Annotated in this window: 51 protein-coding genes (1 of these 51 running past the window's edge); 22 read left to right on the top strand and 29 right to left on the bottom strand. The window is 74.4% G+C overall.

All coding sequences use genetic code 11. The features are described from left to right. The 3 genes from ACQKM2_RS12415 to ACQKM2_RS12405 form a co-directional block, all read right to left on the bottom strand. Positions 1-57, bottom strand: the 5' portion of a protein-coding gene (locus tag ACQKM2_RS12415) for a spore-associated protein (RefSeq protein ID WP_427708856.1). It extends 393 nt beyond the left edge of the window; the window shows 57 of its 450 coding nt (coding positions 1-57); the start codon lies at positions 55-57; its stop codon lies beyond the left edge, outside the window. A gap of 302 nt (positions 58-359) precedes the next feature. Further along, the gene (locus tag ACQKM2_RS12410) at positions 360-2,315 is read right to left on the bottom strand and encodes a hypothetical protein (protein ID WP_427708854.1); all 1,956 of its coding nucleotides are present in this window, start codon (positions 2,313-2,315) and stop codon (positions 360-362) included. A 328-nt stretch (positions 2,316-2,643) separates the two neighbouring features. After that, positions 2,644-3,906, bottom strand: coding sequence for an MFS transporter (locus tag ACQKM2_RS12405; protein WP_427708852.1), 1,263 nt, complete (start codon positions 3,904-3,906; stop codon positions 2,644-2,646). Between the two features lie 102 nt (positions 3,907-4,008). Between ACQKM2_RS12405 and ACQKM2_RS12400 the strand changes: the two genes are divergently transcribed. Then, positions 4,009-4,527 (top strand): ArsR/SmtB family transcription factor, encoded by a 519-nt coding sequence (locus tag ACQKM2_RS12400; RefSeq protein WP_427708850.1) that lies wholly within the window; start codon positions 4,009-4,011, stop codon positions 4,525-4,527. Between the two features lie 16 nt (positions 4,528-4,543). Here the strand turns inward: ACQKM2_RS12400 and ACQKM2_RS12395 are convergent, their stop codons facing one another. Both ACQKM2_RS12395 and ACQKM2_RS12390 read right to left on the bottom strand, forming a co-directional pair. Then, a complete protein-coding gene (locus tag ACQKM2_RS12395) occupies positions 4,544-5,830 on the bottom strand; it encodes an MFS transporter (protein ID WP_427708848.1) in 1,287 nt (428 codons plus the stop codon). 117 nt (positions 5,831-5,947) lie between these two features. Next, positions 5,948-6,859, bottom strand: a complete 912-nt coding sequence (locus ACQKM2_RS12390) for an ADP-ribosylglycohydrolase family protein (protein WP_427708846.1) — start codon at positions 6,857-6,859, stop codon at positions 5,948-5,950. Positions 6,860-7,085: 226 nt separating this feature from the next. On the opposite strand from ACQKM2_RS12390, the gene ACQKM2_RS12385 reads away from it, so the two are divergent. From ACQKM2_RS12385 to ACQKM2_RS12375, 3 genes are all read left to right on the top strand, one after another. Next, positions 7,086-9,017, top strand: a complete 1,932-nt coding sequence (locus ACQKM2_RS12385; RefSeq protein ID WP_427708845.1) for an ABC1 kinase family protein — start codon at positions 7,086-7,088, stop codon at positions 9,015-9,017. Positions 9,018-9,106: 89 nt separating this feature from the next. Then, positions 9,107-10,000 (top strand): YhjD/YihY/BrkB family envelope integrity protein, encoded by an 894-nt coding sequence (locus ACQKM2_RS12380; RefSeq protein ID WP_427708843.1) that lies wholly within the window; start codon positions 9,107-9,109, stop codon positions 9,998-10,000. A gap of 93 nt (positions 10,001-10,093) precedes the next feature. Continuing rightward, a complete protein-coding gene (locus ACQKM2_RS12375; protein WP_427708997.1) occupies positions 10,094-11,506 on the top strand; it encodes a DUF2252 domain-containing protein in 1,413 nt (470 codons plus the stop codon). 154 nt (positions 11,507-11,660) lie between these two features. Here ACQKM2_RS12375 and ACQKM2_RS12370 read toward each other — a convergent pair whose 3' ends face one another. The 5 genes from ACQKM2_RS12370 to ACQKM2_RS12350 all read right to left on the bottom strand — a co-directional run bounded on the left by ACQKM2_RS12370 (position 11,661) and on the right by ACQKM2_RS12350 (position 17,816). Further along, on the bottom strand, positions 11,661-12,959 hold the full coding sequence (locus tag ACQKM2_RS12370; RefSeq protein ID WP_427708841.1) for a hypothetical protein: 1,299 nt from the start codon (positions 12,957-12,959) through the stop codon (positions 11,661-11,663). A 172-nt stretch (positions 12,960-13,131) separates the two neighbouring features. After that, positions 13,132-13,272, bottom strand: a complete 141-nt coding sequence (locus ACQKM2_RS12365) for a hypothetical protein (RefSeq protein ID WP_427708840.1) — start codon at positions 13,270-13,272, stop codon at positions 13,132-13,134. A gap of 77 nt (positions 13,273-13,349) precedes the next feature. Continuing rightward, positions 13,350-15,374: a HelD family protein gene (locus ACQKM2_RS12360; protein WP_427708838.1), complete on the bottom strand. Its 2,025-nt coding sequence runs from the start codon at positions 15,372-15,374 to the stop codon at positions 13,350-13,352. Between the two features lie 354 nt (positions 15,375-15,728). After that, complete coding sequence (locus ACQKM2_RS12355; protein WP_427708836.1) at positions 15,729-16,490, bottom strand: hypothetical protein; 762 nt, start codon at positions 16,488-16,490, stop codon at positions 15,729-15,731. A gap of 174 nt (positions 16,491-16,664) precedes the next feature. Beyond that, complete coding sequence (locus ACQKM2_RS12350) at positions 16,665-17,816, bottom strand: SMI1/KNR4 family protein (RefSeq protein ID WP_427708835.1); 1,152 nt, start codon at positions 17,814-17,816, stop codon at positions 16,665-16,667. Positions 17,817-17,946: 130 nt separating this feature from the next. Here ACQKM2_RS12350 and ACQKM2_RS12345 point away from each other — a divergent pair, with 130 nt between their 5' ends. Further along, the gene (locus ACQKM2_RS12345; RefSeq protein ID WP_427708833.1) at positions 17,947-18,405 is read left to right on the top strand and encodes a hypothetical protein; all 459 of its coding nucleotides are present in this window, start codon (positions 17,947-17,949) and stop codon (positions 18,403-18,405) included. A gap of 135 nt (positions 18,406-18,540) precedes the next feature. Here ACQKM2_RS12345 and ACQKM2_RS12340 read toward each other — a convergent pair whose 3' ends face one another. From ACQKM2_RS12340 to ACQKM2_RS12330, 3 genes are all read right to left on the bottom strand, one after another. Then, positions 18,541-19,017 carry a VOC family protein gene (locus ACQKM2_RS12340; RefSeq protein ID WP_427708832.1) on the bottom strand — a complete coding sequence of 159 codons (477 nt, stop codon included), beginning with the start codon at positions 19,015-19,017 and terminating at the stop codon, positions 18,541-18,543. A 71-nt stretch (positions 19,018-19,088) separates the two neighbouring features. Continuing rightward, positions 19,089-19,718: a hypothetical protein gene (locus ACQKM2_RS12335; protein WP_427708831.1), complete on the bottom strand. Its 630-nt coding sequence runs from the start codon at positions 19,716-19,718 to the stop codon at positions 19,089-19,091. Between the two features lie 449 nt (positions 19,719-20,167). Continuing rightward, complete coding sequence (locus ACQKM2_RS12330) at positions 20,168-20,986, bottom strand: DUF3626 domain-containing protein (RefSeq protein ID WP_427708830.1); 819 nt, start codon at positions 20,984-20,986, stop codon at positions 20,168-20,170. A gap of 480 nt (positions 20,987-21,466) precedes the next feature. Between ACQKM2_RS12330 and ACQKM2_RS12325 the strand changes: the two genes are divergently transcribed. Further along, positions 21,467-22,543, top strand: coding sequence for a hypothetical protein (locus ACQKM2_RS12325; RefSeq protein WP_427708828.1), 1,077 nt, complete (start codon positions 21,467-21,469; stop codon positions 22,541-22,543). Between the two features lie 163 nt (positions 22,544-22,706). Next, positions 22,707-23,249 (top strand): cupin domain-containing protein, encoded by a 543-nt coding sequence (locus ACQKM2_RS12320; protein WP_427708826.1) that lies wholly within the window; start codon positions 22,707-22,709, stop codon positions 23,247-23,249. 38 nt (positions 23,250-23,287) lie between these two features. On the opposite strand, the gene ACQKM2_RS12315 is transcribed toward ACQKM2_RS12320, so the two are convergent. Beyond that, positions 23,288-23,845: an EF-hand domain-containing protein gene (locus ACQKM2_RS12315; RefSeq protein WP_427708824.1), complete on the bottom strand. Its 558-nt coding sequence runs from the start codon at positions 23,843-23,845 to the stop codon at positions 23,288-23,290. Between the two features lie 244 nt (positions 23,846-24,089). Between ACQKM2_RS12315 and ACQKM2_RS12310 the strand changes: the two genes are divergently transcribed. Further along, positions 24,090-25,703 (top strand): FAD-dependent monooxygenase, encoded by a 1,614-nt coding sequence (locus ACQKM2_RS12310; RefSeq protein WP_427708822.1) that lies wholly within the window; start codon positions 24,090-24,092, stop codon positions 25,701-25,703. On the opposite strand, the gene ACQKM2_RS12305 is transcribed toward ACQKM2_RS12310, so the two are convergent. After that, complete coding sequence (locus ACQKM2_RS12305) at positions 25,700-26,185, bottom strand: hypothetical protein (RefSeq protein ID WP_427708820.1); 486 nt, start codon at positions 26,183-26,185, stop codon at positions 25,700-25,702. The genes ACQKM2_RS12310 and ACQKM2_RS12305 overlap by 4 nt on opposite strands. Positions 26,186-26,283: 98 nt before the next feature. Between ACQKM2_RS12305 and ACQKM2_RS12300 the strand changes: the two genes are divergently transcribed. Genes ACQKM2_RS12300 through ACQKM2_RS12290 form a run of 3 tightly spaced genes read left to right on the top strand, consistent with a single transcriptional unit; the run spans position 26,284 to position 31,523 of the window. Then, positions 26,284-27,558 carry a pyroglutamyl peptidase gene (locus ACQKM2_RS12300; RefSeq protein ID WP_427708818.1) on the top strand — a complete coding sequence of 425 codons (1,275 nt, stop codon included), beginning with the start codon at positions 26,284-26,286 and terminating at the stop codon, positions 27,556-27,558. Positions 27,559-27,608: 50 nt separating this feature from the next. Continuing rightward, on the top strand, positions 27,609-29,576 hold the full coding sequence (locus ACQKM2_RS12295) for a hypothetical protein (RefSeq protein ID WP_427708816.1): 1,968 nt from the start codon (positions 27,609-27,611) through the stop codon (positions 29,574-29,576). A gap of 48 nt (positions 29,577-29,624) precedes the next feature. Beyond that, on the top strand, positions 29,625-31,523 hold the full coding sequence (locus ACQKM2_RS12290) for a hypothetical protein (protein WP_427708814.1): 1,899 nt from the start codon (positions 29,625-29,627) through the stop codon (positions 31,521-31,523). A 10-nt stretch (positions 31,524-31,533) separates the two neighbouring features. Here the strand turns inward: ACQKM2_RS12290 and ACQKM2_RS12285 are convergent, their stop codons facing one another. Next, complete coding sequence (locus tag ACQKM2_RS12285; protein WP_427708812.1) at positions 31,534-32,094, bottom strand: DUF6817 domain-containing protein; 561 nt, start codon at positions 32,092-32,094, stop codon at positions 31,534-31,536. Between the two features lie 143 nt (positions 32,095-32,237). Here ACQKM2_RS12285 and ACQKM2_RS12280 point away from each other — a divergent pair, with 143 nt between their 5' ends. The 3 genes from ACQKM2_RS12280 to ACQKM2_RS12270 all read left to right on the top strand — a co-directional run bounded on the left by ACQKM2_RS12280 (position 32,238) and on the right by ACQKM2_RS12270 (position 34,659). Continuing rightward, a complete protein-coding gene (locus ACQKM2_RS12280) occupies positions 32,238-32,531 on the top strand; it encodes an antibiotic biosynthesis monooxygenase (RefSeq protein ID WP_427708810.1) in 294 nt (97 codons plus the stop codon). 51 nt (positions 32,532-32,582) lie between these two features. Further along, positions 32,583-33,239 (top strand): hypothetical protein, encoded by a 657-nt coding sequence (locus ACQKM2_RS12275; protein WP_427708808.1) that lies wholly within the window; start codon positions 32,583-32,585, stop codon positions 33,237-33,239. Positions 33,240-33,372: 133 nt separating this feature from the next. Next, the gene (locus ACQKM2_RS12270; protein WP_427708806.1) at positions 33,373-34,659 is read left to right on the top strand and encodes a phytase; all 1,287 of its coding nucleotides are present in this window, start codon (positions 33,373-33,375) and stop codon (positions 34,657-34,659) included. Positions 34,660-34,748: 89 nt separating this feature from the next. On the opposite strand, the gene ACQKM2_RS12265 is transcribed toward ACQKM2_RS12270, so the two are convergent. From ACQKM2_RS12265 to ACQKM2_RS12220, 10 genes are all read right to left on the bottom strand, one after another. After that, positions 34,749-36,137 (bottom strand): ATP-binding protein, encoded by a 1,389-nt coding sequence (locus ACQKM2_RS12265; RefSeq protein ID WP_427708804.1) that lies wholly within the window; start codon positions 36,135-36,137, stop codon positions 34,749-34,751. Further along, positions 36,134-36,859 carry a response regulator transcription factor gene (locus ACQKM2_RS12260; RefSeq protein ID WP_427708802.1) on the bottom strand — a complete coding sequence of 242 codons (726 nt, stop codon included), beginning with the start codon at positions 36,857-36,859 and terminating at the stop codon, positions 36,134-36,136. The genes ACQKM2_RS12265 and ACQKM2_RS12260 overlap by 4 nt, the downstream gene beginning before the upstream one ends. 38 nt (positions 36,860-36,897) lie before the next feature. Continuing rightward, the gene (locus tag ACQKM2_RS12255) at positions 36,898-37,476 is read right to left on the bottom strand and encodes a hypothetical protein (RefSeq protein WP_427708800.1); all 579 of its coding nucleotides are present in this window, start codon (positions 37,474-37,476) and stop codon (positions 36,898-36,900) included. Positions 37,477-37,563: 87 nt separating this feature from the next. Further along, complete coding sequence (locus ACQKM2_RS12250) at positions 37,564-38,364, bottom strand: cytochrome c biogenesis CcdA family protein (RefSeq protein ID WP_427708799.1); 801 nt, start codon at positions 38,362-38,364, stop codon at positions 37,564-37,566. Then, complete coding sequence (locus ACQKM2_RS12245; RefSeq protein WP_427708798.1) at positions 38,361-38,966, bottom strand: TlpA family protein disulfide reductase; 606 nt, start codon at positions 38,964-38,966, stop codon at positions 38,361-38,363. The genes ACQKM2_RS12250 and ACQKM2_RS12245 overlap by 4 nt, the downstream gene beginning before the upstream one ends. A gap of 8 nt (positions 38,967-38,974) precedes the next feature. Beyond that, positions 38,975-39,784 (bottom strand): thioredoxin family protein, encoded by an 810-nt coding sequence (locus ACQKM2_RS12240; RefSeq protein WP_427708796.1) that lies wholly within the window; start codon positions 39,782-39,784, stop codon positions 38,975-38,977. 247 nt (positions 39,785-40,031) lie between these two features. After that, positions 40,032-40,604 (bottom strand): hypothetical protein, encoded by a 573-nt coding sequence (locus tag ACQKM2_RS12235; RefSeq protein ID WP_427708794.1) that lies wholly within the window; start codon positions 40,602-40,604, stop codon positions 40,032-40,034. A gap of 286 nt (positions 40,605-40,890) precedes the next feature. Then, entirely contained in the window at positions 40,891-41,790 is a 900-nt protein-coding gene (locus tag ACQKM2_RS12230) for a CAP domain-containing protein (protein ID WP_427708792.1), read from the bottom strand. A gap of 225 nt (positions 41,791-42,015) precedes the next feature. Then, positions 42,016-42,942 (bottom strand): SDR family oxidoreductase, encoded by a 927-nt coding sequence (locus tag ACQKM2_RS12225; protein WP_427708790.1) that lies wholly within the window; start codon positions 42,940-42,942, stop codon positions 42,016-42,018. Positions 42,943-43,001: 59 nt separating this feature from the next. Continuing rightward, entirely contained in the window at positions 43,002-43,853 is an 852-nt protein-coding gene (locus tag ACQKM2_RS12220) for a LysR family transcriptional regulator (RefSeq protein WP_427708788.1), read from the bottom strand. Between the two features lie 81 nt (positions 43,854-43,934). On the opposite strand from ACQKM2_RS12220, the gene ACQKM2_RS12215 reads away from it, so the two are divergent. Further along, a complete protein-coding gene (locus ACQKM2_RS12215; protein ID WP_427708786.1) occupies positions 43,935-44,429 on the top strand; it encodes a cupin domain-containing protein in 495 nt (164 codons plus the stop codon). A gap of 5 nt (positions 44,430-44,434) precedes the next feature. Here ACQKM2_RS12215 and ACQKM2_RS12210 read toward each other — a convergent pair whose 3' ends face one another. After that, positions 44,435-45,151: a hypothetical protein gene (locus ACQKM2_RS12210; RefSeq protein WP_427708784.1), complete on the bottom strand. Its 717-nt coding sequence runs from the start codon at positions 45,149-45,151 to the stop codon at positions 44,435-44,437. A gap of 173 nt (positions 45,152-45,324) precedes the next feature. Here ACQKM2_RS12210 and ACQKM2_RS12205 point away from each other — a divergent pair, with 173 nt between their 5' ends. Together ACQKM2_RS12205 and ACQKM2_RS12200 are read left to right on the top strand one after the other, a co-directional pair. After that, on the top strand, positions 45,325-46,311 hold the full coding sequence (locus ACQKM2_RS12205; RefSeq protein WP_427708782.1) for an L-threonylcarbamoyladenylate synthase: 987 nt from the start codon (positions 45,325-45,327) through the stop codon (positions 46,309-46,311). 42 nt (positions 46,312-46,353) lie between these two features. After that, complete coding sequence (locus ACQKM2_RS12200; protein WP_427708780.1) at positions 46,354-46,728, top strand: DUF2255 family protein; 375 nt, start codon at positions 46,354-46,356, stop codon at positions 46,726-46,728. Here ACQKM2_RS12200 and ACQKM2_RS12195 read toward each other — a convergent pair. Further along, positions 46,690-49,353 carry an ATP-binding protein gene (locus ACQKM2_RS12195; protein WP_427708778.1) on the bottom strand — a complete coding sequence of 888 codons (2,664 nt, stop codon included), beginning with the start codon at positions 49,351-49,353 and terminating at the stop codon, positions 46,690-46,692. The genes ACQKM2_RS12200 and ACQKM2_RS12195 overlap by 39 nt on opposite strands. A 187-nt stretch (positions 49,354-49,540) precedes the next feature. Between ACQKM2_RS12195 and ACQKM2_RS12190 the strand changes: the two genes are divergently transcribed. From ACQKM2_RS12190 to ACQKM2_RS12170, 5 genes are all read left to right on the top strand, one after another. Then, complete coding sequence (locus tag ACQKM2_RS12190) at positions 49,541-50,824, top strand: MFS transporter (protein WP_427708776.1); 1,284 nt, start codon at positions 49,541-49,543, stop codon at positions 50,822-50,824. A gap of 2 nt (positions 50,825-50,826) precedes the next feature. Beyond that, positions 50,827-52,164 (top strand): carotenoid oxygenase family protein, encoded by a 1,338-nt coding sequence (locus ACQKM2_RS12185; RefSeq protein ID WP_427708774.1) that lies wholly within the window; start codon positions 50,827-50,829, stop codon positions 52,162-52,164. A gap of 131 nt (positions 52,165-52,295) precedes the next feature. Further along, on the top strand, positions 52,296-52,754 hold the full coding sequence (locus ACQKM2_RS12180; protein ID WP_427708772.1) for an SRPBCC family protein: 459 nt from the start codon (positions 52,296-52,298) through the stop codon (positions 52,752-52,754). Between the two features lie 132 nt (positions 52,755-52,886). Further along, the gene (locus tag ACQKM2_RS12175) at positions 52,887-53,819 is read left to right on the top strand and encodes an AraC family transcriptional regulator (protein WP_427708770.1); all 933 of its coding nucleotides are present in this window, start codon (positions 52,887-52,889) and stop codon (positions 53,817-53,819) included. Positions 53,820-53,938: 119 nt separating this feature from the next. After that, positions 53,939-54,820 (top strand): carbohydrate-binding protein, encoded by an 882-nt coding sequence (locus ACQKM2_RS12170; protein WP_427708768.1) that lies wholly within the window; start codon positions 53,939-53,941, stop codon positions 54,818-54,820. On the opposite strand, the gene ACQKM2_RS12165 is transcribed toward ACQKM2_RS12170, so the two are convergent. Then, positions 54,817-55,932 carry a hypothetical protein gene (locus ACQKM2_RS12165; RefSeq protein ID WP_427708766.1) on the bottom strand — a complete coding sequence of 372 codons (1,116 nt, stop codon included), beginning with the start codon at positions 55,930-55,932 and terminating at the stop codon, positions 54,817-54,819. The two genes, ACQKM2_RS12170 and ACQKM2_RS12165, sit on opposite strands and share 4 nt — an antisense overlap. Positions 55,933-55,991 lie beyond the last annotated feature (59 nt).

Here is a 55,991-nt window from a genome sequence, read left to right as displayed (position 1 = left end):
CCCCAGGGCCAGGGCGGCGAACGCGGTCGTGGTGACGACGGAACGGGTGAATCGCATGTTTCCCCCTGATGGTCATCGGAGTTGGTCGCTCCTGCATGGTGGGACATGCGGGACGGCGGAACGGTTGCACGTCGTCCGGAGAAGATGTGACCGCGTCGGCTCGGCACCCCCCGACGGACGGCCACGCGAGGCGGGCCGAACGGCTGAACGCGCCGGAGGACGCCGCGGCCCACCAGTCGACGTGCCCTCCGCCCAGATCCGGCCCAAGGCCTGCCACTGCCTCCGCTCGGCCGCGTAGGCGCATCGGATCGTCCGGTCGAACGTCTCGTGGGCGGTGAAGTGTGACGAAGGGAGGCGGGTTACGGCGCCGCGGACACGCTGCCGGGTGGCGGGGTCCGGCGCAGGGCGGCCACGGCTTCCGCGGCCGCGTCCAGGATGCGGTGCAGGACGGGGACCGGGATCGCCGGGTTGGTGACGGCCGCGCCTGCCGTGTCGCGGTCGTGCAGCAGCCCGGCGAGGACGCGGGCCGGCAGCCGCGGATTGCGCATCGCGCTCCCGCGGACGGCGGTCTCCGGGTCGTTCAGCAGCCGTACCGCGTCGGCCGGTGACAGCCGGGGGTCCTCGGCCGCGCGGCGGCGTACCTCGGCTTCCGGGTCGCGGGCGAGACGTGCGACGTCGGCGGGCGTGGACTGCGGATCGTCCAGCACCAGGCGCCGCATCCGGCCGGCGGGGTCGCCGGCGTGGCGCAGCAGGCCGGTGCGGGGGAAATTGGGGTGGCCGCGGGGGCGGTCGGGGTGGCTGAAGCTGCCGTCCCACCAGCGCCAGACGTCCAGCAGCAGCTCGGCCGGAGCGTCGTCGCAGGATTCGGCGAGGAAGAGGCGGACGGGCGGGTCCTCGTCCCGTGCCAGGCGCCGCACGACGTCCGGCGGAAGGTGCCGGGCACGGGCCACGCTGCGGCGGACGAGTGGATGGGAGGACGCGGCGAGGCGGCGCATCGCGTCGGCGTCGCCATGCAGGCGCTCGACCCAGGGCAGGGTGTACGACATCAGGTCCGGGTCGAAGGCGTGGCGCACCGCGGCGCGCTGCTCTTCGTCGAGGTCGGGCCGCAGCGCCACCCCCGAGCGGACGTCCTCGTCGGGGTCCTCCGCCAGGACGGCGACGCCGAGTGGGCCGAGCCGGGGGTTGGCGGCCAGCGTACGGCGTTCCTTGGCGGTCCCGTGCCGGACCAGCTCCGCCTCCAGTCCGGGCTCCAGTCGGCACTGTCCGAGCGCGCGCCGGGGCTCGGGCAGGGCCGCGTAGACCTCGCGGGGCAGGGGGATGCCGGTGTGGTGGGCGAGCAGCGCCTCCGTACGCACCAGGTCGTCGGTGTCGGCCAGCAGCCGGTCCCGCTGCGGCGCGGCGATCTCCTCCCACCGGGCGCAGGCGGCGGCCCGCACCCGGGGGTCGGGGTCGGTCGCGAGGGTCGGGAGGTGGCGGGCGGGGACCCCGGGGAGTTCGGCGGCCGAGGCACGGGCGGGGCCGGCGAGGAGCTCGTCGTACAGGTCGTCGGGGAGTTCGGCACCCCATGTGCGGGCTCGCTCGGCGCGCAGCACGCGTCGCGCCGGCGACGGCTCCGCGCGGACCAGGCGGACCCACTGGTCGGAGGTGAGCTTGGGGCGGAAGGTTTCGGCGGGCGTGGACCGCACCCGCGGATCGGGGTGCGCGACGGCGGCGTCGAGGACGGCGGGCCGGTCGCACCCGTGCAGGAAGCCCTCCTCCACGTCCAGCAGCCGGATCAGCAGTTCGTCCGGGGCGGCGGGGTTGAACCCGATCCGTTCCGCCCAGTGGAGGGGCCAGGCGGGCCGGCCGGGCACCGCCGCCCACACCGCGGCGCGCTCGGCCTCCGTCTCGCGTCCGGCGGCCGCGGCGGCCTCCTCCAGCCGTTCCGGCAGCCGGTCGAGGGCCGTGGCACGGGGACCGTCCGCGCCGGGCAGCTCCGCGAGGAGCACCTGCCCGTCGAGGGAGAGCGCCACGAACCCGGGGTCGCCGGTCAGCCGCGGCACCGCGCCGTCGGCGGCGCGGACGCGGGTCCACCAGGAGTCGTTGCCGCCGATCCGGTGTCCGAATACGGCCACCAGGAACTCGCCGTCGTCGTTCGCGAGGCGGCGCCACCACGCGGTGTCGAGGGCTTCCCGGGCGGCGCCGGCGGGCGCGGCGGTCCCGCGCGCGATGCGCCAGGCGGCCTCCGGCGGGAAGAGGCCGCCGGGGCGCACGTCCTCGACGACGGTGAGTCCGGTGCGTGGGAGGAATGCGTGGAGCTGCTCTCGGTGGGACACGCGGTCATGATCCCCCGCCGCCTCGTGAGGGAGCAACCGGCGCCTGAAGAGTTCCACCGGGGCGTCCGCGCCGGTGCCCCCGGCGACCGGTCGAGCGGCGAGCGCCTCCTGAGCGCCCGCCGCTGCACGGCCCTTGGAGGCTCACCCTGCCCTGGGCCGACCCCCGGTCGGGTTCGGTCGCCGACCGCAGAGGAACGTCACTTCGGACGGTCGGAACCCGGCCGGCTGGTCGGCGGCCCGGTTGTCCCGCGTGCGGTCGGCCCGGCCCCGGCGGAGGGGACGCGGCAGTGCGGGCCGCAGAGTCGGCGTCCGGCGTGCGCTGGTCCCGCTACGGCGTGCTCTCGACCCTCCGGGTTTCCGGTTCCGGCTCTGCGCGGTCTGGTGCCGGGGTACGGCCGGCGCGGCCGACGCGGCCGGTCACGGTGAGCGCGGCGGCCACGGCCAGGCCGACCGCGCCGGCGGCGAGGGTCTGCACCCGGTAGTCGAGGGCGGCCACCATTCCCGTGCCGACGAGCAGGGCGAGCCCCGTGGGCGCGAACATCAGGGTGCCGGCCGTGGCTGCCACCCGGCCCAGCAGCTCGCCCGGGCTCTCCCGCTGAACGGCGGTCATGGCCGCGATGAGCGCGCAGGGCAGGCCCAGCCCGATGGCCAGGCTGCCGCCGAGCACGACCGGCGGCCACGGAGTCGCCCTCGCGAGCACCCCGAGGGCGAAGAGCGCGAGCCCGATCGCGGAGAAGGCGCGCTCGGACGTGCGGCGCATCAACGCACCGGCCGCCAGCCCGCTGACGGCCGATCCCAGCCCCTGGAACGCGGTGAGCACGCCCGCGAACGCCGGGGACCGGTGGAGCCCGGCGTCGAGCAGCGCGAACGTCGCCGTGCTGCTCAGGCCGGACAGCGCCATGGCCGCCCCGCCGGTGAGGACCAGGGGGCGCAGCAAGGGGTGTCGCCACAGGTACCGGGCGCCTTCGGCGGTCTCGGTGGTCCATGCCCGCTTCGCGCGGGCGGCGGGCGGGGCCTCCTTCACCCGGATGAACCGGAACGCGAGCGCGGCCAGTACGAAGGTGACCGCGTCCAGCACTGCCACGACGGGCCCGCCGAAGCGGGTGAACAGTACCGCCCCGGCCGGCGGGGCGAGCAGCTTCATGCCCTCGGACGCGGTGAACACCAGGCCGTTGAAGTCGCCCCGCAGCTCCTGCGGCACGGCCGCGGCCACCAGTGCGGTCTCGGCGGCTTCGGTGAGCACCATGCCGGCTCCGACCATGGTCAGTACGGCGAACAGCACCCAGACGTCCGCCTTCGTGTGCACGGCCAGCGGCGCGGTCATGACCGCGGCCAGAGCCAGGTTGGTGGCGGCCAGCAGCGGGCGCCGGCGCACCCGGTCCGCTGCGGTGCCGATGACGGGTCCCGCGAAGGTGGGGAGCCAGAAGCAGAAGCCGACGAGTGCGGCGAGGCCGTTGGAGCCGGTGAGCGTCTTGACCCAGATCCCGGCGGCCAGCGACATCGCGGAGTCGCCGAACCCGGAGACGATCACCGCGACCAGATAGAGACCGGCGTTGCGGTCCCGCAGGACCCTGACCGCGGGCCAGGCCATACGCATCCCCCTCGTGGTGTGCCCGAAGGCGCCCACCCTACCCCCAAGCATTTGATTGGGGGTAGGGGTTCGGGCCGCCCCGGCTGCGGTTTACTGGCCTACGTGACCGATACCGACCCCGTACTGCGCGCGCTCGCCCACCCTCTGCGGCTCCGGATGCTCAGCCTCATGTGGCCCGGGCCCATGTCGGCCGCCGAACTCTCCCGCGAGCTGGACGTCTCGCACGCGCTGGCCAGCCAGCACCTGCGGCGCCTGGACGCCGCGGGCCTGGTCGAGCTGGCGGAGGAACGCCTCCGTCGTGGCGGCAGGGAGCGCCGCTACCGCACCGTCCGGGGCACGCCCCTGTCCGACCAGCAGGGCGGGAACCCGATGCTGGCCGAGACCATGGCGCACGCGCTGCGGGACCGTGCCGGCCGCCGGCGCGAGGGGAGCGAGGGCGTGACCGTCGACGCCGAGCTGTGGGTGGATCCCCGGACGTGGGAGGCGGTTCGGCGACGGCTCTGCGAACTCGCCGTCGAGCTCCACGAGGCCGCACGGCCGCCGCACGCGCCGGGCACGATCCCGCTGGGCGTCAGCATGATGGCCTTCCCCCTGCAGGACACGGCGCATCCGGACGGGTGAGCCGGCGGGGCGGCCGTCAGCGAGGAAGGGGCTTGTGGGCGCTCTCCGGCAGCCGCAGGTACACCGCTGAGGAGCAGAGGCACAGCACGGCGACGTACCAGGAGAACAGGCCGGGCGCGCCCAGTTCCTGCAGCAGGGTACCGATGTACGGGGCCGTGCCGCCGAAGAGCGCGACCGTCAGCGAGTACGGGAAGCCGATGCCGGCCGCCCGCACCCGAGCCGGGAAGACCTCCGCGTTCACGGCCGCCGAGATCGAGGTGAAGCCGGTGAGCAGCACCATGCCGGCGCATTGGACGAGCAGCAGGGAGAGGAACGAACCGTCCAGGGCACGCAGCAGCGGCACGACGAGCACGGCGAAGCCGAGCCCGAAGAACAGCAGGGAGGGCCTGCGTCCGAAGCGGTCGGACAGCAGGCCGCCGATCGGCTGCAGCAGGGCGAAGAACGCCAGGGCCAGCGTCCCGGCGAGCAGCGCGTCCCCCTTGGCCATGCCGGTCTCGACTTCGGCGTACGTCGGCAGGTACGAGGTCCACGTGTAGTACGCGAGGGTTCCTCCGGCCGTGATGCCGCCGATCAGCAGCGAGGCGCGGGGGTGGTACCGGAGCGCGTCGAACAGCCCGGGGCGGGGGGCCTCGGCGGGGTGGGCGGCGAGGGTCTCCTCCGCTCCCCGCCGGATCCAGAACCCCGCGAGGCTGAGGACGGCACCGAGCAGGAAGGGCACGCGCCATCCCCAGGTGTTCATGGCGTCCTCGGGGAGCGCGGTGACGAGCAGTGCGGCGAGGCCGGAGGCGGCGAGTTGGCCGACGGAGGTGGAGACGTACTGGAACGACGAGAAGAGGCCCCGGCGGCCGGGCCCGGCGGACTCCACGAGGAAGGTGGTCGACGCGGCGAACTCCCCGCCGACGGACAGGCCCTGGAGCAGCCGCGCGGTCACGAGGACGACCGGGGAGAGCACGCCGACGGCCGCGTAGGCCGGTGTGAGGCCGACCAGCAGGCTGCTGCCGCCCATGAGCAGGATGGTGACGGTGAGCGCGGTGCGCCGGCCCCGCCGGTCGGCGATCGCGCCCATCAGGAGCCCGCCGACCGGGCGCATGAAGAATCCGACGGCGAAGACGGCGAAGACGGAGAGCAGCGGGACCAGGGAGTTGCCCGCGCCCGCCGGGAAGACCTGCCGTGCGATGTGGGTGGCCAGGAAGGTGTACGCGTACCAGTCGTACCACTCCACGGCGTCGCCGACGGACGCGGCCAGCAGCTGGCGTAACGGGCGGCGCGGTGGGGCGGGGGTGTGCGTAGCGGTCTCTGTCATGATCACGCTCTGCCCGTAGGGAGCCGCCCGTACGCCCCGGGTCCGCGGTGAGGGGGCGGCCCCGGCCGGCCGTGCGCCGCCCGAAGGGCGGTGCGCGGCCCGCACCGGGCGGGTTCCCTACGCGGACACGGCCGCGGGCAGCGGCTCACGGGCTGCGTGCCAGGCGGGCGGGAGCGCTGTGACGCCCGTGCGGGCGGCGATGACCCCGCCCGCGATGGCGCAGGTGGTGTCGATGTCCCCGCGCCCGGCGACGGTGGACCACAGGCCCTCGTGCAGGTCGTCGAGGTGGGTCGCCGCGCACCAGAGGGCGTAGGGCACGGTGTCGGGTCCCGACATCCGGTAGCCGGAGCCCAGGACCTCCGCGGCGTGCCGGACCGAGGTGTGTTCCGGCATCCGGGCCGCGATCCGGACCCCGGACCGGACGTCGCCGACGGGGAGCCGTTCGGCGACGGCGCGGAGGAAGTCCGGGCGCGCGGGGGCGGCTCCGCCCCGGCTGCGGGTGGCCAGCGCCGCGGCCACGGCGACCGCCACGGCTCCGGCGACGGCTTCCGGGTGGTGGTGCGAGACCTCGCTCTGCCTGGCGGCCTGTTCGACGACGGCTTCGAGGTCGTCGGCGAGCCAGGCGCCGAGCGGGGCCACGCGCATGGCAGCGCCGTTGCCCCAGGATCCCTGGCCGCCGAACTGTCCGGCGACCACCTCCCGCCAGCCTTCACCCGCACCGATCCGGCGGAGCACGTCGTGCATCGAGGCCCCGTAGCCGCGGTGCGTGTCGTCGGCGTAGGCCTCGGCCAGGCTCAGGGCGAGACGGTCCTGCACGACGGTTCCGCCGCCCTCGGCGAGTTCCCGGAGGAGCACGACCGCCTGGGCCGTGTCGTCGCTCCACTGCCACAGCGGCTCCGGGGGCAGGATCCGTGCCTCCAGGGCCGCCGGGCCCTCGCGGCGCAGGATGCCGAACCAGCGGTCGCCGAAGGCGTCTCCGAAGGCGAGCCCGGCCAAGGAGTCCCGCGCGGCGGGGGGCAGCTTGATCATCGGCCCATTGTCACCGGGCACCGGCACCCCCGGCACCGGGTTTTCGGCGCGGCCGTGCCGCCGGCACGCCCCGAGCCCTGCGGCCCGCACGCGCCCCCTGCGGACTCCGCCGCGCGGATGCGCCGGGTGGAGGGCGGCGTCCGACAGGCCAATCCCCGGCGAAAGAAGGCGACTTGGCGATGGCGCCAGGGCGAGGAATCGTACAGGCGTGCTGTTGAATGACAGCATGTGGATCACTGGCGCGTTGGTCGGAATACTCGTCTTCCTGCTCGTGGTGGTGGCGCCCGCGGTGGTGGGGCGCAGGCTGCTGGGGGTGCGGGCCGGGGTGGTGCGGATCGCGGCTGCCGGAACGTGCGGACTCGCGGTGTCCGGTGGGCTGTTCGGGCCCCGTCTGGAGAAGTCGGGCGAGCTGGCGCCGCTGCTGTCCTTGATGGTCGGGGTCGGGATGCTCGCCTCGATGGTCGTACTGGTCTCGCTGGACGTCATGCTGCCCGTGGGGTCCGTGAGACCGCTCGGGTGGGTCCGGTCGGTGCGGGGGCGCATCGCGCGGGCGAGGCGCTACTCCCAGGTCGTGCGCATCGCCGCCCGTCACGGACTCGGGCCGTATCTGCGCGGGCGGCGACGCGCACCCGCGGTGCGGCACGAGTTGCTGGCACGGGAGCTGCGGCAGGCCCTGCAGGCCGGAGGGACGACGTTCGTGAAGCTGGGGCAGCTGATGTCGACCCGGCGGGATCTGCTGCCCGAGGTGTACGTCGAGGAGCTCAGTCTGCTGCAGGACCAGGTGGCACCCGCGCCGTGGAACGAGGTCGAGGCACAGGTCCGGGAGGGCCTGGGCGCGCCGTTGCCGGACCTGTTCGCCTCGTTCGAGCAGGTACCGCTGGCCGCGGCCTCCATCGCGCAGGTGCACGCGGCCGTCCTGCACGACGGCACCGAGGTCATCGTCAAGGTGCAGCGGCCGGGGATACCGGAACTCGTGGAGCGCGATCTGGACATCGTCGGGCGTCTGGCCGCCGCGCTGGCCGACCGTACCGCCTGGGGGCGAGGTCTCGGTCTGGAGGAGCTGGCGCGGGGCTTCGCCGTCGCGCTGCGGGAGGAACTGGACTTCCGCGTCGAGGGCCGCAACATGACCTCGGTGCGCCGGGCCGCCCAGGCTCGCGGCGGCTCCGGCGTCACCGTCCCGGTCCTGTACGGCCGGCTCAGTTCGGAGCGCGTCCTGGTCATGAGCCGGGTCGAGGGCACCTCCCTCGGCAAGGCCGTCCCCGACGACGAGAGGCACGGGGCCGAGCTGGCCGAGACCCTGCTCACCGTACTGCTCGACCAGATCATGCTGGACGGGGTGTTCCACGCCGATCCGCATCCCGGCAACATCCTGCTCCAGCCCGACGGCAGGGCGGCCCTGCTCGACTTCGGATCCGTCGGCCGGATCGACGCCGGGCTCCGCGAGGCGATGGGCGGTCTCTTCCTCGCCGTCGACCGCGGCGACCCGCTCGCCCTGCGCGAGGCGCTCCTGGAGGTCACCGACCGGCCCGAGGACGTCGACGAGCAGCGTCTGCTGCGGGCGCTCGGGCAGTTCAGCGCCCGCCATCTGGGGCACGGATCCGCACCGGACGTGGAGATGTTCAGCGACCTGTTCCGGCTGGTGGCCGACTTCCGGCTGGCGGTGCCACCGGAGATCGCCGCCGTGTTCCGGGCCCTGGCCACCCTGGAGGGCACACTGGTCCGCCTCTCCCCCGGGTTCAACACGCTGGAGGCGTCACGTGCGTACGCCTCGGCACGGATGGCCGACCGGCTGGGACCCCAGAAGGTCCGTGACACCGCCCGCGACGAGCTGATCGCGCTGCTCCCCGTCCTGCGACGGCTGCCCCGGCGTCTGGACCGCCTCGGCGGAGCGCTGGAGGAAGGGCGTCTGGGGGTGAACGTGCGGCTCTTCGCCGACCCCCGGGATCGGCGGGTCGCCGGCGAACTCGTCGGGCGGGTGGTGCACGCCCTCGTCGGGATCTTCCTCGGGTTCGCGGGCCTCGAACTCCTGGGGATGGACAGCGGGCCGCGCGTGAGCGAGGGCCTCGGCCTGTACGGGCTGATGGGCTGCAACCTGCTGCTGCTGTCCGCCGCCATCGTCCTGCGCACCGTCTACGTCACCAGCCGGCCCATGGACTGACCGGCGATGGTGCGCGGGCCCGGTGGCACCGCCGCCGAGGTGCCGCGCCCGCCCGGGTCCGCCAACCTGGACGAGGACGAAGGAGGCCGGTGCGCGGCAAGCTGTGGGCATCGTGGTGGCGGACCCGTTCGCGGGAGCTGGTGGAGACCGGACGGCGGATCCGGTACCGCAGCGAGGTCCGCTTTCCCGTGATCACCCATCTGGCCGAGCGCATGATCGCGGTGAACGTCTTCGACTCGGCGACCCGGGTGGCCGCACAAGTCCTCCTCACGGTCGTTCCCCTGCTCTTCGTCGTCGCCTCGCTCGCCCCGCAGGCCCTCCAGGAGCAGCTGACCTCGTCGCTGCGCGCCCTCTTCGGCCTCACCGGCGAGTCCGACGAGCAGCTCGACCAGTTCTTCGCCGGGACGGACGACGACGTGCAGAACGCGGTGGGGGTGGTGGGGTCGGTGATGGTGCTGCTGTCGGCGACCGCGGTGAGCCGGGCGGTCCAGCGGCTGTGCAAACGCGCCTGGGGTATCCCGCGGGGAGCGGCCCGGGTCGCGGTCTGGCGCTGGGTCGTGTGGATCGCCGTCTGGACGGGCCTGCTGGTGGTGCAGGGCCCGGTGCGCGACGGGTTCGGCACGGGGCTGTGGCTGGGCATCCCCCTCACCTTCCTCCTCCAGACGGCGGCGTGGTGGTGGACGCAGCACCTGCTGCTCGGCGGTGCGATCGGCTGGTGGCCGCTGCTGCCCGGGGCCCTGCTCAGCGCCCTGGCCGTCACCGCCCTGTCGCTCGCCGCGCGCCTGTACATGCCGCTCGCCCTCAACCGGGTGCTGAGCGAGTACGGGGCGTTCGGCTCGGTCTTCGTGCTGCTGTCGTGGCTGATCGTGCTGTGCGTGGCCATCGCGATCGGCCTCAGCACGGGCGCCGTGCTGGCGCAGGAACCGTACCTGGCCGATCGCCTGGGCAGCCCGGTCCGGGACCCGGGGAGCGGGCCGCCCTGACCGGCGTACGTCCGGGTGGGCTCCCGTCGCGCGGGGCGCATGCTGGAAGCACACGGCCCGAGGACCACGAGCCAGGAGGTTCGCATGACGCCGATGCACAGGACGACCGCGGCCGGCGGCGGGCCCTGGCTGTCCCCCGAGGAGCGGGCCGCCCGCGGCAAGGCGGCCCGGAAGCGGGCGCCGCGGTCCGGTCACGAGGAGTTCGCCCCCGCCGCCCGACGGGATCCGGTGGCCGTGATCGAGCGGCAGTCGGCCACCCGTCTGGCCGAGCTGGTCCCGGTCCGTTACGGGAGGATGATCGAGTCGCCGTTCCGCTTCTACCGGGGCGCGGCCGCGATCATGGCCGCCGACCTGGCCGGCACGCCGGACTCCGGTCTGCGGGTCCAGTTGTGCGGCGACGCCCACCTGCTGAACTTCAGGCTGCTGGGATCGCCGGAGCGCAACCTGCTCTTCGACCTCAACGACTTCGACGAGACCCTGCCCGGCCCGTGGGAGTGGGACGTCAAACGGCTGGCGGCCAGCCTCGTCATCGCGGCCCGGGAGAACGGCTACGACGACGCGGAGCGCGCCCGGATCGTACGCTCCGCGGTGCGCTCGTACCGGGAGTGGATGCGCCGCTTCGCCACCATGCGCAACCTGGACGTCTGGTACGCGCGGGTGGACGCCGACCGGCTGCGGACGGTGGCGGCCGAGGCCCTGCGCGCGCGGGGGCGGCGGCGCGTCGCCGACACCCTGGAGAAGGCGCGCGGCCGCGACAGCCTGCAGGCCTTCGGGAGGCTCACCGAGGTGGTCCGCGGCGAGCGGCGGTTCACCGCCGTGCCGTACCTGATCACACCTGTCGCCGAGCTGCTGCCCGACCGGGAACGGGGGGTCCTCGAACAGGAGATCCGCGACCTGATCGACCGGTACGGACGCACCCTGGCGCCGGAACGGCGCCATCTGCTGAAGCAGTTCACGGTCGTCGACATGGCCCGCAAGGTGGTCGGCGTCGGCAGTGTCGGCACACGCTGCTGGATCGTGCTGCTCACCGGCCGTGACGGGCGGGACCCGCTGATCCTGCAGGCCAAGGAGGCCGGCGAATCGGTGCTCGCCGAGCACGTCGGCGCGAGCGAGCACGCCACCCAGGGCGAGCGCGTGGTCGCCGGGCAGCGGCTGATGCAGGCCGCCGGGGACATCTTCCTCGGCTGGACCCACGAGGCGGGCATCGACGGCCGCGAGCGCGACTTCTACCTGCGGCAGCTGCGCGACTGGAAGGCGATCGCCGACCCCGCGGACATGGTGCCGCGCGGCATGAGGGTGTTCGGGGAGCTGTGCGGGGAGACCCTCGCCCGGGCGCACGCGCGCTCCGGCGACCGGATCGCGATCGCCGCGTACCTGGGCGGGGGCGACGTCTTCGACCAGGCCGTGGAACGGTTCGCGGAACATTACGCCGACCGGAACGAGCGGGACCACCAGACGCTGTTGGAGGCGGTGGCGGACGGCCGGGTGACGGCGGTGTCGGCTTAGCACCACCGGCCCGGGCCGGGGATCCTCGCCGCGGAGGGTCTCTGGGTCCGGGCCGGTGGTGCACCAGGCCGTCCTCTCGGGGTTCCCGCTCCCCCGGCCACCGCTGGGAAGCGCCCCGGCCCCCGCGCCGTCTCGCGCGGGGGCCGGCTTCGCGTCAGGCCTGCGGCTCCTCGGCGAGGAACTGCGCCACGGCGAGGGCGAAGAGCAGTGCCAGGGCGAAGCCCACGACCACCCAGCCGGTCGGGTGGGGCCACAGGACGTAGGCGACGACGGCGGCCGCGACGAGGATCCAGGTGATCCACGTGCGGTGGCGGCGGACGAACGGACCGACCGGGCCGGTACGCAGTCCCAGCCGGTCGGCCGTGCCCCGGGTGGCGGTGATGCCGGAGTGCCACAGCGCCCGGACCGCACCGGCCCAACGGCCCGGCCCCGAGAGCCAGGCGGCGAGGGCCAGGACCACGCCCAGGACCACGACCGTACGGACGGACAGCCGCAGCAGGTGGACCATCGCGTCGTAGACGGAGCCGGCGGCCGCCTGGGAGACCGTGTCGGGCAGGGCGCCCAGGTACACCGTCCGGAACACGGTCAGCGCGATGCCGAGGACCAGCGCGGCCGCCGCGAATCCGAGGGCCGCCGAGACGAGGGCCCGGCGCCGGTGCGTGGTAAGCAGGACGCCCCCGGCGGCGAGGAGGACCGCGAGGACGGGCAGCCACGTCCCGGCGAGCTGCAGGAGCCGGAATCCGGTCTTGACCCGGCCGATGTCCTCGGACTGGACGAGGGTGAAATCGGTGTGGATCTCCGGGATTTTCTCCGCCAGGGCCAGCCCGGACCGCACGAGCCGCTGCTTGACCTGCTCGATCACGGGGGCGAGGTCGAGGGTCACCGCGTCGTTCTTGATCTGGACGGCGCCCTCGCCACTGCCGGTCAGGGCGCGCACGAGCGACGTGTGGATCGCACGGTTGGCGTCCGTCCACACCTTCTCGAAGGCGTCCGAGGCGACGACGTCCTGCGCCTTCTCCCGGACGAAGCTGCTCAGCGCGCCTTCGAGCGAGCCTCCGAGGCGGCCCAGTGCCTTCTCCAGCAGCGGCCGCTGGTCGGGGGCCGCGTCCTGCAGCAGCGCCTGGAGGTCGATGTGCTCCATGACCGCGCCGGTGACCCGGTTCGCCACCGCCGCCTGTACGTCCGGGTCGGAGGCGAGGGGCGCGACGGTCGTCACGTAGCGGTCGGTGTCCCCGACGATGTCGGAGGTCCAGGAGGCCAGGAGGCCCAGGGGGGCCAGCAGGCAGCCGAGGAAGATCAGGACGGCACCGACGAGCGAGCGCGTGCGGTGCCGGGTCGGGGGCCGTCGGGCGGCCGCCGCCTCCAGCGCGCGCACCCGCGCCCTCAGCTCGGCCAGTTCCTTCTGGCCCTCGTCCTGTGGATCGTCATCCCGTGACTCGTTGACCTGTGGCATGGCCGGCCTCCTGAGGATTCCGCTCCAGACAACCAGGGCCCGGCGGGGGCGCGCGAGACAGGAGGGCCGATCGGATGGCGCCGCGGCCGAGCCGCCTCTCTCCTGCTGTCCCCCTCCACGCGGCGCCGGCCCGGGAACACGCCCGGACCGTCTGGACCGGCCGCGAAGCCCTTCAGCTGTCGCCCCGCGTCTTCTCGTGGGCGGCGAGTTCCTCTGCGGTGCCCACGAAGGCCGGACCGCAGTGTGGTGGCAGGCGCTCGATGACCAGCGCCACCGCGGCTCGGGCACTGTCCGTTTCGACGGGGTCGCTCATGCTGCGATTGTGCAGGTCCCGCGGTCTCACCTTGGAGCGGTGGCGGCTCGCGCACGTCGTGGACGGCCGTGGTGTGGTCACCCGGCGGTGACGGTGCACAGGCGCTTGGTGGCCCGGGTCAGGGCTACGTACAGGTCCCTCTCGCCACCCGGGCGGGCTTCGGTGATCTCCTCCGGGTCCATGACGACGACCCCGTCGAATTCCAGGCCGCGCGCTTCGGACGCCGGCACGATGCGTGCGTGGTCGCCGACGCCGCGGGCCGTCAGTTCGCCCACCCTGGTGTCCGCGCAGACCACGCCCAGGAGCTCGCCCGGGTGGGCGGCGCTCTGGGCTCGGATTTCCCGAAGGACGGCGGTGAGCAGCCCGTCGGGAGGCGTGGCCACGGTGCGGGGGCGCTCACCGCTGCGCAGCGACCGTGTGTGCTGCTGGTCCGGCGCGATCCGTGTGAGCAGGTCCCTGACGCTCTCCAGGATCTCCTGCGTGGTGCGGTAGCTGACGGTCAGGTGGTGCAGTCTGAACCGCGGTCCGACGTGGGGGCCCAGTGCTTCCTTCCAGTCGCGTGCCGTCGCGACCGGGCCGGCCTGGGCGAAGTCGCCGACGAGCGTCATGGCCCGTGCCGGGCAGCGGCGGACGACCATCCGCCACTGCATGGCGGTCAGTTCCTGCGCCTCGTCGACGACGACGTGCCCGTACGTCCGCTCGGGTGGACCGTCGACCAGGCTCGCCGCCTCGTCCAGCAGCGCGACATCGGCGTCGGTCCACGGGTCGTGCGGACCGCGCAGCAGGAGGGACCGCTCCTGGGCGGTCAGGCGGGGCAGGTGCTCGGAGAGGGCGTCGGGGTCCGTCAGGAGCGCCTTCACGAGGTCGCCGGGTACCAGCCGTGGCCACAGCGCCTCCACCGCCCGGTCGACGCCGGCGTCGTCGAGGAGGTCGGCCCGGACGGCGTCCAGGTCCAGTTCGTGGGCCGGGCCCGGGTCGGCGGCGCCTTCGGTGCGACGCCGGTCGGCTCCGGTGAAGCGGTCGAGGTCCATGCCCGTCATCAGGGCGGCTTCGGCGTCGATCCGTTCCAGGAGGTCGCCCATGTCCCGCCGCATCGCGTCGGCGACGGCGTCGACCAGGAATTCCGTGAACAGCCGGCGTGCGGGGTTGTGCCCCGGTACGGCCGCGAGGGCGGCGTCGCGCGCCGCGGCGACCTCCTCGCCGGACAGGTGCACCAGTTGCCGTCCGACCCGCACGGTGAAGTCGCCGGCGGGGGCCTGGTGCATGCGGAGCAGGCCGGCCAGGGCGTCGGCGAGGCCGGAGCCGCCCTTGAGGCGCGCCGTCTCGAAGGGGTCGGCCACCGTGTCCGCGGGGACCCCGGCCAGTTCGCGGCAGGTCGCCAGGACGACGTCGTTCTCGCCGAGCGAGGGGAGGACCTGGGAGATGTAGTCGAGGAACCGGGAGTTCGGGCCGACCACCAGGACCCCTTCCTCGGCGGCGCGCGGGAACGCGTACAGGACGTACGCCGCCCGGTGCAGGGCGACCACCGTCTTGCCGGTGCCGGGACCTCCCTGCACCACGGTCACCCCGCGGTGGGCGGAGCGGACGATCTCGTCCTGCTCGGCCTGCAGCGTCGCGACGGCCGCGTGCATCCTGCCCGTACGCCGTGCCGACAGGGCTTCGGTCAACGGGCCGTCCCCCACGACGTCCTCGCCGGTCGGGGCGGTCCCGTCGAGCAGTTCGTCGCTCACGGAGACGACCGTGCGCTCCTCGAGGCGCAGGTGCCGGCGCCGCCGCAGGCCCATCGGATGGACGGGCGTCGCCTCGTAGAACGGCCGCGCGGCATTCGCACGCCAGTCGACGAGCAGCGGCAGGTCGTCCTCCTCCGTGTGCAGTCCGATCCTCCCGATGCGCAGGACCGTGCCGTCGGTCCGGTCGATCCGCCCGAATACCAGCCCCTTTTCGGCGCCCTCCAGCCGGCCGATTTCCTTGGCCAGGCGCTCGGCGGCGTTTTCCCGCTCGTATGCCTCGCCGGCGCTTTCCGCCGGTGTCTTCAGGACACTCGCCCGGTGGGCGCGCGCCTCGGAAAGCCGCTCGGTCAGCGCCTCGTACAGGGAGGACACATATTCCCGCTCCGATGCAACTTCCCGTGCGGCGGCGCTATTTGTCTTCAACAATAGGTGGGCTCCTTTGATTCGGGCCACACCATACGGCGAACTCCCCATGAAGGTAAGTCTTGACTTACCTGGTGAGGTCATGTCCTCATGACCGAATACCGCGCCGCGAAAGGTGAATCCCAAAACCGTCAATGAATGACGGTCGCCCCCGTGGCGTATCTGCTGCGCATCGGTCCGCTGTTCCGTTGTCGCGCATATCACTAATTGCAAGGGGCGGTTTTCGGCCGCGCCCGGCGGCCTCACCGGCGTCGGCGTGCTGCGCGTCATGCCCGGAGTCGCGGGCATGCTCGTGCTGGCCGTTCACCCGGATGACGGGAAGACCGGCGGCCATGGGTAGCCCAGTTGTTCGGCGTCATGCGAACCTCCCCAGACCTCGGCCGCGGCACGGGGGTCACCTGCGGTCAGCCGCGAGACGAGGCGCTCGGCCTGGTCCGCCGGCTCGTCCGCGGAGATGGGGAGGGTCATCCCGAACTGGAGCCAGGGCTCACCCGTGTCGGCCTGGCCAGGGGGGTGCCTCAGGACGACGTGGACTCGATCGGGTTCCTTGCGGGAGGCCCAGACGTCCTCCAACTCGCACTCCCACCGGGCGAGCCAGTCGCCGCGCTCCCTCAGCCCCTCCTCGAGCAACCGCGCCACCGCACCCGCCGGCCACTCCCAGCCACGGTCCTCTCCGGCTCGCAGCACCTCGGCCTCGTACTGCGCCGCGGCGAACCGAATGACCGGCAGGTCGACGTCCTGACGTGCGAGGTCGCGCCAGCCCGTCCAGACGACGTGATCCCCGTCCCGCCTGACCGTCACGTACAGGGCACCACAGCACTCCTCAACGCCGCACCCCGACCGGGCGAGACGGACCTCGCGGGATATTACAGAGGCGTGCAACGGCCCGGCCCGGCCGAGCAGATACCGGGGGCCTGTTCCCCGGTACCGGGAGCCGCCCACGCCATCAGGGGCCGCTCCGGCCAGGAGATCCCGGCCGTTGACGATCGGACGGACTTCCACGCCGCCCTCGTCGGGCGGTGGGCAGATGATGTTCAGACCGAGAAGGTCCGGTCCCGTGTTCATCGGCAGATGATCGCGGAGCCGGCCCTGCGCTGTCACGTGAATTCCCGTGGCCTGCGGTCGGTCGGCACGTCTGCGGAGGGATTTCGAGTGCGGCTCGGTCCTGCCGGGACGAGGTGCCGATCGCGTCACGTTCCAAGCGATCTCGGCGGCGGAAGGTCGCCGGGACTCTCGGGATCAGTCCTGATCCTGGGCGTATTCGGCCGCGTGCCAGCTGGAGTCGACGGCGGGGTTGCGCAGGGTCCCCCAGAAGCGGTCGTCGGGTATCGGTGGCAGTGCCGGATCGCCCAGGTCCGCATGCAGATCCGTACGCCAGTCGACGGTGAAGTGGCCGCGGACGCTCGCGCTCTCGCAGACGGACCTGTAGGGCGAGCCCCAGATGCCGTGCACCATCTTCTCCGCGGCCCACCTGCGGGGAGCGTCGCGGCGGGTGTTCGCCTGCGCGATGACCCAGCGCAGTCGCAGGGCCAGCGGGCCGGCCTGGTCCGGGCGGGGTGGGGCTTCGCCCCGGTCCAGTGCGTCCAGGGCCGACCTGACCTCCGGGTACTTGTTCAGGCCCGTCTCCACGGCCACTCTGCGCAGCTGCTTGCGCGCGGCCCCGGTCACGTGTTCACGAGGCAGGACCGCGAGCAGCGCACCGAGTTCCTCCAGCCCGTCGAGGGCGCCGACGTGGAGGACGTCGGCGGGGGTGCAGGACAGATCCAGTTCCGGCAGCTGCTCGTCCGGTCGGGGAAGGGGGGCGTCGGCGCTGCCCCAGTCCGGTCCGAGAGACGCTGCCCACTCCCAGAACAGCCGGCCGTTGAACGTGACGGCGCCGCTCTCCCGGCCGCGTTCGAGCTGGTCGGCCAGTTCTGCCAGATACGCGCCCAGCGAGTCGGCCTGCCCGAAGTCGGTTCCGGTCTCGTCGAAGAAGCGTCCGATCGCACCGTACGAGTGCTGCCCGCGGCGGCAGTCGATCGTGAGGCCGTCGGACGTCGCCCCGTAGGAACCGAACTTCAGGTAGGCGTCGATCCAGTAGTACTCGGCCTCCTCCTCGTCCAGGTCCTCGGCGATGTCGCGCATCCACCGGGTGTCGCTGACGATCTCACTCACCGGGAGCAACCGGTCGTCCGTGCTGAACCGGAAGGCTTCCGGGCCGTCCGGGGCCCCGTTGTGCCGGAGCAGTGACGCGACCAGGTCGGGAGGGAAGGTGACGCCCAGTTCCTGCTCCGCTGCCGCTATCTCCTCGGGTGCCGCGGGCGGTCCGAGGGTGGCGAAGGTGCGGGGTGCGTTCTCGCGCAGCCACTGGTCGATGCGGTCCCACGAATCCCTGACCAAGTCTTCTGTCATGGGCTGAGCCTAGGGGCAGGCACTGACAGCTTGATCGCCGATCGCGGGCCGGGGCGTCCCCGATGCGCGACGCGCGCACGTCCGAGAAAAGCACTGCCGTGGACGGTTCCGCTCACCGTAGTCTCGTGGGGTGGCTGACGAACACGGGGCGGGCGACGCCTTCAGGAACCGGTGCACGAATGCGGCGCCGGCGCTGCAGTCCTTCATCCACCACTCCATCGAACGCATCTCCCTGGACGAGTCCAACGAGGACCGCAAGGACAACACGCTCGACGTGTGGCTGATCGCGCCGTGGTCGAACGGGGAGCCGCGGATGCCCGATCTGGTGATCTCGCTGGCCAACCTCTACTCGGTCCGCCCTTGGGAACCCGATCTGTGCCCCTCCTTCATCGACGGGATCTCCCTGGTCCACCTGCCGAAGCTGCCGTCGCCCTGGCCCGCCGGAGCGGCCGACCGGCTCGACCGCACCGAGGAACTGCCCGAACTGGTCTGGCTGAGGATCCCCGGACCGCTCGAAGTCGACGCCGTGGCCGCGATCTTGACCATCTACCAGGAGCAGGACTACGACGCGGCCCCCGTGCTCCGGTGACGGCCTGAGATCACGGCCGGCTCGAACAGCCGTAGACGGGGACAGTCTTCCGAGAAGGCCGGCGAAGGGCCTCCCCCTGCCCCGGTCATGCCGCGCCCGGAACGTCTCGCCGCGCCGGGCCCGGGGCGAACGCCGCTAGTGGGCGGCGCCCAGTCGTGCCTGCAGCTCCGGCCCGGACACGTCCTCCAGGTGCGTCAGGAACACCCATACGTGCCCCGACGGGTCGCGCAGGACGGCGGTGCGGTCGCCGTGGAACTGGTCCGCCGGCTCCTGCAGCAGCTCCGCCCCGGCCGCCACGGCCGTGCCGACGAGGGCGTCCACGTCCGGAACGTACACGTGCAGGGCGGCCGAGGTACCGCCGAGTGCGGCCGGGGAGGAGAAGACTCCCTCCGTCCGGTCGCCGAGCATCAGGACCGCCTCCCCGATACGGATCTCGGCGTGCAGCACCCCGCCGCCCGGCGCGTCGAGGCGGAAGTCCTCGATCGCCCCGAAGGCCCTCACGTAGAAGGAGAGGGCCTCGGCGGCGTCGGCGACCGCGATGTGCGGGACCACCGCCGTGCGGTAGCGCTCAGGTGTCGTGGGGGCCGTCTCGCGGTGCGTCTGGTTGGTCATGCACACGACCGTAAAACCTCAAGTCCACTGGAGGTCAAGCCCGCGCCATCGGCATGCCGCTTCCGTACCGATCAGGCCCGGCACTGAAGACACCCGTCGGGCCGTGGATCGTCCGGTGGCGTGCGGCTCTTCGAGCGGCGGCCGCCGACGTGGTACTCCTCGGAAGGCAACGAGTCCCATTCCGTCCACGCGCCGTCGCGCGGCACCATGAACAGCGGACGCGATCGCAGGGCCTCCCCCACCGGTTGTGCGCGCATGACGATCCCGGGATCGTCGGGTGCCGCGTAGCCCTCGGGCATGACGCGGAACTGCACGTCGTTGGCCTCGGCGTACGCGATGGCGTCGCTCTCCAGCTCCGCCAGGTCCCTGCCGACCAGCCGGAGGCCGTCGTACGCGACTTGCGGACCCCGCACGGCGTCGCAGGCGACGCCGAACAGCCCCGCGTCCCGGCTCACGTAGGCCGTGACGGCAGGCGCAGACGGTGCGGTCCCACGACGGTGGACTTCGACCTTCCACGTCGGCGAGAAGACCGCGGCCTCCCGGCGACAACCGCTGACTTCCGCCGTGCCGATCACCTCGGCCGCCTCGACCACCTCGGCGACGGTCATACCGAACCGGAGCGGCCCCACGCCGACAGCCGCCGCGTAGAACCACTCGTCCCGCTCGGCGGCTTCGGAGCCGGCTTCGTTCTCCCGCGTCACAGCCGATCCTCCGGAGTCACCCTCACCAACGCCCTCCCGCCGTCCATCACCGGCGGCCCGGTGCCGCCTGTTGACGACAGCGTCGCACCCCGCGCTGACAGCCGCCTGACGTCAGCGCTGTGTTGGCGGCGTTCGTGATCCTGGGTCGGCCGTGGCCGCCGGCCGATTCCGGTGGTGGGCGAGGGGGCGGTCCGCACGCGACCGTGCGCGTCGGCGCACCGTCAAGGCTTCCCGCGGACCCGCTCCGGAACGCGATGTCCAGAGATTGAGAGAACGAGGAAGGCAGGAATCGCCACGGCTGCCGTCGCAGTTGCCGTGCTCGGCGCCGGTTCCGGCGCCGTGATCACCGTCGCCACCGCCTCCGCTTCGGAGACCGTCGACGCAGCCGACCAAGCCGGGCGAGACGTACAAGGGGTCGGCGACCGCGGCGCCCCCGCACGCCGGTTCACTCATGACCGCGCGGAGGGTGCACGTCTGCGCCGAGTCGCCGGTCCGTCCGCGGCCGTGGAGGGCGCCCCGAAGCGGGCCAGGTAGTGCCACACCTTCTTGACCGCCTGGGCGTCGTGAGGACCGTTCTCTGCGGCGGCTCCGACGATGCGGGGGTCGAGCACGCCGTCGACGGCGATCTGCCCGCCCAGGTCGACGTATTCCTGTCCTCGGTAGTCGGGACGGCGCAGGAGTTCTTCGGCCCCGAGCCGGAAGCCGGGGTGCCACTCCACCGGGCAGCCGAGACGCAGGGCCGCGGCCTCGACCGCCGTTCCGCGGTAGCAGGGGTCCAGGACCAGGGCCTCGACATCGCGGTGCAGCCGGACCGGCCCGTGCACCTGTGCCTCGATGTAGTCGTCCAGCTCGTCCTGATCATCGGCGAGGGCGAGCCGGATGAGGCCCATACGGTCCGCGACGCCGAAATCCGAGGGCTCGAGGAAGCTGTCCGGGTAGCAGAACGTGGTCCGCGCCAGCGTCTCGGCAGCCAGCCGGAAGTGGGCCGAGCCGAACCGCGGTGCCCCGCCGGCCGGCTTGTGGCGGAAGTTCAACGCCCCGTAGACGGGCCTCTCCTGAGCAGGTGCTCCGTCGTAGGCCCCGTCGAAGATCCGGCTCTCCCAGCGCCACCGGTCGCCGCCCGGATGCGCGGTCAGTCCGCCGTTGCCGGTCCCCGTGACGAACTGCGAACGGTAGACGCCGTCGTCGGCCATGGCGTCCAGGATCGGCTTGCCGTGCAGCAGGCGGTCCGGGTGGAAGTTGAGCGTCACCCTCAGGGCCGGATCCATCGGGGGGCCCGACGCCAGTTCCGCGACGTGCCGAAGGGCTCGTTCCTGTGGTGTCCGAGAAGGTGGAGGGCTCATCGGCACAGTGTTCACCAGCTTGATCGCTCGACGCACGCCGATTGTCCGCTGCGATCACCGCGTCGTCGGTCCGGGCCTGGTCAGGGCCCTGGGCCGGCAGGCGCGCGGGCCGATGTCGATGCCCCTCAGCCGTACCAGCCGGTTCGCCCCCGGCCGGTACGTCTGCGGGTCCACCGCGCGACGGGCTCGCTCCAGGGAGCGTTCACCTCGGGATCCCCGGCGGCCCGCGAGGTCGTCGCAGACCTGGGCACGGGGGCGGTCCGGTGAACCGCCGTGGCAGCGCTCGTACGTGGTCCGGTGGCCGGCGGCGCGGGCCCGGGGCTGCGCGAACCGAGGCCGAAACGAGTCCGGCGCTTTGCCAGAGCGTTCGCTTCTCGTGACCCTGACCAGGCATGATGACGCTTCGTGCTCACGAACATCATCACCGCCGTCGGTCTGCTCGTCCTCCTCTGGGCAATCGCCAACACCACCCGCCTCGCCGTTCGCAACCGGAAAGCCCGGAACTTCGACGCCGCCGCCTACGGCCTCGTCCCCCGCGAGCAGCTCGACTCCCGGCGCTCCGGCCCGCCGCGTGACGAGCCCGCACTGCACTCCGCCGTCGAGGCCGCCCTGCGCGGCGAGTGGGAGCCCGCGGCCGGACTGCTGGCGGACACCGCCGAACGCCAGGACTGGGCCGAGCGGTGGCGGCTCGTCGAGGTGTTCGCGGACCTGGCCGTGGAGGACGAGCACTGGCTGCGGGTCTGGCGCGCCAAGCGGCCGCAGGACGCGGATCCCGTCGTCGTCCACGCCCACGCCCTGCTGCTGCGCGCGTGGGCGGCGCGCGGCGAGAAGACCATCGACCAGACCTCCGCCGAACAGGTGGCGCTGTTCAGGGAGCTGCTGCCGACCGCCGTGTACGCGGCCCAGGAGGCGGCCAGGCTGGCACCCCGGGATCCGTCCCCGTGGGTCACGATGGTCGCCGCCGCGCGTGGCCTCGGGCTGTCCCACGACGAGTTCCGAGGCCTGTGGAGCGAGGTCACGCGCCGCGCGCCGCAGCACTACGACGCGCACTGGCACGCCCTTCAGTACTGGTGCGCGAAGTGGCACGGCTCCCACCGGCTGATGTTCGGCTTCGCCAAGCAGGCGGCGGCGTCCGCTCCGGCCGGGAGCCTGCTCTCGGCCGTCTACCTGCACGCCGTGTACGAGGCCGCGCTCCGGGACGGCGACGCCGCCTACCGCACCTGGGTCACCAAGGCCGGGCTCGCCGGCGTTGCGGCCGACCTGGCCGGGGCCGGGCCGGAAGACCGCCGGCTTCCCGCGATACGGCACCTGTACGCCGCCGTACTCGTGAAGACGGGGCGGCACGCGCAGGCCCTGGCACAGTTCCGGCTCATCGGCGGATGGTGCGGTGCCGCCCCCTGGACCGACGCACGGGATGCCGTGGCGGCGTTCGACCACGCCCGCGGCCTGGCGGCCCTCCACTCGGGCCGTCCGCGTCCCTGAGGGGCGTGTCCGAATCTGCCGGGAGATCGTCATGGTGGGCCCGGCGGGCCGTGGATCACGATGGGGGCCGTACACAACCGGGTCCCGCCACGCGGGCGCGGCTGCGCGAACGGGCCTTCCGTCCTTCGGTGCGCGCCCGGGATCCCTGAGCAAGGAGACATCAATGCGTGCCCTGGCGAGGAAGATCAGCACGATCGGCGCTTCCATGACCGCGATCGCCGTGCTGGCGGCCTGCTCCCCCGGTTCCGCGGCCGCGGCCGGCCCGGACGGCGAGGACACGGCCACCACGACCGTCGCGTCCCCGACAGGCCCTGCCGACCCGGCCGCGAAGAAGGGCGGCTCCGAGTTGCTCTCCTTCCCCGCGCCCGGCCGCACGTGGAAGGAACTCCCGGGAACGGGAGGGGTGAAGTACGCCAACGTGCGGGGCGACCTCGCGGGGAGCGGCAGCTACGAGGCGTTCGTGTCGTTCCCCGCCGGGAAGGACAACCCGCTGCACGTCCACAGCCAGGACCTCCCCACCGTCGTCCTGAAGGGCACCTTCTACGCGGACTTCGACGGCAGGCGCGTCCGGTACCCGGCGGGCTCCTACTACCGGCTCCCCGCCGACAGGCCGCACCTGAGCGGATGCGAGAAGGGAGAGGACTGCCTGCTCTTCCAGTACCAGGAGGACCACTTCGACCTGGTGCCCGCGAAGACCGGGCAGTAGGTCGGCAGTAGGCCGCGCGGTCCTGCCCGGCGGGGGTGTCATCCCAGGGTGTCGGGCCGTCCCATCCACCAGTTGCCGGGGGCGGCCGGATCGGTGCTGGACCAGTACTCGACCACGGCGGACTCGAACTCGGCCGGGTCGAGGACGCCGTCGCCGTCGCGGTCGAGGTGGGCGAACGCCGCGTCCAGGTCCGCCTGTCCGATCGCCGGGAAGTGGCTGCGCTGGAAGGCGTCGAACTCGGTCCGGCTGACCCGGCCGTCGGCATCGGCGTCGGCGATGGCGAAGAACGCCTGGGCGATCGCGCCGACGGTGGCGGCGGCGGCCTGGGGGTCGTCGGCCAGGGTGAGGGTGCCGGTGACGAACTCCCGCTTGGCCAGGCGGCCGTCGGGGCCGCCGACGTGCGGGGCGTGCAGGTCGCGCCAGACCGCGACGTAGGCGTTGACCATGCGGGTGTGCTCCGCGGAGCCGCGGGCGTACCCGAGCTGGTCGGCGGCCCGGTCTCCCATGATGACGTGGTCGGCTTCGGTCAGGGCCCCGTCGCCGTCGGCGTCCAGCAGATCGAAGCCGCGGCTGATCTTCGCGCGCAGGATGTCCATGGCGGCGAACGTAGCGCGGGAGCCGCGGGTCCGGGGGCCGGTTGCCCTGGTAGCACCCCATCGGGCGACGTCGCCGCGGCGGTACCTTGTCGCCCGTGGGCGCACGCCTGCTGCCCCGGACGCAGCGGGCCTGCTCCGTCCGGGTGGTGCGCGGGCGGCGGGCGTTGCGCGGGGCCGGATCCGGCCCCGTCACCACAAGGGTTGTGCCGGAACCGGCAGACGCGCGCACACCGGAGGAGTCCCCATGCCCGTGACGGACGACGAGGTAGAGGTGCTGATCGTCGGTGGCGGGCCGGTCGGGCTCACCGCGCGGGGGCTGCTGGAACGCTGGGGCGTGCGGACGCTGCTCGTCGAGAGGCGGCGCGAGCTGTCCCCGTTCCCCCGGTCCCGCCTCGTCAACACGCGCTCGATGGAGATCTTCCGCCGGCTCGGTCTGGCCGCCGGGATCACCGCCAACGCCTTCCCGCCGCAGTTCGGCCGCGTCAGGTTCCGCGACACCCTCCACGACCGTGACTTCGCGTCCGCCGCGATGGTCGGGGTCCACGCGCCGATCCCGGAAAGCCCCGTGACCGGCGTGGTCACCTCGCAGGACCGGCTGGAGCCCCTCCTGCTCGCCGCGGCGCAAGCGGCGGACGCGCCGACGCGGTTCGGGGCCGAGGTCACCGGCCTGGCCGAGGGGGCCGACAGCGTGGTCGCCCGGCTCCTCGACCGGGAAGGCGGTGCGGAGAGCCGCGTCCGCGCCCGCTACGTGCTCGCCGCCGACGGCGCGAACTCCACCGTCCGGCAGCTGCTGGGAACGGGCACGACGGGTCCCGGAGCGCTGGCGGCCTTCACCACCGTCGTGTTCGACGCGGACCTGAGCCGGTGGTGCGCCGACCAGCCCGCCGGGGTCTACGTCACCGCGCACGGATCGTTCCTCCCGCTCTACCCCGAAGGGGGCTGGGCCTGGCTCGCGCCCACCCCCGAGGACCCGGAGCACGCCGACTGGTCCGGCCTGGTCTCCCGCGCCCTCGGCCCCGGCGCCGACGTCCGCGCCGAGGTGCTGCGGGTCCAGCACTGGGTGATGAACGCCTTCGTCGCCGAACGCTTCCGCCACGGCCGGATCCTGCTGGCCGGCGACGCCGCGCACGCGATCCCCATCATCGGCGGCCTCGGGATGAACACCGGCGTCGCCGACGCGCACAACCTGTGCTGGCGGCTGGCGGGAGTGCTCCGCGGATGGGCCGGGCCGGGCCTGCTGGACACGTACGAGGTGGAACGCCGGCCCGTCGCCCACCAGACGCTGCGCCAGGCGGTGGCCAACACCGACCTCATGTTCCAGGCGCAGAGCCTGCGCCGCGAGCAGCTCAGGACCAGCGGCGGCGCGGCGCCGAGTACGATCCGACTGCCTTGGTCGGAGCGGTATTTCGCGCAGCTGGGTCTGGTGCTCGGCGTCACCTACCGCTCCGCGGCCGTCCTCGCGGACGGGGACGGCGAGGGCGGCCGACTGCCGTCCGAGGCATCGGAGGCGTCCGAGGTGTCCGAGGTGTCCGCCCACTACACCCCGACCGCGGAGCCCGGCCGCCGGATGCCGCACCTGTGGCTCTCGCGCGACCGTTCCACGCTCGACGCGTTCGGCGAATGGTTCACGCTGCTCACGCCGGACCCCGCCCGCTGGGAGTCGCAGAGCGCCCCGGCGTGGCCGCTGCGCGTCGAGGCCCTCACCGGCGAGCACGCCGGCCTGTGCGGCCTCTCCGCCCAGGGGGCACTGCTCGTCCGGCCCGACGGCCACATCGGCGCCCGCTGGCAGGGCGGTCCGCCGGACGACTCCGTCCTGCGCCGCGCCCTCGCCGGGATCACCGGTACGACATCGGCCTAGGCATCACCCGGTGACACGCGGGCGTTGTCGACGTACAGGCACAGTGCGCCGTCCTCGGGGCACCTCAGGGCCACCGAGATGCCGCGGACCGCCCCGTCCCGCGCGAAGACGAGCGCGACCGCGATCTGGAACACGTCGTGCCCGGCGGGGCAGCGGGGCAGGTCCGACGGTTCGAAGCCCGGGCCCGGCGAGGCGGGCGGCAGCGGGGCCTCGGACGGCTCCAGGGTCCACGGGTACGCGGGCGGGTGCACGTCCCCGTCCGTGATGCCGACCGGTATGCAGCAACCCACGCAGAAGCACTCGCCCTTGGCGACCTCGAACTCGTCCGCTCCGGCACCGCACAGCACGCACTCGGCGACCCGGGCCTCGACCCGCCCGCCCGGCTCCGCGCGGGCGGCGCCGCGCAGCATCCGCAGCATGTCCTCGGGTTCCGTGGTGGGTTGCCCCGCCGTCCCGTACGTCCACACCGCCTCGTGATCCATGGTGCGGATCCTCGCACGCGACCCTCCGGGACGCGTCAGTGGCTGTCGCAGGAGTGACTGTCGGGGGTGGCGGCCACTATGTAATGTCACATCGCATGATGCTCTTACGTCGTGCGGCGTCGGCCGCCGCCCTCCTCGTCACCGTCCTCCCCGTGACCCTCGCCCCCTCGCCCGCGCACGCGGACGGATCCGGCCCCGCCTGCCGGCCACCGGCGTCCGTACCGCTCGACGCCGAACAGGCGCGCCTCACGGACGCCCGGACCACCGCCCTGGTCGAGCGGGCCGGGTTCGGGGAATTCGTACGACGCTTCCCCGCCGCCCTGTGCACGACACGCACCCCCGCCGAAGCCGAACGGCTCCTCGACTCCTGGGGCCAGGCCCTCTGGCAGGCCTCCGTACGGCGCGCCCAGGGACAGCGGCCCGGCGGCGACCTCGCCCCCGGCGACGACCGCCCCCTGTACTGGGCGCGCCTCTCCATGACCGCCGCGCTCGCCCGCTGGCAGCCGGCCTTCGCCGTCGACCGGGCCGCGCTCCGCGCCCGCTTCGAAGACGCCTCCCGCGGCCTCACGGACAACGCCTTCCGGGCCGCGCCCGGCGTACGGCGCGTCTTCATCAGCGGCTTCGACCCCTTCGGGCTCGACGCCGAGATCCGCCGCGCCAACCCGTCCGGGTCGGCCGCCCTCCAGCTCAACGGACGGCACGTGACCCTCGCCGACGGCAGCCGGGCCGAGATCCGCGCCGTCGTCCTGCCCGTGCGGTACGCCGACTTCGACGCCGGCATCGTGGAGCGGGCGTTCGCCCCCCGCCTGGCCGCCGGACCCGCCACCGCCGACGTCATCACCACCGTCAGCCAGGGCTACCCCGGCATCTTCACGCTGGAGGACTGGGCGGGGCGGGCACGGTCCGCCGACCCGTACCCCGACAACGTGCGCGCCCTGTCCGGCGGCACCCGCGAGCACCCGGTGACCGCCCCCGGCCTGGGCCCGGGACCCGAGTTCATCCGCACCACGCTCCCCGCCGACGCCGTGACGGCCGCCGTCCAGACCCCGTACCCGGTCCTCCTCAACTCCGACGTGACCGAGATACCGGCGGGCGGCACCACCCCCGTCGACCGGACCGACGGCCCGACACCCGGCTCGCGCGCCGTGGCCGGCGGCGGTGGCGGCTACCTCTCCAACGAGGTCGCCTACCGCTCCAACCGGTTGCGCGGCGAACTCGCCCCGCGGCTGCCCGGCGGCCACCTCCACACGCCCGTACTCACCGGCCTGCCCGCCGACCCCCAGCTGCTGACCGGCCCCGAGTTCGAACGCAACGAGAGCGCGATCACCGCCGAGGTCCGTGCCGTCCTCGAACACGCCGCCGTACGCCGCTGACGCGGCGCGCGGGCATGTGACCAAATGATGATTCCTTCGTTGTCCGCAGCGTGGGACGACGTCTACGCTCCTCGGCCGGGCTGCGCCAGGCCGAGGCGGTCATCATCGAGCGCTACCCCCAACTGCTGCGTCTGGCCTACCTGGTCCTGCCACCGGGGCTCGACCGGCACGCCCGGCTGCTGCGCGCCCACCGCGGCGTCCAGCACTCCCTGCGGGCCGCGGGGCGCCGGGCGGGGCAGGGCGGGGACGCCCTGGCCGCCGTACGGGCCGAGGTGGTGCGGTACGCGGCAGGACGAGGGCGCGGGCCGCTCCTGCCGTGGGTGTGGGGGCTGCGGATGTGGCCCAGCGCCGAGGAGCTCGACGAGGCGGCCCGCGCCCTGGCGGGGCTGTCCCCGTACGCCCGCGCGGCGCACGTGCTGTGCCGGTTCGACGGGCTGGACGAGGACGCGGCGGCGGGGGTCCTCGCGCAGGCCGGAGCCGGTGATCCGGCGGGCGAGGTACGGGCCGCCCTCGCCGCCGAGGACGAGGAGGCGGCCGACGGGGGCGCCGGGCAGGGGCGTCGCGGCGGGACGGGCGCCGGGGTCGGGCAGGGGCCGCGGACCCTGCCCCGGCCGGGCAGAGAAACGATCTTGCACCCGGCGGACGTGCACACCCGGCCCACCGACCTGCTGCTGCGCCGCACGCGCGTCCGGGCCGCCTGGGGCGTCGCCGCCGTCCTGCTGCTGGCCGCCGGGCTGACCCGGGCCACCGTCGACGGGCCCGGCGCCGGGCTCCCCGTCCCCTACGCCGGAGCGCCCGCCGCCCGCACCGCCCTCGATCCCGCGCGCCTCGTCCGGGTGCCCGAGCGGGCCTGGTCCGACACCGGCCGGGTGGACTTCACGGCCTGGCCGGCCCGCGGGCCGCGCACCGGGGACCGGTCCCTGCTGACGAGGGCCCTGGGCGCCTGGGCCGCACCGCCCTCCGGTACGGCCGTCACCGTCGCGCCCGCGGCCTCGGCGGAGCCGCCGGGACACCCGCCGCAGCTGCTGTTCGCGGGAGACCCCCGGCCGGGGACGGCCGTGGTGGTGTTCCTGGACGCCGACCGGGTCGTCCGCTACACCGAGCGCGGCGGCCGCCGGAGCCTGGACATCGCCCGCACCGACGACGCCGACGTCACGACGGCGGCCGCCGTCACCCTGGCCCGGGACGGGAACACGGCCCTCCGGCTGCTCGCCCCGTGGATCGCCACCGCCGGAACCAGGGACCTCACCGCCCCCGCCCAGCCCGTCCGCCCCCTGCCGATCGGCCCCGACGGAACCGTCACCACCCCCTCCCCGGGCGAGGCCGCCGGCGGGGGCCGCCCGGACGGTGCGGGCTGTGGTCCCCGTCCGGTGCTGGAGGTCGCGTCCTCGCCGCGCATCGTGGAGAAGCACGCCTTCCTCCTCGCCGACCGCGGCGGGCTCCTGACCGTCCACCTCACCTACACCCCGCCCGCGGAGGGCGCCGACGCCCCGCCGGCCCGCCAGCCCCGCGAGGCCACGGGGCCCGCCGCCCTCGCCCGCTGGGCCCAGGAGGCCTGCGCCCTGGACTCGGTGGACGGGCGGGCGGTCAGGGCCGTCAACCTCTGGGACTTCGCGCTCACGGAACTCCCCGAGGCCGCCGGGCGGGCGGTCTGGTCCTGCACCCGCGCCACCCGCTGGACCGGGCAGGGGGACGTCCTGATCCGGCTCCGGCCACCCACGGGGGCCTCCCTGGCCGTGACCCGGGCCCGCTCCACGGCCGCCTGCGGACGGTTCGGGCAGCACGTCCTCGCCACGACGGTCTGGCGGGCCCCGTCCGGCCACGACTACCAACTGGCCGCCGGCAGCCGCGAGGTCACGGAGATCGATGCCACGGGCTCACTGCACACCCGCACGCCCGGACGCAGTCTCGCCGTCCCGGCACCGCCCGCCCCCGCACCCCCGGCCACGCTGACGGCGACCCTGCGCAGCGGCGCGGTCATCACCGCGTTGGACTCCCGGGACGGCGGCCGGGACTGAACGGAGCCGCCGACCGCCGCCGGAAGGAGGCCGTCTAGGATCCGGGGCATGGACGAACGGGGGGCCGGGCCGGTGGCCTGGGACGTACTGGAAGAGGTGCCGGCGGGCAGGGAGGAGCTGCCGGTTCTGCTGCGCGGACTGGTGACCTTCGGGCAACGCCAGGTGTCATGGAGCCGGTTGGAGAAGAAACTCGGCTGGCGGAGCGACACCCCGCTCTTCGCCCACGCGGTCGCGCACCTCTTCGTCCTGCTCCCGCAGCTCGACGACCGACGTCTCGTGCAGGTGCTCGACTTCCTGGCCCAGCGCGGCGATGCCGCCTGCCTCAGTCCGGTCGGCGTCCACCGCAGGACGTACGAGGTGTTCACGGATGCCTGGCCCCATGTGCTGCCGCTGGTCGCCCACGGGACGGCGGGCGTGCGGACCGGCGCGGCCTGGGTGCTGCGCTCGATCCGCTGCACGGAGACGGCCGTGCTCGACGCGCTGCGGCAGCGCGCCGCCGTGGAGGACGATCCGACGGCGCTCGTGGCCCAACTGCTGGCGGTCGGCGAGCTGTCCGGGGACCGGGAGTGGCTCCTGCCCTGGGTGGACCACGGCCATCCGCTGGTCGGGCTGGCCGCCGCGCGGGGTGTGCTGGCCTCGCCCTCGCCCGGCACGGGCACGGGCACGGGCACGGGCACTGCGGAGGGTGCCGTGGGCCGTGCGGTCGCCCGTGGGCTGGCGGAGGCCAAGGGGGAGCGGCTCCCGGACGTGCCGTGGTGGCCCCTCGGCCATGAACCGGACCAACGCTTCGCGGAGCTGTCGGCGGCGCACCCGGACGAATCCGCGGCGCTGTTCGAAGCGGTGGCCGGGCACCGGCGCGCGGACCTCCGCCGCGCGGCCGTGCTCGCCGCCGGCGCGCGGCTGGGGTACTGGCGCGACCGCGCGCCGGAGCTGTGGGCGGCGGTCGCCGCCGGACTCGACGACGAGCGCGACGTGGCCGCGGCTTCGATGGAGGTCCTCGCCAGAGGCGGCGCGGCGGCGGCCCCGTGCGCGGACCCACTGGTCCGCCACGTCGAGCGGTCCGGGGACGCCTCCCACGCGGCCCATGCCGACCTGGCGTTGCGGGCGCTGGTCGGCATGGGCGACGACAGGGCCGCCGACTGGTACGCCGCGCGCCTGGGGAACCACTGGCTCGACGTCGCCCCGCTGCCCGCACGCTGGGCCCCGCGGCTGCTGCCGGTCTTCCGCCGGCGGCTCGCCGCCCCCGGCCGGCAGAGCCATGCGGTCCCGAGGATCCTGCGCACCCTCGCCGAGTGGGGTCCGGTGGCCGCGCCGGCGGTGCCCGAGCTGGTCGCGCTGCTGGACACCCCGGTCGCCCGTGCGGCGGCGGAGGCGCTGGGCGCGATCGGCCCGGCCCCCGCGACCGGGCGGGCGGCCGGGCCGCTGGCCGCCCTCGTCACCGCCGGTCCCGGGCCGGGCCGGCACGCGTGGCACGGCGGTGCGCAGACCGCCGCCTGGGCGTACTGGCGCGTCACGGGGGACCCGGAACCCGCCCTGCGGGTGTGCGGGGCGGCGGTCCGGGCAGGCCTCGGGCAACCGGTACTGCGCTACCTGGCCGACCTGGGCCCGCTGGCCGCCCCGCACGCCGACGCGGTGCGGCCGCTGCTGACGTACCCCGGGGAGTGGAGCCGGACCGGCGCCGCCGAGGCCTGGTGGCGGATCACCGGCGACGCGCAGCCGGCCGTGGAGGCCTTGCTGCCGGAACTCGCGCCGCTGGCCCGGCACTCGGCGACCGCGCTGGTCCTGCGGACCGTACGGGTGCTGGGCGGGATCGGCGGGCCGGCGGCAGCGGCCCTGCCCGTACTGCGCGAGGTGTCCTCGTCGCCCCGCCGCTACGGCGGCATCCCGATGGACGAGGAGCTGCTCGGGGCGGTGAGGGAGGCGCTGGTGGCCGTCGAGCGGACCTGAGACGGCGCGGTCAGCCGAGGACCGCGGTCACCTCGCGGCGGGCCGGCTCCGACAGGAGGGGCGTCCAGCGCGTGAACAGCTCGCGCAGGGCCGCCCCGTTGCGCTCGCGGAAGGACTCGTTCACCTTGGCCAGGTCCAGTTCGTTGGCGACGGTGAGTTCGGCGAAGTCGCGGCGCTGCTGCGCGGACGGCGTGAACTCCTCGCCGGTGAACCGGTCCCGGAAGGTCGCCGCCGCGCCGTCCGGTGCGGCGAGGCCGGGGTAGGAGGCCTTGCGGTCGCAGCTGGCGTAGAAGTACACGAGCTCCTCCGCCTCCGTGCCGATGGCCCGGGCGAGGCGATCGCGCTCGGACAGCTCCAGGAGTACCAGCGGCAGCCCGTCGGTGCCGTAGAAGGCGTGGCACAGTGCCGCGGTCTGCAGTACGGGCCGCGCGCCCCACGAGGCGAGCATCGCCTCGACACGCAGCAGGTGGGTCAGGAGCGTGCCGCCGGAGTGCCTGGTCGTCTCCGCCCCCACCTCCTTGAGGAGGGCCATCGCCTGCGGGTCGGTGTGCTGGTCGTCGCTGTGCATCATGGGGCCCATCATGACGAGGCCGCCGGGCCGGCGTACACCGGGACCGGCATGCGGACACCGGCGCCGGGCCCTCCGTACGCCGGAGGAGGGGCGCGCGGCCGGGACGGTGGCGCCGAGTCCGGGGGCGTGGCACCCTGAGGCCCGTGATCATACGGGTGAGCGAGGCGCGCGTACGTCCTGAACGGTTCGAGGCGTTCCACGACATGATCGTCTCCGCGGTGCGCGGGTTCCCCGGCCGCTACCCGGGGCTGGTGGACCACGAGGTGCTGCTCGCACCGCCCGATTCGCTGCTGTACGTCAGTCGCTGGCGCGGCGAGGAGGACCTGGTCGGTTTCGCCGGCGAGCACTGGCGCGACCAGCCCGTGGTGCTGCCCGGCGAGGACGAGTACCTCGTGGGCCCGCTCCAGGTGCGGCACTTCACCGTGGCGTCCCTGTAGTCCGGAGCCGCGGCGCGGCCGATGTCACAGCGGTGTCCTACGGTCGGGGGCATGACGACACTGATCACTTACGCGGGTCCGGGCACTCCCGGTGCCGCGGTCACCCGCTTCGGCGGGGTGCCGTTGGGCGTGCCCGGGACGGCGTGGCCGACGTGCGCCGAATGCGGCGGCCCGCTGAAGTTCCTCGCGCAGTTCCGGCTGGACGAGTCCGGTTCGGCCGTGGCCGGCGCCGGCCGGGCGCACGCGCACGTGCTGGCGTTGTTCGCCTGCCAGAACCGTCCGGGTTCGTGCCGGGACTGGAGCGCCTCCTCCGGCGCCAACCTCGCGCTGCTCCTGCCCGCCCGGGGCCTGCGCCGCATCGCACGGCCCCGGGGCCGGTCCGTCGACGTGGAGAAGCTGTTCCTCGGGGCGGCCCATGCCGCCGAGCCGTACGATGCCGCCGAGGCGGACTACGACAGCGCCTGCGCCGCCTGGGCGGAGCGGACCGGCCGGCCCCGCAACCACGTCCTCGGGCAGCTGGGCGGCGCGCCGGCCTGGCTCCAGTACGACCAGACCCCCGTGTGCCCGGACTGCACCGCGCCGATGCGGCCGGCCGTTCAGCTGCAGGAGGGGCCCGATCCCGTCACCGCCATGAACTTCGGTACGGGCCGCGCCTACGCGTTCACCTGCGTGCCGTGCGGCAGAGCGGCGTTCCTCTGGCAGTGCTGAGGGCCCCGGGCGCCGAACGGTCGGGCGGGGTTTCGCGTCGAGTTCGGCTCCCGGCAATACTCCAGTCGCGGACATGACAAGTACTCCCCCGAGAGTTTCCTTATCAGGGCAAACACCCTATAAAGGAAGAACGATGACGACACGACTGTCAGTTCGCGTCTCCGTGCTCGCGCTCTGCACGGCGCTCTCCACCGCCTTCGCGCTCCCGGCGCAGGCCGCATCGATCAGCAGCGTCCGGCCGAAGGCCGAGACCGCGCCGCTGTACGACGACGAGGCCGGCGGCGACGCCAACGCGGACGACCCGGCGATCTGGCGCAACGCCGCCGACCCCGGCCGCAGCCTGGTGGTCGCCACCGCCAAGCAGGGCGGCCTGCGGGTCTACGACCTGGACGCGCGGCAGGTGCAGTCGATCCCCGCCCCGGCCGGGCCGGGCGCCGACGACGCACCCGGCCGCTTCAACAACGTCGACCTGGTCCAGGGCCTGCGGCTGGCCCGCGGCCCCGCGGACGTCGCGGTGGTCAGCGACCGCGGCAACGACCGGCTGCGCATCTACCGGATCGACCGGGACCGGCCCGGCGGCCCGCTCACCGACATCACCGCCACCGGCGCGCGCCCGGTCTTCTCCGCCGACCAGGCGGAGATCAACGAGCAGAAGACCGCCTACGGCCTGGCCACCTGGACCGACCGCAGGACCGGCCGCTCCTACGCCCTGGTCAGCCGGCGCAACCGCACCCGCATCGCCCTGCTCGAACTGCTCCCCACCCCGGCCGGGACGGTCGACTACCGTCAGGTGCGGACGATCGACCTGCCGTCCTCCTTCCGCCTGCCGAACGGCACCACGTGGGCGCCCTGCGCGGAGCCGGGCGAGCTTCCGCAGGTCGAGGGCATGGTCGTCGACCCCGCGGACGGCACCCTGTACGCGGGGCAGGAGGACGTCGGCATCTGGCGCATCGACGCGGGCCTCACGGGCACGCCGAAGCTGATCGACAAGGTCCGCGAGTACGGGGTCCCCGGCACCTACGACCCGCGGACCGAGGAGTGCACGCCCGGCACCGACCCCGGCTTCGGCGGCAAGCGCCTGACGGCCGACGTCGAGGGCCTCACCCTGGTCACCGAGCCGGACGGCGACGGCCACCTGCTCGCCTCCAGCCAGGGCGACGACACCTTCGTCGCCTACGACCGCGAACGCGAGGACCACAACGGGTTCGAGGGCGCCTTCCGCATCACCGCGGCCTCCGCCGCCCTCGACGGCTCCGAGGTCTGCGACGGAGCAGCCGCCCTCAACGCACCGCTCGGCGCGCGCTACCCGCACGGCCTGCTGGTCGTCCAGGACGGCAAGGAGACCCCCGGCGACGGCGACCGCGAGGCCACCGGCTTCAAGTTCGTCGACCTGGGCGAGGTCCTCCGCGCCATCGACTGAACGGGCGTCGCCGGCCGTCGCGGACCCGGCCGTCGCGGACCCGGGCGACACTGACCGGGCCCGCCGCAACGTCGCCCGTGACGCCGTCCTCAGCGTCTGCGGCGGCGGGCCAGGCGGGTGCGGTGGCCTGACGGGGGCGGGGCGGCCAGGGCGAAGGCCACGGCGATGCGCGCCCCGCCGAGCGGGCCGCGGGTGACGGCCACCGTGCCGCCGGTCGCGGTCGCGGCCCGGCGCGCGATGTCGAGGCCCAGTCCCGTGGAGCCGGTGCTGCCGCCGCGGGACAGGGCCCGGTCCGGTTCCGGGATGCCCGGGCCGCCGTCCTCGACGACCAGCTCCACGGTCTGGGCCGTGCGCCGGACGCCTACGGCGAACGCGGTCCCTTCCGGGGTGTGGCGGAAGACGTTGCCGATGAGGGCGTCCACCACGGCGGCGACGTCGTCGTCCGGGAGGCCGACGGCCGTGGGCTCCTGGGTGATGTCCAGCCGGCAGGAACGGTCCTGCTGCTCGGCCAGGACCGCCCAGAAGGCCGTCCGGCGGCGGACGACCTGCGCCACCTCGCTGCTCGGGCCCCCGCCTCCCGCCGCGGCGGCCCGGCCTCCCGGGGCCCGTTCCGTACCGAGCAGGCCCTGGCCCATGGGGCCCACGGCGAGCGGGGTGCGCGCCGCGGCGATGATGGCCTGCAGCTCGGTCTCCAGCTCGCAGACGGCCGCCTCGACCCTGGCCGACTCCGGTGTGCCCGCCATCCGTTCCGATGCCAGGTGGAGTGCGGTCAGCGGGGTGCGCAGCCGGTGCGACAGGTCGGCGACGAGCTCGCGCTCGACGGCGAGCAGTTCGTTCATGCGCTCGGCCATCGCGTTGAAGGCGACGCCCGCGTCCCGCAGTTCCCGGGGGCCCATGGGTTCCACCCGGGCGTCCAGGTCGCCCAGTCCGAGCGCCCGCGAGGCCTGCGCGAGCCGCTTCGAGGAGCGGACCACCTTGGCGCCGAGCCGGTCGGCGACCAGCACCGAGCCGGCGATCAGCCCCACCGCGAGGAAGCACATCACCGCCCATGACTGCGCCACGCCCCGGGTGAGTTCCGCCTCGGGCACGAAGTTCTCGATGACGGCGACCTCGTCGCCCGGCAGCACCACGGGCTGCAGGCAGACCCACCCGCCGGGGACCTCCTGCGAGATCGACTCCCGCCCCCGCTGCGCCCGTTCGAGCAGTGCGCCGGGGGCCTTGGAACGGACCGGGGCTCCCGCCCCCGGCAGGTGCACGATCAGGTGGTCCGCCGCGTCCAGGCCGGCCGCGGCCTCCCGCAGCGCGTCCGGGTCCGTGGTGAGGGCGAGCACCGGCGCCAGGGCGGCGCCGCGCTGCTGGGCGGCGGAGACGCCCTGCTCCTTGACGAGGGACATCACCAGGGCGGCCAGCGGTATCAGGAAGGACAGGGCGACCATGGAGGTCACGGCGAGGGCCACACCGGCCAGGGAGCGTCTCAACGCGGTGCCACCAGCTTGATGCCGACCCCGCGCACCGTGAGCAGGTAGCGCGGGGCGGCCGCCCGTTCGCCGAGCTTGCGGCGCAGGGAGGACAGGTGCACGTCTACGGTCTGGTCGTCCACGTACGGCTCGCGCCACACCTCGGTCAGCAGACGGCGCTTCGAGACGACTTGGCCGGTGTGGTGCGCGAGGAAGGCCAGCAGGTCGAACTCCCGGCGGGTCAGGCGCAGCTCCCGTCCCGCCAGGTGCGCGGTGCGCGCGCCGGGGTCCACCGCCAGCTCGCCGACGACGGTGGGCCGCAGCGGGTCCCCGGCCTGCGCGGGCGCGGGCCCCGCCGCGACGGCGGCGGCGGGGGCCGTGCTGCCGGTGCGCCGCAGGACGGCGGCGAGGCGGGCGAGGAGCTGGCCCCCGGAGAAGGGCTTGACCAGGTAGTCGTCGGCGCCCGCGTTCAGGATGCTGATGATCTCGGACTCGTCGTCGCGGGCGGTGGCCACCAGCACCGGTACGGAGGAGATGCCGCGGATCATGCGCAGGGCGTCCCCGCCGTCCAGGTCGGGCAGTCCGAGGTCGAGGACCACCGCGTCCACGGGCGCCTGGGTGACCTCGCGCAGGGCGCCGAAGCCGTCGGCGGCGCTGCGCACGGCGTACCCCTGCTCGGCCAGGACCTCGATCAGTGACTGGCGGATGCTGGGGTCGTCTTCCACGACCAGGACGCTCGGCATGCGGACACCTTAGAGGTTCGGCCGGGTGGGGAACGCGGTCAGGGCGTGAGGAAGGCCGGCCCCTCGTCGGTGACGCGCATCCGGACGGGGTGGTCGGACACCGGGATGGTGCAGCCGTCCTGCGTGCTGCAACTCGCGTAGCCGATCAGCACCGTCGCGCTGCCGCTGCCCGATGCGCGGACGGGGAGGGTGGTGGTGACCGGGCCGTCGGGGTAGACGGGGACCGGGGAGCCGACCCCCGGCAGCCGGACGGTCCGCTCCGTCTGTGCCGCCGTCAGCGGGCCGTCCGCCGCGAGGGTTCCGGTGACGGTCACGGCGGTCGGGCGGCCGACGCCCTCGACGCCGGCGGGCGGCAGGGCGGTGCTGTAGAGGTGGAACCCGGCGGCTTCGGGGGCGAAGACGGCGGTGAGGGTGCCGGTCCCCTTCGCGGCCTGCCAGCCGGAGAACGAGAGCGTGACGGTGACGCCGTTCTCGGAGAAGCGTGCCGTGGGCGGGGGTCCGCCGGCCGCGGGCGCGGAGGGCCCGGCGCCGCCGCAGGCCACGAGCGCGGCGGGCGCGAGGAGGGCGGCCGCGGTGCGGAACGTGCGCCGGAGGCGGGTGTGCGGGGAGGAGCGCATGGGGGTGCCTTCGTGTAGTGGGTCTTCGGGGTGGGGGCCTCTCGGGCCGTCCCGGGACTCTCGGGACGTGTCGGGGCCTCCGGGGGCTTACAGGGCCGTGGTGGAGCTCGTGCTCCAGAGCTGCATGCGGTAGACGAGGTCGTTCCACACCCCGGTGGCCAGCAGCAGACCGACGATCACGAGCATCCCGCCGCCGGTGCGCAGGACCCACGCGTAGTGGCGTTTGACCACGCCGAACGCGCCCAGGGCCCGCCGGAAGGCCAGCGCGGCCAGGACGAAGGGAAGGCCCAGCCCGAGGCAGTAGACGGCCATCAGCAGGGCTCCGCGGGCGGCGCTCGCCTCGTTCCAGGCGAGCGCCTGGACGGCGGCCAGCGTCGGGCCGATGCACGGTGTCCAGCCGACGGCGAAGACCGCCCCCAGCAGGGGGGCTCCGGCGAGCCCCAGCGCGGGACGCCGGTGGCTGCGGAACTCCCGCTGCGCGAACCCCGGCAGGAATCCCGTGAAGGAGAGCCCCATGAGCACCGTGAGGATCCCGAGCACCAGGTTGACCGTGCCCTGATGGGCCAGCAGGCTCCGCCCGGCGTACCCGAACAGGGCGCCCCCGGACACGAGGACGGCGGTGAACCCGAGGACGAACAGGACTGCGCCCGTCGCCATGCGGCTGCGCCCCGCGCCCCGCGCGTCGGCGAGTTCGGCGACCGACAGGCTGGTCACGTAGCTGAGATAGCCCGGTACGAGCGGCAGCACGCACGGGGAGAGGAAGGAGACGAGCCCGGCCGCGAAGGCCACCGGAGCCGCGATCAGGACCGTCCCGTCGACCAGGGAGGCGGCGGCGTCCGCCGCGGCCGGCGGGGCCGCGGCCGGCTGCCAGTGCGCGTACGGCGTCATCCTTCCGCCACCACACGGGCGACCAGGGGCCGCAGCTGCTCGGCGCTGACGGCGCCCCCGATGGCCACGGCGACCCGGCCCCGGCGGTCGAGGACGAGGGTCGAGGGGATCGTCTGCGGGTTGAGCACCGCCGGCGGGAAGCGCAGCAGGAGCGCGCCGGTGGGGTCGTGGATGCTGGGGAAGCCCAGCCCGTGGGCGCGTACGAAGGACCGCGCCGCATCCCGGTCCCGGTCCCGGGTGTTGACCCCGAGGAAGCGGACCCCCTCGCCCCGCAGCTGTCCGCTGAGCAGCGCCAGGTCGTCGGCCTCCGCGCGGCAGGGTGCGCACCAGGAACCCCAGACGTTGAGGACGACCACCTCCCCGCGGAACGCGGAGAGCGAGACCGTCCTCCCGTCCAGGTCGCTCCCGGTCAGCGCGGGAGCGGAGGGGCGGGCCCGCGGGGCCGCGACCGCGGCTCCGGCCGCGGGCGTGGCGGCGACGGTGCGGGCGGCCCCCGCGGCTCCGGCGCCGGAGCCGTCCGTGGCGATGCCGGTCAGCAGCAGGGCCGCCGCCACCGACAGGCCGACGCCGACCGGGACCCCGATCGGGACGGCCGTGCGCATCCGCCGTCTCACGGGGCCCACTTGCGCAGGAAGGTGTTGATGCCGTCGGCCGTCAGCGGCGGGTTGCCCGTGGCATGGGTGTCGACCCGCGTGGTGCCGGACGGGGAGACGACCACCAGCACGGGCATCGTGTAGGTCCCGCCCGAGGGGCTGTACTTGCGCAGCAGTGCGGAGTTGGCGGAGCTGTTGCCGCCTATGTCGACCTTGACGAGGTGGTAGTCGTCCGCGAGGAGCGCCGTGGTGGCCGGCTGGGCGAACACCTTGTCGGCGGCCTTGCAGTTGCCGCACCAGTTGGCCCCGAAGTCGAGCAGGACCATCCGGCCGTCGGACTTCGCCGCGCGCAGGGCCGCGTCGATGAGCGCCTGCGCGTCGGCCGAACCGTCGTAGCCGGGGCCGGGGACCCTGGCGGGGGCGGGCGCGGGGGCCGCGGACGTCGGCTTGGCGCCGCCGGAACCCGGACCGGACCCCGCTCCGGACCCTGCCGCGCTGCCGCCGCCGCTGCGGGCGGTCCCCGGTGACGAGCCGGCTGCGGACCCGGAGGCCGGGGCGGAGGCGGAAGCGGAGGCCGGGGCGGACGGCAGGGCCGAGGCGGTGGCGGACACCTCCGGGGACGCGCCCGGGGCCGTCCCGTCCGTCGGCAGCGCCGGAGCCGGCGTCACGGCGCCGGCCCGCGCGGCGGAGCCGGCGGGTGCCGGGGAGGGCCCGCACGCGGTGGCGAGCCCGGCCGCGACCACGGCGGCGGCGACCAGCGGGAGGCGCCGCGCGAGGGGCGGGGCGGAGGACGTCGTGCGGTGTCCGGAGCGGACGGATCGGAGCATGCGAGAGCTCATGGCGAAGACCCCAGGGCAGGTTCGGACGACGGGACGGCGAGGCGCGTCCCGGCGGGGTGAAACCGGGGCCGGCGCCGCACTGGGGCTCGTGCCCCGGCGCCGACGGCCGCTCGGCTGACGCGAGCATAGGGCCGCCGGGACCCGGTGGAACCGGCTCGGGGCGATCTTCAGGTTGCCCTAAGGAACAGCTCACCTTCCGCTTCGCCGCGACGGGTCAACGGGGGCGCGGGGGCCGTCAGAAGGAGCTCTCGCGGACGCTCGCCTTGGCGGACGGGGTGATGGTCGCCGTGATCTCCGACCGGTGGCCGTCGTTGCTGAAGGTGACGGTGAGGGTGTCGTCGGAGGCCTGCGAGGTGGTCGTCCGGAAACCCAGGCCGGGGACCGCGGAGATCAGGCACACGCCCCGGCTCCCGTACCGGACCGTGACCTTGCCGCCCTGCGAGGGAACGGTGTGCAGACCGGCTCCGCCCCGTTCGCAGTCGACGCCGGGCCGGGGCGCGCTGGTCAGGGGCGTCGCCGTGGAGGCCTTGGCGGGGACGGGGCTGGGCGAGGGGGGCGGCGGTGAGGGCTGTTGCGCCGCGGACGGCGAGGGGCTCGTGGAAGCGCTCGCGGTCGGGGAGGCCTGCTCCGGGCCGGGGCTGCCCGCCTGCCAGGCGGGGGGCGTGTCGATGACGACCGGGGCCGAACGCGCGGCCGGGGGCTTGTGGCTGGTCGACCCGACCACGAACTGGACCGTCGCGAGGACGGCGGTCACGCTGGCGGCGGTGCACGACAGCCATATGAGCAGGTAGCGCGGAGTTCGGGGCACGGGCCCCATAGTGGCCGACGCGCGGCGGCGCGTAACCGGCGCCTCCCCCGTTCCGGCATCGATGCGGCAACGGTCGCGCGCCGGGGCGTGCCCGGTTAGGGCCTGTCTGACAATTCCCGCCGGATCACACCGGGCGGGCCGGCCCCGGCGGGAATTGTCAGACAGGCCCTAACGCCGACGTCCCCCTGACCGCCGGAGCAGGGGGACGTGGACGTCCACGGACCCGCGGGGCGGGCGCGTGGAGGCCTCCGGGAGCGGAGGAGGGTGAGGGAGCGGGCGGGACGGGCTACCTCGCGGTGCCGAAGTCCTGGGTCCACCAGGGGCCGCCGTCGCCCTTGTGGACGCCGATCCCGATCTCCTTGAAGGAGCAGTTGAGGATGTTGGCGCGGTGGCCGGAGCTGTTCATCCAGGCCGACATGACCGCGTCGGCGTCGCCCTGTCCGCGGGCTATGTTCTCGCCGAGGCCGGACCACTTGTAACCGGCCGCCTCCACCCGGCTCGTCATGGTGGACCCGTCGGGCCCGGTGTGCGACATGACGCCGCTGCGGGCCATCGTGTCGCTGTACGCGCGGGCCGCCGAGCTGAGCTTCGCGTTGACGGTCAGGGGACCGCATCCGGCGGCGGCCCGCTCCTTGTTGACGAGGGCGAGTACGGCGGACTCGGCGTCCGCGTTGACGGTGCCGGATCCCGAACCGGAGCCGGAGCCGGAGCCCGAACCGGAGCCCGAACCGGAGCCGGAGCCGCCGGAAGACCCGCCGGAGCCGCCGCCCTTGGTGGGGGCCGAGCCCTGCGCCGGCTTGGCGGGCCGGTCGGCTCCCGAGGTGTCGGGCGCGCTCTCGGGCCGCGTGCCGTCGCCGGGTGCGGCCGACCCGGAGGAGCCGGGGCCGGGGCCGGCGCTCGTGCTGGGGCTCGTACTGGGGCTCGCGCTCGCCGAGGCCGGGGCCGAGGGGCTCCCGGCCGGGGTCGGATCGGTGGTGTCCGTCTTCGACTGCGACGGTCCCGCATCGGGCGCGGCTCCGGAAGCCTGCCGGTCCTTGCGGTCGTCGCCGCCCGAGTCGGCCACCGCGACCCCGACCGCCACCACCGCGGCGGCCGCGGTGACGGACAGGACGATGCGGGTGCGCGTCGCCTTCTTCCGGCGGGCCTCTGCACGGGACGGGGTCGCGGGGGTACGGCTGCGGCTCATGCCGGTAACACCTCACTGGAGAGGGGACGGGAAGTACGCCGAGCCTAGGCCGGTGACCAGGGCACATCGCCCCGCGGAGGGGGTTCTTCAGGTTCCCCTAAGGAAGCCCGCAGGATCGGCACAGGGATGATCGGGGGCATTGCGCCCAACTCCGGCAGGATCCGCCGGGCGACGGCCGGGGCGCCGGGCGACAACCCGGGCGCCGACCTGGCCGGGGCAGCCGGCTCAGCGGTCGTGCCAGCCGTCCGGCCGGGTTCCGTCGATGTCGGTGAACCCGTAGGCGCGGGCGAGTTCGGCCGAGGTGACGGATCGCTGGTTCCAGCGGGCGCGGGCCGGATCGGCGGCCAGGGCCGCGGCCGCGCGTCCCACGTAGCGCGGCGACTCGGACCGTGCGAAGCCTTCCGGCGCGGTGGGGAGGCCGCCGGCCCGGTCCGGCATCAGGGCCTCGCGCCAAGTGGCCTCGGTGACGCCGAAGTTGTCGAGCATCATCTCCGACCGCAGCCAGCCGGGCGTGACGGCGACGGCGGTGGCTCCGTACGGGGCCAGCTCGTGTCCCAGGGAGAACGCCAGCCGGTTCACCGCCGCCTTGGCCAGGTCGTAGAAGGCGGAGATCCGGTACCAGGACGCGTTGATGGCGGTGGTTCCGTCGGTCACCTCGACCAGCAGGCCGCCGGGCCGGACGACGAGCAGCGGCAGGAGGTGGTGGGCGGTGATCAGGTGCGTGTCGACGGCGAGCCGGAGGATGCGGAGGCCGTCGTCGAGGTCGTGCTCCCACACCGGTGTGTTCCACCGGGCGGGACCCCCCTTGAGGAGTTCGGCGCCCCAGATGTCGTTGACCAGGACGTCGATGTGTCCGTACTCGTCCCGGAGGCGTTGCGCCAGGCGGCGGACCTGCTCGGGGTCGAGGTGGTCGGCGCGGACCGCGATGCCGGTTCCGCCGAGCCGGGAGACCAGGTCCGCCGTCTCCTCGATCGTCTCCGGCCGGTCGTAGTCGGAGCCGTCCCGCCCCCTTGCGCTGCTGCGGCCCGTGCAGATCACCGTCGCGCCCGCTTCGCCCAGCGCCGCCGCGAAGCCCCGGCCGGCACCGCGGGTCGCGCCCGCCACGACGGCGACGCGTCCGCGCAGGGCGTCGGGATCGGGCGACCACGTCATGGGGCCACTGTCCCACGGCGCGAAGGTCCACGGGCGGCGCCGGGGCCGGCAGGCGGTGCTCAGTGGCGGTAGGCGGCTGCCGCCGTCTCGATGAAGGACCGGATCAGCGGGTTGGAGTCGCCCGCGTTGCACACCGCCACCACACGGCTCGGCGCCATGTCGGCCAGCGGCACCGCGGCCAGCTCCGCGGGCAGGTCGTGGCCGAGGGGTGCCAGGCCGACCGTCCCGTTCCACAGCACGGCGTGCAGGCATTCCTGTACCGCGCGCACCACCGGCCCCTCGCGCGGCGTGCCGCCGTTCCAGTACGACTGCCAGAGCGGGTCGGTGCCCGGCGGGAACCGGAACCAGCGGCGGTCGCTCAGCTCGGCCAGGCGCAGCCGCGGGCGGCGGGCCAGTGGATCGTCGGCGCGCAGGACCACGCCGACCGGATCGGTGCGCAGCGCGCGGACCGTCAGGGCGGTCTCGTCGAACGGCGCCCGGGTCAGCGCCACGTCGACCAGTCCGGCGCGCAGGCCGCAGGTGGGGTCGGTGAGATCGGTGTCGCGGATGCGGATGTCGATGCCGGGGCGGGTCCGGCGGTAGGCCGCGGCCAGCCTGGACATCCCGGGGTCGGTGCCGTCGCCCAGGATTCCGACGGTGAGGGTCGCCGTGCCGGCTGCCGCGCTCACGCGTGCGCGGACGCGGTCGGCGTGGTCGAGCAGGGCCCGCGCCTCGTGGAGGAGCACCGCGCCGACCGGAGTGAGCGTGACGCCGGTGGGCGAGCGGGTGAAGAGGAGGGCTCCCGTGTCGGCCTCCAGCCGCTTGACGGCCCGGCTGAGGGGCGGCTGGCTGATGTGCAGTCGGGCGGCGGCCCGGCCGAAGTGGAGTTCCTCGGCGACGGCCACGAAGTAGCGCAGGGTCCTCAGCTCCACGCTGCAACGATACCCATGCGGTATCGGCTTCGCAGGAAGGGTCTTGGACACGGGCGGACCCCCGGCGGTGCACTGGTGGGCATGACCGGAGAAGAGAAGGCAGACGCGCCGCAGGCCGCCCCCGCCGTGTCGGTGGTGGGTCCCGGCGACGGCGAGATCATCGTTCTGGGTACCACGCGCATGCGCGTCCTGGAGGACGGCAGCAATACCGGGCACCGTCTCGCGATCGCCGAGTCCGTACTCGCGCCGCACACCGAGGGACCGCCGCAGCACCGCCACGCGGGACACGACGAGGGCTTCTACGTCCTGTCCGGGACCGTCCGGTTCACCGTCGGGGACGAGGACCACGACGCCGCCGCGGGCACGCTCGTGGTGGTTCCGCCCGGTACCCCGCACACGTTCGCCAACCCCACCGGCCAACCCGCCGTCATGCTCAGCACGTTCACCCCCGACCTGTACGTGCAGTACTTCCGGGACCTCCAGGAGGGGCTCGCCGCCGGCCGGCCCCTGACGCCCCGGGCCAGCCTCGACGCGATGAGCCGCTACGCGACCGAGCCGGCCACCGGTCTCGGCTGAGCGGATCAGCCCGCGGGCCCGGCGGGATGCGTGTTCGCGCGGGCGGCGGCCCCGCTCCTGCGCTGCTCCTGCCGGGCCCATGCGTCCGAGTCGATGCGCTTGCGGTAGACCTGTTCCGGTTCCGCCTTGCCCAGGTGCACCGTCCACACCCACATCACGGCCGAGACCACGAAGAAGAAGCACGCCGCCAGCAGGTACGACCCGATCTCCTCGGACTCGTCGACGCCCTCCTCGTGCATGAAGCCCGGGACGCCGGAGACGAGTGCGTTCACCCACCAGGCGAGCGCCACGTTGAACAGGGCGAGGGAGATCCAGTACACGATCCGCATGCTCTTGGCGGGGCCGCTCAGTTCCCCCAGCAGGAGCAGGCGGCGCAGCGATACCGGGCCCGTCCGGTGGCGGGACCCGGTGTCCCTTTTGGCGCGGTGCACCGATGCGTAGCAGTCGTCCAGCCAGCTGACCGGGTCCGGATCGGGATCCGGGTGCGGGTTCGGCTTCGGGTCCGGGTGCGGGGCGGTGGGCCCCGCCTGTTCCCTGGCCTGGATCCAGCCGGTGATGAACTGGATCTCCAGCTGTGCCTTCTCCAGCTGCCGGCGGTAGTGGTGGTCGGCGCTCCGGGCCTCGCGCCGGTCCCGGATGAGGAGGCTGGCCCCGCCGACCAGGCCGCTGATCACGGGCACGAAGAACGGGGCGAACAGCACCAGGGAGTCCATGACAGCCACCGCACGCGCCTCCTCACCCCCCAGCGTCCCATCGCCCGGGCCCCCCGCCCCGTCCTGGGGGGCCGATCGGGTGCCTCCCCCGTCGGCGGCCCGCCGGGCCCGGGGGCACTCGTAAGCGGGAAGCCCCGGGGGCCGGGGACGCGGGGGTGCGGCGTGGTGGGAGAATCGCGAGGGTGACGACGAGAACGACTGATATCGCCGCGGCGGCCGGTGTGCTGCGCGCCGGCGGCCTGGTGGCCCTGCCGACCGAGACCGTCTACGGTCTCGGTGCCGACGCCGAGAACGCCGATGCCGTCAACCGGATCTTCGCGGTCAAGGGACGCCCGTCCTCCCATCCGCTGATCGTCCACATCGGCGGCGCGGAACAGCTGGACGACTGGGTCGAGGAGGTCTCCCCGACCGCGCGCCTGCTGGCCGAGCGCTTCTGGCCGGGGCCGCTCACGCTGGTGCTGCGGCGCGGCCGCCGGGTGCCCCTGGAGGCGACGGGCGGGTTGGAGACGGTGGCCGTGCGCGTGCCCGACCACCCCGTCGCGCTGGAGCTGCTGGCGGCCTTCGGCGGCGGGGTGACGGCCCCTTCGGCCAACCGCTTCGGCTCGGTCAGCCCCACCACGGCGGAGCACGTCGCGGCGGAACTCGGTGAGGCCGTCGACCTGGTGCTGGACGGCGGCCCCTGCCAGGTCGGCGTCGAGTCGACCATCGTGGACGTCACCGGCGAGGTTCCGAGCATCCTGCGGCCCGGCGGGGTGACGCGCGAGGACCTCGAAGCGGTCCTGGGCTACCCGCTCGCCGTCCCCGCGACGAGCCAGGTGCGCGTGCCCGGCCAGCATCCGTCGCACTACGCGCCGCGGGCGCGGGTGGTCCTGGTGGAGCCGGGGACGGTCGTCGCCGAGGCGGAGCGCGCCCAGGAGCAGGGGTACCGGGTGGGCCTCCTCCTTCCGCGGCCCTTCGACGGCGCGGATGTGAAGGCCCACGCCGTGGTGGAGGTCCCCGGTTCGCCGGCCGCCTACGCCCGCGGGCTGTACGGGTTCCTGCGCGAGCTGGACGACCGGGGGTGCGACCTCATCGTGGCGTCCCTGCCGGCGGAGGAGGGGCTGGGGCTGGCGATCGCCAACCGGCTCCGCCGGGCGGCGGGACCCCGGGACGGCCTGGATAGGCGATGACCACCGACGCGTAGGCGGGGGCCGCACCGTGAAGGTGGGTCCATGGACACCTTCGAGGACACCATGGAGATCATCTTGTGGACGCGGCACGCGGACGGCCGGTGGTCGGCCAGACCGCTCTGGATGGTGCTGGTCGACGGACGGGCCTACGTGCGGTCCGCGTTCGGGCGGCGCAGTGCCTGGTACCGCCGGGTCCTCGCCCGGGCGGACGTACGGATCGAAGCCGCGTCGGGCCAGCTGCCCGTCGCCCTGCGGCCGGTGGGCGACGCCGGGCTCGTCCAGCGGGTCTCGGACGCCTACCAGGCGAAGTACGGACTCTGCTGGCCGGGCCCCGTGGCGTCGATCAACGGCCCGGAGGCGGCCGCGACAACCCTGTGCCTAACGGATGCCGGGCAGGTCCCGCAGTTGCCTGCGTGAGGTGAGCTGGAGCTTGCGGAAGATGTTGCGCAGGTGCGCGTCGACCGTCCGCGGGCTGAGGAACAGCTTGGCCGCCACCTCCTTGGAGGTGGCGCCGTCGGCGACCAGGCGCGCGATGTGCACCTCCTGCATGGTCAGCTGGTCCGAGGCCTCGGAGGTCCGGCTGCGGGCCTGCTCGCCCGTGGCGCGCAGCTCGCCGGCGGCCCGCTCGGCGAAGGCCTCCATGCCGAGGGCGGAGAGCGACTCGTGCGCCTGCCGCAGCGCGGAACGGGCGTCCCGGCGCCGGCCCTGGCGGCGCAGCCATTCCCCGTAGAGCAGGTGCGCGCGGGCACGGTAGACGGCCAGCCGGTCGTCGCCGAGCAGGCCGAGGGCCTCCTGGTAGGCGGACTCGTCCTCGGTCACCAGTGCCCGCGCGTAGGCCTCGACGCCGAGACCCCAGGCGTGCCGGCCGGTCCGCGTGCGCTCCTGGAGGGCGGCGAGGGCCTCGGAGGCGGCTTCGGGCTCGCCGCACCGCACGGCTGCTTCGACCAGTTCGGGCAGGGCGAGGCCCGCCGTGCCGACCGCGCCGTACGCGACCGCGCGCCGGGCCGCCTGCAGTGCGGTCGCGTAGTCGGCCAGGCCGTTGTGGAGCACGGCCGTCGCCCACTGCACGCTGAGGCTCATCCGGTGCTCGACCGAGGCGAAGAGTTCGAGGGCCTCCGCGCGGCGCCCGCGCAGTGCGGCCAGGTGGAGGCGCGGGTAGACGAGGGGTGCCGCCCCGGTGGCGTCGGCGATGGCCTCCTCTTCGGAGATCAGCTCCGTCGCGGATCCGAAGTCGCCGGTGTGCGCCTTCGCCGTGGCCAGCATGGCCAGCCCGATGGGCAGGGCGTGGAAGGAGCCCGACTCGCGGCCGGCCGCGACGGCGCGGGAGGCGACGCCCTGGAGGGTGTCGAAGTTCCACAGTTCGGTCGCGAGCATGAAGCCCAGTGAGGGCCGTCGGGCCCACACCTCGTCGTCGGCGTCGGCGACCACCGGTCCGAGCGTCTCTCCCGCGGCCCGGTGTCCGTCGCCGACCAGGCTGATCAGACCCGTCAGGACCGCCGCCGCGGTGGTCGGCGGACCGTCCTTCGGCGGGGCCTTCGCGGCGGCGTCCGCCACTTCGTCGAGGCCGCCGAGGAGGAGGCCCATCTCGAAGGCGTCGAGGTAGCAGTCGCGCGACCACGCGGGGTCGGTGGCGGCCAGGCGTGCGGCGGCGCGGAGGAGGTGCGCGGTGGGGCCTTCGTCGCCGCGGCGGCGGACGAACGACAGCCTGCCGCGCAGCAGGTCGGCCCTGGCCTCCTGGCCGGGGTCGTCGGTGCGGACGGTGGTGAGCAGGTCGGCCGCCGTGTCGAAGTCGCCCACCGAGATCGTGGCCTCGGCGGCGGCGAGGACCCGCTCGGCGCGTCGGGCCGGGCTGACGGTGAGCTCGGCCGCCCGTTCGAGGAAGGCCGCTGCCGCGGCGATGCCGCCGCGTTCCCGGGCGCGGGTGGCGGAGGCCTCCAGTTCGGCGGCGACCTGCTCGTCCGGGCCGGCGCCGGCCTGGGCGCGGTGCCAGGCCTTCCGGTCGGGGTCCGTCTGCGGGTCGGTGACGGTGGCCAGCGCCGCGTGTGCCCGGCGCCGCTCGTCCGGTGCGGCGGCGTGGTAGGCCGCCGACCGTGCGAGGGGGTGGCTGAAGCGGATGCGGGTGCCGAAGTCGACCAGCGGAACGGACTCCGCGACGGCGGTGGCGTCGATGCCGAGGAGCTCGGCGGCACGCCAGAGCAGGCCGGGGTCGCCGGTCGGTTCGGCGGCGGCGAGGGTGACCAGCAGTCGCGCCGCGGGCGGCAGGAGTTCCAGCCGGGAGCGGAAGCTCTGCTCGATCACGCCGGGCACGGTGTCGGGCTGGGCGAATCCGCCGGCCATGCCGGCGAGTCCGGCGGTCCGGGGCAGCTCCACCAGTGCGAGGGGGTTGCCGCGCGCCTCGCCCAGGATGCGGTCGCGGACCCGCTCGTCGAGGGGGGCGCGGACCGCGACGGCCAGCAGCGCCCGGGCGTCCGCTTCGCCGAGGCTCCGGAGCGAATGGCCGGGCAGCTGGTCCAGTTCGGGGCGCAGGCCCGGTTCACGGGCGGCGAGGACGAGGGCGACCGGCTCGGCCGAGACGCGCCGGCCCAGGAAAGCGAGTGCCTTGACGGACGACTGGTCCAGCCACTGCGCGTCGTCGACGACGCAGAGGACCGGGCGCTCCTGCGCGGCCTCGACCAGGAGGCCCAGCGCCGCCATCGCGACCAGGAACGGGTCGGGTGCGCCGGTGTCGAGGCCGAAGGCGATCTCCAGCGCCTTGCGGTGCGGCGCGGGGAGTGCCGGCAGCCCGCCCATCACGGGCGTCAGCAGCTGGTGCAGGGCGGCGAACGGCAGCTCCCTCTCGAACTCGGTGCCGGACGCCCGTATGACGTGGAATCCGGACGCGGACCGGTCCAGGTGCCGCAGCAGCGCGCTCTTGCCGATTCCCGGTTCGCCGCGCAGGACGAGGGCGCCGCCGCGGCCCTCCCGTGCCGCCTGGAGCAGGGCGTCGAGGCGGCCCGTCTCGTCCTGACGGCCGATCAGCACATCCGTATATGTCGTGGGCATGCAGGAAACCTATGCGGTCGCGCACTGCGGGGGAATCCGGGGTGATCACCGCCCGGCGCCGCCGCCGCGGAACGAACACCGCTGCGGTGAGGTCGAGTTGCACCTACGGGGCCTACGCGGAGGCCGTGAGCCGGGTAGGTGATGACTACCGACGCGAGCGGCGGCCGCCCGTTGCGAAGGTCTACCCATGACCCGCACCGCACTGCGACGAACCGCCACCACCGGGTGGCTGCCGCTGGGAGTCCTGGCCACGGCCCAGTTCCTGGTCGTACTGAGCACCTCGATCGTGAACGTCGCCCTGCCGCAGATCCGGGCCGGGCTGGACCTGTCGGACACCGGCCAGGCATGGACCGTCAACGCCTACGTCCTGGTCTTCGGCGCGCTGTTGCTGCCGGGCGGCCGGGCAGGCGATGTGTACGGCCTCCGCCGCGTGTTCCTGCTCGGCACCGGCCTGTTCGCCCTCTCCGCCCTCGGCGCGGCCCTGGCACCCACGGCGACGGCCCTGATCGCCTTCCGGGCGGGGATGGGAACGGGCGCAGCCCTGCTGGCGCCCACAGCACTGGCCCTCGTCCTGACGCTCTACTCCGGCCGGGACCGGCGCGGCACCGCGCTCGGAGTGTGGGGCGCGGTCTCCGGTGCCGGCGGTGCGGCCGGCGTGCTGCTGGGCGGCCTGCTCACCGCTCTGTCCGGCTGGCGCGCGGTGTTCCTCGTGATGGTCCCCCTCGCCTCGGCCGTACTGGTGGCCACCTGGCTGCTCGTCGGGGCCGACCGGCCCCGCGGCGGAACCCTGGACGTGCCGGGCACCGTGACGGTGACGGCGGGGCTCGTCGCCCTGGCCTACGGCCTGTCGGGTCCCTGGCCGGCGGCCGTGGCCGGTGCGGCACTGCTCGGGCTGTTCGCGGTGCTCCAGCGGCGGTCCGCCGCCCCGCTGCTGCCGGTACGGATGCGCGTCGTCGCGGCGCCCAACGTACTGATGGCGCTGCTGGGCGCGGTCTGGCTCGGACTCTTCTACTTCCTGCCCCTCTACCAGCAACGCTCCCTCGGCTACTCGCCCTTGGAGGCCGGACTGACCCAGCTGCCGCTGGCCCTCGTGATCACCCTCTCCTCCTGGTTCACCGGCAGGGCCTCCTCCCGCCGCGTGCTCCCCCTGGGCCTGCTGGCCCTCGCGGCCGGACTGGCCTGGCTCTCGCGGACCCCGGCCGACGGCACCTTCCTCGCCGACCTGCTCGGCCCCACGCTCCTCATCGGCGCCGGCCTCGGAACGGCCTTCGTCCGGCTCACCGCGGCGGCCTCCACGGGCATGCCGGCCGCCGACAACGGCCTGGCGGGCGGGCTGGTCAACGCCACCCGGCAGATCGGCGGAGCCGTCGGCCTGTCCTTCCTGACCCTGCTCCCCTCCTCCGGCGCGGCCTTCCTGGCCTGCGCCGCCCTGACCCTCCTCATCTCGGCCCTCTCCACCCGAAAGGCCTGACCATGTCCTACGCCAAGCCCTACATCAGCGACCACTTCGCCCCCGTCACCGACGAGATCACCGGCCGGGACCTGAAGGTGCGCGGCACCCTCCCGCCCGAGCTGAACGGCCGCTACTTCCGCAACGGCCACAACCCGAAGCCGGGCGTCACGCCCACGCACTGGTTCCGCGGCGAGGGCATGCTCCACGGGGTGCGCCTGCGGGACGGGCGGGCCGAGTGGTACCGCAACCGCTGGGTGCGGACGCCCTTCCTCGACGGCGTCCCCTTCACCGGGACCGAGCTCGAAGTCAGCGCCGCCGCCACCAGCATCATCTTCCACGGGGGCCGCTACCTGGCGCTGCAGGAGGCCAACCTGCCCTGGGAGGTCAGCGCCGACCTCGAAACGATCGGCGTCCACGACTTCGGCGGCAAGCTCACCAGCTCGATGACGGCACACCCGAAGGAGGACCCGCAGACCGGCGAACTGCACTTCTTCAGCTACAGCCCCTTCGCTCCGTTCCTGACGTACTACGTGGCCGACGCCTCCGGCGCGATCGTCCGGTCCGAGGTCGTCGACGGCTCCGGGCCGTCCCTGATGCACGACTTCGCGATCACCCGCGAACACGTCGTCTTCATCAACTCGCCGGTGGTCTTCGACCACGCCGAGCACTCCGGGATCCCCTACCGCTGGCACGACGACGTCCCGCTGCGCATCGGCGTGATGCCGCGTGCCGGGGGCAGGACGACCTGGTACGAGGCGCCCGAGCAGGCCGCGCTGCTGCACGTCGCCAACGCCCACACCGACCGGCAGGGCCGGATCGTCCTCGAAGCACCGCGCTTCGACCGGTCCGCGTGGGAGAGCTCGTGGAAGTGGTGGGTCGGCGCCCCCGGCTACGGCACCAGTCCCGACGCCGGGTCGACCTTCCACCGGTGGGTCATCGACCCGGCCAAGGGCAAGGTCACCGCGGAGTCCCTGGGCGAACTCGTCACGGAGTTCCCGTCGATCAACGAGGCCCGCACCGGCTCGGACCACCGCTACAGCTACGCCATCGCGTTCCCGGGCGCGGGCCTGTCGGGCTACCACACCGTCAAGATGGATTCGCTGACCGGGCGGGAGACGCTGCTCGCGCACGGTGCGGGACGGATGCCCGGCGAGGCGGTCTTCGTACCCGCCGAGGGCGGGAGCGCGGAGGACGACGGCTACCTGCTCACCATCGTCAGCGACGTCGCGGCGGACTCCTCGGAGCTGCTCGTCCTGGACGCGGGCGACCTGAGCACCGTGGCCGCCGTCGAACTGCCCCGCAGGGTTCCCGCCGGCATCCACGGCGACTGGATCCCCGACACCGACCTGCCCGCCTGACCCTCCTCAAACCGCCTCAACCCGCCTCAACCCGCCTGACCGTCGCACCGCCCGGCACCCCCAAGCCGCCCGGGCCGCCGCCTTCTCCCCCTCGGCGGCGGCCCGGGCCCCCGAAAGCGAGGAAGCATCCCATGACGTACCCCACGACCATCGACGAGAACGCCCCCGTCATCGCCGACCACACCATCCGGATCGCCGCCCCGGTCGAACGGATCTGGCAGCTGCACACCGACATCGGCGGCTGGCCCGCATGGCTGTCCGCCATCACCCAGGCCCGCCTCGACGGCCCCGTCGCCCCCGGAACCACCTTCCACTGGATGACCGCGGGGATGTCCATCGACTCCACCGTCTACGCGGTCGACACCGCGCACCGCATCCTCTGGGGCGGTCCCGCGCACGGCATCACCGGCGTCCACGAGTGGACCTTCACCGAGGACGGCGACGGCGTCGTGGTCCGCACCCGGGAGTCCTGGGCGGGCGACCCCGTCGACGCCGACCGGGACAACCTCGCCGCCGCGCTCGACGCCTCGCTCGTCACCTGGCTCGACGCACTCAAGGAGGCCGCGGAGCAGGAGGACCACCGGCCCTGACGGGAGGACCGCCGCGCCCGGCACCCCGCCCCCTCCGTCCGCCGCCGCCCGCCCCCCGAGCCCCGGGGCGGGCGGCGGCGGACGTCCTTGAATGGTCTGTACCTGCTGGAGGGCGGGCCGGAGACTGCGGGGATGGACCCGCTTCGGAACACCCGCCTGCCCGGACTCCCGCTCCACCGCCTTGAGGTCCCCCTCCCCCACCTGCTGCCCTTCGCGATCGGGACCTTCGACACCATCGGCCCGCTGTCACGCGCCGCCTTCCCCCACCGGCACACGTTCTACGAGATCGTCTACGTGACCGGCGGGAGCGGCGCGCACGTGCTGGACCTGGTCCGCCGGCCCGTGGAGCCCCCGCAGCTGTGCGTGATCACCCCCGGCCAGGTCCACCACTGGGACGCGGCGGACGGGCTCACCGGGCACGTGGTGCTCTTCAACGAGGACTTCCTCCTGCCCCACGCGGACGACGCGGCCGCCCTGCGGGCGCTGGCCGGCCGGCCCGGGCACCCGGCCGGCGACCAGGCCGCGCCCATCGCCGCGCTCCTGGCCGACATGGGCGGCGAGTACCGGGACCTGCGGCCCGGGTACCAGAACGTGCTGCGGGCCTGCCTGCACATCCTGATCGCCCGGGCCTCCCGGACCCCCGGCCGTACCGGCGCCCCGCCGGAGGCGCCGGCCCCGGCGCGCGACCGGGCCGCGGAACTGGCCTCGGCCTTCGGCCGGCTGCTCTGCGAAGCCGGTGGGGCGGGGCGGCCGGTCGGCTGGTACGCGCGGGAACTCGGCGTGTCCGCCGGGCACTTCCAGGCGCTCGTGCGGCGGGCCACGGGGCGCTCCCCCGGCAGCCTGATCCGGCAGCAGCAGACACTGGAGGCGAAGCGGCTCCTGTCCGGCACGAACATGGCGGTACGCCAGATATCGAACCTGGCCGGCTTCTCGGATCCGGCGTACTTCTGCCGGTTCTTCCGGAGGGAGACGGGGATGTCGCCGGGCGAGTTCCGGAGCTGGGCCGGTCGAAATCACCACGATCCCCGGATCGAGTCCATCGCCGCGCACCCTGACGGCCCGTAGGTTGACTGCTGGCCGCAACCGGGCCCCCCGGCCCGCCCGGGACGGACGGATCCCCGCCAGGGTCCGCCCCTCCCCCGTCGCGCGCCCACACCCCCACCCGTCCAGCCGAGGAGGCCTCGATGCCCTTACCGGAGGAGCCCACCGCAACACCCGGACCCGCAGGAAGCGGACGCCGGGTCAGCCGGAAGACCGTCCTGCGCGCCGCCGCCGCGCTCGGCACCGCCCCGCTGCTGATCGGGGGGCGGGTCGCACTCGCCCGCGACCAGCCCGCGTCGGGCGGCGCCGTCCTCGCCCCGACCCCGGACTGCCACGACGGCGACGAGCCGACGGTGGAACAGATGGAAGGCCCGTACTTCAAGCCCGACTCCCCGCTGCGGAACTCCCTGGTCACGAGCGGTACGCCCGGCACCCGGCTCACCGTCACCGGGTACGTCTTCGGGCGGGCCTGCCGCCCCGTACCCGGCGTGCTGCTCGACTTCTGGCAGGCGGACCACAACGGGGCGTACGACAACAGCGGATACCGCTTCCGCGGGCACCAGTTCAGCACGGCCCAGGGCTCGTTCAGCCTGACCACCATCGTTCCCGGGCTCTACCCCGGGCGGACCCGCCACCTCCACGTCAAACTCCAGGCGCCCGGGCACCGGGTGGTCACCACCCAGCTGTACTTCCCGGGCGAGCCCCGCAACAGCACGGACACCCTCTTCGACAGCCGCCTGCTGATGAACCTGCGCCAGGCCGGACCCGGTCAGGAGGGCACCTTCGACTTCGTCCTGGACGTGCCCCAGGACCCGACGACCCCGCCCACCACTCCCCCGCCGACGACACCGCCGCCGCCGACGGGCACCTGGACACCGGGCCGGGCGTACCGGGCCGGCGACGGGGCCGCGTACGCGGGACTCGCGTACCGCTGCCTGCAGGCGCACACCGCGGTCGTCGGCTGGGAGCCGCCGAACGTGCCGGCGCTCTGGCAGCGCCTCTCCGCCGGACGGTCCGCCGGCTAGAAGAGGCCCGCGCGCATGTGGTGCACGAGGTCGTCGAGGATCTCGCGCAGCCGGGCGCCTCGGGCGGCCGGCAGGCGGACCAGCGTGTCGCGGAAGGTGCCCGCGTCGGCCCGGAACAGGTGATCGGGGCGCGGTGCGGGCGGGTCGTCGCGGAGGACGCCGTCGGGCATGGTCCCCGACGCGGGGAGCCGGAGCTGCGGTTCGGGGAAGGCCATCCACTTCCAGATCCCGAACGGCAGCGGCACCGGGTACGCCGATGCGGCCGGGCCGGCCGGGCTCCAGGGCTCCCCCGTCTGCGGGTGGGTCGGTACGAGGACCATGTCGGCGTCCGTGCCGGGGGCGGGCAGCCCCGGCCCGGCCAGGACGGCGTGGCGCGCGGGCCGGTCCGCGGGCAGCAGGGCGTCCAGGGCGCGCTGGAACACCTCCGCGGCCAGGCCGTCGGGGACGGTCACCGGTCTGCCGTCCGCCGCTGCCAGCAGGTGGGCCAGGGCCCGGCCGGCGGCCGCCTCCCAGCGAGGGCTCCATGACCACCAGTGGTCCAGCCCGCACAGCGAGGCCCACCTGGTGATCGGCTCGACCGGAGGCGTGGCCCTCCCCTCCTCCAGCAGTTCCTCCCAGGAGGACACCGCCGCCTCGGAGTCGCCCGCGGTGGCGACGGGGCGGCGGCGCACGGCGTCCGGCGCGAGCCAGACCGCCTGCCACAGCGAGCAGTCGTCGATCCGGCTCGCCACCGGCAGGCCGCACGCCTCGCAGGCCATGTTGGGGCCGTCACCCCAGTCGAGTCCGCAGCAGTGGCCGCCGCCCTTCTCGGGGACGAGCACCGTGCCGCGGGCGTCTCCGGGAGCGATGGCGACGGCGCCCGGTGCGCCGTCGGACACGGCGTGGACGGGAACGTGGATGCCGCGGGCCGCCGCCTCGTCCGCGTCGGCCTCCTCCCACCTCCGCCAAGGCGGGCCCCAGCGCTCGGGCTCCACGGCGAACGTGCCCGGCTCCATGAGCACCGGCAGCCGGATCCCGTTCCCGTACTTCTGATGGGCGTGGACCGGCAACTCGACCTGGGACAGGGGGACGGTCAGGCCGGCGCCGCACCCGGCACACACGAAAACGAACAAATGCCCTCCGCGAAACGAAACAGGGGCATCGTCGCAGCTGCGCGGCGGGCGACCAAGGT

Source organism: Streptomyces sp. NPDC004126, from assembly GCF_050275515.1.
Classification (GTDB): Bacteria; Actinomycetota; Actinomycetes; order Streptomycetales; family Streptomycetaceae; genus Streptomyces.
The sequence above is the reverse complement of the archived record's forward strand: the minus strand, read 5'-3'. Positions and strand labels throughout refer to the sequence as shown.

Coding starts and splice junctions, on each gene's coding strand:
- ACQKM2_RS12405 (WP_427708852.1), bottom strand. CDS start 3,906: ATGGCCTGGCCCGCGGTCAGGGTCCTGCGGGACCGCAACGCCGGTCTC.
- ACQKM2_RS12395 (WP_427708848.1), bottom strand. CDS start 5,830: ATGACAGAGACCGCTACGCACACCCCCGCCCCACCGCGCCGCCCGTTA.
- ACQKM2_RS12390 (WP_427708846.1), bottom strand. CDS start 6,859: ATGATCAAGCTGCCCCCCGCCGCGCGGGACTCCTTGGCCGGGCTCGCC.
- ACQKM2_RS12385 (WP_427708845.1), top strand. CDS start 7,086: ATGTGGATCACTGGCGCGTTGGTCGGAATACTCGTCTTCCTGCTCGTG.
- ACQKM2_RS12375 (WP_427708997.1), top strand. CDS start 10,094: ATGCACAGGACGACCGCGGCCGGCGGCGGGCCCTGGCTGTCCCCCGAG.
- ACQKM2_RS12370 (WP_427708841.1), bottom strand. CDS start 12,959: ATGCCACAGGTCAACGAGTCACGGGATGACGATCCACAGGACGAGGGC.
- ACQKM2_RS12365 (WP_427708840.1), bottom strand. CDS start 13,272: ATGAGCGACCCCGTCGAAACGGACAGTGCCCGAGCCGCGGTGGCGCTG.
- ACQKM2_RS12355 (WP_427708836.1), bottom strand. CDS start 16,490: ATGAACACGGGACCGGACCTTCTCGGTCTGAACATCATCTGCCCACCG.
- ACQKM2_RS12350 (WP_427708835.1), bottom strand. CDS start 17,816: ATGACAGAAGACTTGGTCAGGGATTCGTGGGACCGCATCGACCAGTGG.
- ACQKM2_RS12340 (WP_427708832.1), bottom strand. CDS start 19,017: ATGACCAACCAGACGCACCGCGAGACGGCCCCCACGACACCTGAGCGC.
- ACQKM2_RS12330 (WP_427708830.1), bottom strand. CDS start 20,986: ATGGATCCGGCCCTGAGGGTGACGCTCAACTTCCACCCGGACCGCCTG.
- ACQKM2_RS12320 (WP_427708826.1), top strand. CDS start 22,707: ATGCGTGCCCTGGCGAGGAAGATCAGCACGATCGGCGCTTCCATGACC.
- ACQKM2_RS12315 (WP_427708824.1), bottom strand. CDS start 23,845: ATGGACATCCTGCGCGCGAAGATCAGCCGCGGCTTCGATCTGCTGGAC.
- ACQKM2_RS12310 (WP_427708822.1), top strand. CDS start 24,090: ATGCCCGTGACGGACGACGAGGTAGAGGTGCTGATCGTCGGTGGCGGG.
- ACQKM2_RS12305 (WP_427708820.1), bottom strand. CDS start 26,185: ATGGATCACGAGGCGGTGTGGACGTACGGGACGGCGGGGCAACCCACC.
- ACQKM2_RS12300 (WP_427708818.1), top strand. CDS start 26,284: ATGCTCTTACGTCGTGCGGCGTCGGCCGCCGCCCTCCTCGTCACCGTC.
- ACQKM2_RS12290 (WP_427708814.1), top strand. CDS start 29,625: ATGGACGAACGGGGGGCCGGGCCGGTGGCCTGGGACGTACTGGAAGAG.
- ACQKM2_RS12285 (WP_427708812.1), bottom strand. CDS start 32,094: ATGATGCACAGCGACGACCAGCACACCGACCCGCAGGCGATGGCCCTC.
- ACQKM2_RS12275 (WP_427708808.1), top strand. CDS start 32,583: ATGACGACACTGATCACTTACGCGGGTCCGGGCACTCCCGGTGCCGCG.
- ACQKM2_RS12270 (WP_427708806.1), top strand. CDS start 33,373: ATGACGACACGACTGTCAGTTCGCGTCTCCGTGCTCGCGCTCTGCACG.
- ACQKM2_RS12260 (WP_427708802.1), bottom strand. CDS start 36,859: ATGCCGAGCGTCCTGGTCGTGGAAGACGACCCCAGCATCCGCCAGTCA.
- ACQKM2_RS12255 (WP_427708800.1), bottom strand. CDS start 37,476: ATGCGCTCCTCCCCGCACACCCGCCTCCGGCGCACGTTCCGCACCGCG.
- ACQKM2_RS12250 (WP_427708799.1), bottom strand. CDS start 38,364: ATGACGCCGTACGCGCACTGGCAGCCGGCCGCGGCCCCGCCGGCCGCG.
- ACQKM2_RS12245 (WP_427708798.1), bottom strand. CDS start 38,966: ATGCGCACGGCCGTCCCGATCGGGGTCCCGGTCGGCGTCGGCCTGTCG.
- ACQKM2_RS12240 (WP_427708796.1), bottom strand. CDS start 39,784: ATGCTCCGATCCGTCCGCTCCGGACACCGCACGACGTCCTCCGCCCCG.
- ACQKM2_RS12230 (WP_427708792.1), bottom strand. CDS start 41,790: ATGAGCCGCAGCCGTACCCCCGCGACCCCGTCCCGTGCAGAGGCCCGC.
- ACQKM2_RS12225 (WP_427708790.1), bottom strand. CDS start 42,942: ATGACGTGGTCGCCCGATCCCGACGCCCTGCGCGGACGCGTCGCCGTC.
- ACQKM2_RS12215 (WP_427708786.1), top strand. CDS start 43,935: ATGACCGGAGAAGAGAAGGCAGACGCGCCGCAGGCCGCCCCCGCCGTG.
- ACQKM2_RS12200 (WP_427708780.1), top strand. CDS start 46,354: ATGGACACCTTCGAGGACACCATGGAGATCATCTTGTGGACGCGGCAC.
- ACQKM2_RS12195 (WP_427708778.1), bottom strand. CDS start 49,353: ATGCCCACGACATATACGGATGTGCTGATCGGCCGTCAGGACGAGACG.
- ACQKM2_RS12190 (WP_427708776.1), top strand. CDS start 49,541: ATGACCCGCACCGCACTGCGACGAACCGCCACCACCGGGTGGCTGCCG.
- ACQKM2_RS12185 (WP_427708774.1), top strand. CDS start 50,827: ATGTCCTACGCCAAGCCCTACATCAGCGACCACTTCGCCCCCGTCACC.
- ACQKM2_RS12180 (WP_427708772.1), top strand. CDS start 52,296: ATGACGTACCCCACGACCATCGACGAGAACGCCCCCGTCATCGCCGAC.
- ACQKM2_RS12175 (WP_427708770.1), top strand. CDS start 52,887: ATGGACCCGCTTCGGAACACCCGCCTGCCCGGACTCCCGCTCCACCGC.
- ACQKM2_RS12170 (WP_427708768.1), top strand. CDS start 53,939: ATGCCCTTACCGGAGGAGCCCACCGCAACACCCGGACCCGCAGGAAGC.